The organism is Agrobacterium sp. ST15.16.024 (assembly GCF_027956545.1).
Taxonomy (GTDB): Bacteria; Pseudomonadota; Alphaproteobacteria; order Rhizobiales; family Rhizobiaceae; genus Agrobacterium; species Agrobacterium cucumeris.
Genome location: NZ_JAQKGO010000001.1, coordinates 228461 through 284301, shown reverse-complemented (window position 1 = coordinate 284301; position 55841 = coordinate 228461). Strand labels below are relative to the sequence as shown.

59 protein-coding genes and 2 pseudogenes (2 of these 61 running past the window's edge) are annotated in these 55841 nt (G+C 58.6%); 35 read left to right on the top strand and 26 right to left on the bottom strand.

Annotated features, from left to right (window positions below):
• From PL640_RS01420 to sppA, 5 genes are all read right to left on the bottom strand, one after another.
• Positions 1-15, bottom strand: partial view of a TrmH family RNA methyltransferase gene (locus tag PL640_RS01420; RefSeq protein ID WP_046799328.1) — the 5' end (the start) only. The gene continues 846 nt to the left of window position 1, outside the view; the window shows 15 of its 861 coding nt (coding positions 1-15); its start codon is at positions 13-15; its stop codon lies off the left edge, out of view.
• Positions 12-1145: a class I SAM-dependent methyltransferase gene (locus PL640_RS01415; RefSeq protein ID WP_271360599.1), complete on the bottom strand. Its 1134-nt coding sequence runs from the start codon at positions 1143-1145 to the stop codon at positions 12-14. Before PL640_RS01415 ends, PL640_RS01420 begins: the two co-directional genes overlap by 4 nt.
• Before the next feature lie 92 nt (positions 1146-1237).
• A complete protein-coding gene (locus PL640_RS01410) occupies positions 1238-1579 on the bottom strand; it encodes a LapA family protein (protein ID WP_142840913.1) in 342 nt (113 codons plus the stop codon).
• 65 nt (positions 1580-1644) lie between these two features.
• Positions 1645-1974 (bottom strand): integration host factor subunit beta, encoded by a 330-nt coding sequence (locus PL640_RS01405; RefSeq protein ID WP_225245141.1) that lies wholly within the window; start codon positions 1972-1974, stop codon positions 1645-1647.
• 2 nt (positions 1975-1976) lie between these two features.
• Positions 1977-2930, bottom strand: coding sequence for a signal peptide peptidase SppA (gene sppA, locus PL640_RS01400; protein WP_269700168.1), 954 nt, complete (start codon positions 2928-2930; stop codon positions 1977-1979).
• A 246-nt stretch (positions 2931-3176) separates the two neighbouring features.
• On the opposite strand from sppA, the gene lptC reads away from it, so the two are divergent.
• From lptC to ptsN, 6 genes are all read left to right on the top strand, one after another.
• Positions 3177-3842: an LPS export ABC transporter periplasmic protein LptC gene (lptC, locus tag PL640_RS01395; RefSeq protein ID WP_046799323.1), complete on the top strand. Its 666-nt coding sequence runs from the start codon at positions 3177-3179 to the stop codon at positions 3840-3842.
• Positions 3843-3855: 13 nt separating this feature from the next.
• On the top strand, positions 3856-4419 hold the full coding sequence (locus PL640_RS01390) for an LptA/OstA family protein (protein WP_046799322.1): 564 nt from the start codon (positions 3856-3858) through the stop codon (positions 4417-4419).
• 33 nt (positions 4420-4452) lie between these two features.
• The gene (gene lptB, locus PL640_RS01385) at positions 4453-5238 is read left to right on the top strand and encodes an LPS export ABC transporter ATP-binding protein (RefSeq protein ID WP_161991301.1); all 786 of its coding nucleotides are present in this window, start codon (positions 4453-4455) and stop codon (positions 5236-5238) included.
• A gap of 153 nt (positions 5239-5391) precedes the next feature.
• Positions 5392-6942: an RNA polymerase factor sigma-54 gene (gene rpoN / locus PL640_RS01380; RefSeq protein ID WP_271360598.1), complete on the top strand. Its 1551-nt coding sequence runs from the start codon at positions 5392-5394 to the stop codon at positions 6940-6942.
• Positions 6943-7176: 234 nt separating this feature from the next.
• On the top strand, positions 7177-7749 hold the full coding sequence (gene hpf, locus PL640_RS01375; protein ID WP_046799319.1) for a ribosome hibernation-promoting factor, HPF/YfiA family: 573 nt from the start codon (positions 7177-7179) through the stop codon (positions 7747-7749).
• A gap of 82 nt (positions 7750-7831) precedes the next feature.
• Positions 7832-8293 (top strand): PTS IIA-like nitrogen regulatory protein PtsN, encoded by a 462-nt coding sequence (gene ptsN, locus PL640_RS01370; protein WP_046799318.1) that lies wholly within the window; start codon positions 7832-7834, stop codon positions 8291-8293.
• 81 nt (positions 8294-8374) lie between these two features.
• On the opposite strand, the gene grpE is transcribed toward ptsN, so the two are convergent.
• Entirely contained in the window at positions 8375-9010 is a 636-nt protein-coding gene (gene grpE / locus PL640_RS01365) for a nucleotide exchange factor GrpE (RefSeq protein ID WP_271360597.1), read from the bottom strand.
• A gap of 113 nt (positions 9011-9123) precedes the next feature.
• Positions 9124-10215 (bottom strand): heat-inducible transcriptional repressor HrcA, encoded by a 1092-nt coding sequence (gene hrcA / locus PL640_RS01360; RefSeq protein WP_142840909.1) that lies wholly within the window; start codon positions 10213-10215, stop codon positions 9124-9126.
• A 136-nt stretch (positions 10216-10351) separates the two neighbouring features.
• On the opposite strand from hrcA, the gene rph reads away from it, so the two are divergent.
• From rph to hemW, 3 genes are read left to right on the top strand one after another with little or no spacing between them, the layout of a single operon-like run.
• Positions 10352-11068, top strand: a complete 717-nt coding sequence (gene rph, locus PL640_RS01355) for a ribonuclease PH (protein WP_142840908.1) — start codon at positions 10352-10354, stop codon at positions 11066-11068.
• A gap of 17 nt (positions 11069-11085) precedes the next feature.
• Positions 11086-11730, top strand: a complete 645-nt coding sequence (rdgB, locus tag PL640_RS01350) for an RdgB/HAM1 family non-canonical purine NTP pyrophosphatase (RefSeq protein WP_271360596.1) — start codon at positions 11086-11088, stop codon at positions 11728-11730.
• 5 nt (positions 11731-11735) lie between these two features.
• Positions 11736-12935 carry a radical SAM family heme chaperone HemW gene (gene hemW / locus PL640_RS01345; protein ID WP_046799451.1) on the top strand — a complete coding sequence of 400 codons (1200 nt, stop codon included), beginning with the start codon at positions 11736-11738 and terminating at the stop codon, positions 12933-12935.
• 63 nt (positions 12936-12998) lie between these two features.
• On the opposite strand, the gene dnaA is transcribed toward hemW, so the two are convergent.
• The 4 genes from dnaA to mutM all read right to left on the bottom strand — a co-directional run bounded on the left by dnaA (position 12999) and on the right by mutM (position 17511).
• The gene (dnaA, locus tag PL640_RS01340) at positions 12999-14462 is read right to left on the bottom strand and encodes a chromosomal replication initiator protein DnaA (RefSeq protein ID WP_237681390.1); all 1464 of its coding nucleotides are present in this window, start codon (positions 14460-14462) and stop codon (positions 12999-13001) included.
• 870 nt (positions 14463-15332) lie between these two features.
• Entirely contained in the window at positions 15333-15599 is a 267-nt protein-coding gene (gene rpsT, locus PL640_RS01335) for a 30S ribosomal protein S20 (RefSeq protein ID WP_003493474.1), read from the bottom strand.
• Positions 15600-15793: 194 nt separating this feature from the next.
• On the bottom strand, positions 15794-16567 hold the full coding sequence (locus PL640_RS01330) for an enoyl-CoA hydratase (RefSeq protein ID WP_225245095.1): 774 nt from the start codon (positions 16565-16567) through the stop codon (positions 15794-15796).
• Positions 16568-16614: 47 nt separating this feature from the next.
• Positions 16615-17511: a bifunctional DNA-formamidopyrimidine glycosylase/DNA-(apurinic or apyrimidinic site) lyase gene (gene mutM / locus PL640_RS01325; protein ID WP_271360595.1), complete on the bottom strand. Its 897-nt coding sequence runs from the start codon at positions 17509-17511 to the stop codon at positions 16615-16617.
• A 142-nt stretch (positions 17512-17653) separates the two neighbouring features.
• On the opposite strand from mutM, the gene ubiE reads away from it, so the two are divergent.
• The 3 genes from ubiE (at position 17654) to PL640_RS01310 (ending at position 21457) form a co-directional block, all read left to right on the top strand.
• A complete protein-coding gene (gene ubiE / locus PL640_RS01320) occupies positions 17654-18430 on the top strand; it encodes a bifunctional demethylmenaquinone methyltransferase/2-methoxy-6-polyprenyl-1,4-benzoquinol methylase UbiE (protein WP_271360594.1) in 777 nt (258 codons plus the stop codon).
• Between the two features lie 36 nt (positions 18431-18466).
• On the top strand, positions 18467-20041 hold the full coding sequence (gene ubiB, locus PL640_RS01315) for a 2-polyprenylphenol 6-hydroxylase (protein ID WP_271360593.1): 1575 nt from the start codon (positions 18467-18469) through the stop codon (positions 20039-20041).
• Between the two features lie 480 nt (positions 20042-20521).
• Positions 20522-21457, top strand: a complete 936-nt coding sequence (locus tag PL640_RS01310) for a sterol desaturase family protein (RefSeq protein WP_271360592.1) — start codon at positions 20522-20524, stop codon at positions 21455-21457.
• Between the two features lie 41 nt (positions 21458-21498).
• Here PL640_RS01310 and PL640_RS01305 read toward each other — a convergent pair whose 3' ends face one another.
• From PL640_RS01305 to PL640_RS01295, 3 genes are all read right to left on the bottom strand, one after another.
• On the bottom strand, positions 21499-21858 hold the full coding sequence (locus tag PL640_RS01305) for an MmcQ/YjbR family DNA-binding protein (RefSeq protein ID WP_271360591.1): 360 nt from the start codon (positions 21856-21858) through the stop codon (positions 21499-21501).
• Entirely contained in the window at positions 21855-23060 is a 1206-nt protein-coding gene (coaBC, locus tag PL640_RS01300; protein WP_271360590.1) for a bifunctional phosphopantothenoylcysteine decarboxylase/phosphopantothenate--cysteine ligase CoaBC, read from the bottom strand. The genes PL640_RS01305 and coaBC overlap by 4 nt, the downstream gene beginning before the upstream one ends.
• A gap of 70 nt (positions 23061-23130) precedes the next feature.
• Positions 23131-24714: a peptide chain release factor 3 gene (locus PL640_RS01295; RefSeq protein ID WP_052820301.1), complete on the bottom strand. Its 1584-nt coding sequence runs from the start codon at positions 24712-24714 to the stop codon at positions 23131-23133.
• 89 nt (positions 24715-24803) lie between these two features.
• On the opposite strand from PL640_RS01295, the gene dut reads away from it, so the two are divergent.
• From dut to cysK, 3 genes are all read left to right on the top strand, one after another.
• Positions 24804-25274 carry a dUTP diphosphatase gene (dut, locus tag PL640_RS01290; protein WP_269700212.1) on the top strand — a complete coding sequence of 157 codons (471 nt, stop codon included), beginning with the start codon at positions 24804-24806 and terminating at the stop codon, positions 25272-25274.
• A 77-nt stretch (positions 25275-25351) separates the two neighbouring features.
• Positions 25352-25969, top strand: a complete 618-nt coding sequence (locus tag PL640_RS01285; RefSeq protein WP_271360589.1) for a LysE family translocator — start codon at positions 25352-25354, stop codon at positions 25967-25969.
• Between the two features lie 155 nt (positions 25970-26124).
• Complete coding sequence (gene cysK, locus PL640_RS01280) at positions 26125-27093, top strand: cysteine synthase A (RefSeq protein ID WP_271360588.1); 969 nt, start codon at positions 26125-26127, stop codon at positions 27091-27093.
• Positions 27094-27308: 215 nt separating this feature from the next.
• Here the strand turns inward: cysK and PL640_RS01275 are convergent, their stop codons facing one another.
• From PL640_RS01275 to rsmI, 11 genes and pseudogenes are all read right to left on the bottom strand, one after another.
• Positions 27309-28841 (bottom strand): YifB family Mg chelatase-like AAA ATPase, encoded by a 1533-nt coding sequence (locus PL640_RS01275; RefSeq protein ID WP_271360587.1) that lies wholly within the window; start codon positions 28839-28841, stop codon positions 27309-27311.
• 184 nt (positions 28842-29025) lie between these two features.
• On the bottom strand, positions 29026-29985 hold the full coding sequence (gshB, locus tag PL640_RS01270; protein ID WP_271360586.1) for a glutathione synthase: 960 nt from the start codon (positions 29983-29985) through the stop codon (positions 29026-29028).
• Between the two features lie 241 nt (positions 29986-30226).
• Positions 30227-30739, bottom strand: coding sequence for a cupin domain-containing protein (locus PL640_RS01265; protein ID WP_271360585.1), 513 nt, complete (start codon positions 30737-30739; stop codon positions 30227-30229).
• 110 nt (positions 30740-30849) lie between these two features.
• Positions 30850-31950: a sn-glycerol-3-phosphate import ATP-binding protein UgpC gene (locus tag PL640_RS01260; RefSeq protein ID WP_271360584.1), complete on the bottom strand. Its 1101-nt coding sequence runs from the start codon at positions 31948-31950 to the stop codon at positions 30850-30852.
• Positions 31951-31960: 10 nt separating this feature from the next.
• Positions 31961-32803, bottom strand: coding sequence for a sn-glycerol-3-phosphate ABC transporter permease UgpE (ugpE, locus tag PL640_RS01255; RefSeq protein ID WP_142840892.1), 843 nt, complete (start codon positions 32801-32803; stop codon positions 31961-31963).
• An 11-nt stretch (positions 32804-32814) separates the two neighbouring features.
• Positions 32815-33783 (bottom strand): ABC transporter permease subunit, encoded by a 969-nt coding sequence (locus PL640_RS01250; protein ID WP_271360583.1) that lies wholly within the window; start codon positions 33781-33783, stop codon positions 32815-32817.
• A gap of 83 nt (positions 33784-33866) precedes the next feature.
• Entirely contained in the window at positions 33867-35165 is a 1299-nt protein-coding gene (locus PL640_RS01245; protein ID WP_046799279.1) for an extracellular solute-binding protein, read from the bottom strand.
• 144 nt (positions 35166-35309) lie between these two features.
• Positions 35310-35474, bottom strand: a pseudogene (locus PL640_RS25800) (DapH/DapD/GlmU-related protein); the annotation flags it as partial.
• Positions 35475-35699: 225 nt separating this feature from the next.
• Positions 35700-35837 (bottom strand): annotated as a pseudogene (locus PL640_RS25795) (maltose acetyltransferase domain-containing protein); the annotation flags it as partial.
• 35 nt (positions 35838-35872) lie between these two features.
• On the bottom strand, positions 35873-36241 hold the full coding sequence (locus PL640_RS01235) for a YraN family protein (protein WP_271360581.1): 369 nt from the start codon (positions 36239-36241) through the stop codon (positions 35873-35875).
• Entirely contained in the window at positions 36231-37172 is a 942-nt protein-coding gene (gene rsmI / locus PL640_RS01230) for a 16S rRNA (cytidine(1402)-2'-O)-methyltransferase (protein ID WP_137085833.1), read from the bottom strand. The genes PL640_RS01235 and rsmI overlap by 11 nt, the downstream gene beginning before the upstream one ends.
• A 268-nt stretch (positions 37173-37440) precedes the next feature.
• On the opposite strand from rsmI, the gene dnaN reads away from it, so the two are divergent.
• The 7 genes from dnaN (at position 37441) to PL640_RS01195 (ending at position 42663) form a co-directional block, all read left to right on the top strand.
• Entirely contained in the window at positions 37441-38559 is a 1119-nt protein-coding gene (gene dnaN / locus PL640_RS01225) for a DNA polymerase III subunit beta (RefSeq protein WP_046799275.1), read from the top strand.
• Positions 38560-38754: 195 nt separating this feature from the next.
• Complete coding sequence (gene pmtA, locus PL640_RS01220; protein WP_137085831.1) at positions 38755-39348, top strand: phospholipid N-methyltransferase PmtA; 594 nt, start codon at positions 38755-38757, stop codon at positions 39346-39348.
• A 95-nt stretch (positions 39349-39443) separates the two neighbouring features.
• A complete protein-coding gene (locus PL640_RS01215; protein ID WP_271360580.1) occupies positions 39444-40040 on the top strand; it encodes a histidine phosphatase family protein in 597 nt (198 codons plus the stop codon).
• A 4-nt stretch (positions 40041-40044) separates the two neighbouring features.
• On the top strand, positions 40045-40752 hold the full coding sequence (pyrF, locus tag PL640_RS01210; protein WP_046799272.1) for an orotidine-5'-phosphate decarboxylase: 708 nt from the start codon (positions 40045-40047) through the stop codon (positions 40750-40752).
• A gap of 17 nt (positions 40753-40769) precedes the next feature.
• The gene (locus tag PL640_RS01205; protein WP_142840885.1) at positions 40770-41057 is read left to right on the top strand and encodes a DUF1330 domain-containing protein; all 288 of its coding nucleotides are present in this window, start codon (positions 40770-40772) and stop codon (positions 41055-41057) included.
• 120 nt (positions 41058-41177) lie between these two features.
• Positions 41178-42158 carry a complex I NDUFA9 subunit family protein gene (locus PL640_RS01200; RefSeq protein ID WP_271360579.1) on the top strand — a complete coding sequence of 327 codons (981 nt, stop codon included), beginning with the start codon at positions 41178-41180 and terminating at the stop codon, positions 42156-42158.
• Positions 42159-42507: 349 nt separating this feature from the next.
• The gene (locus tag PL640_RS01195; RefSeq protein WP_006310141.1) at positions 42508-42663 is read left to right on the top strand and encodes a hypothetical protein; all 156 of its coding nucleotides are present in this window, start codon (positions 42508-42510) and stop codon (positions 42661-42663) included.
• A gap of 97 nt (positions 42664-42760) precedes the next feature.
• On the opposite strand, the gene PL640_RS01190 is transcribed toward PL640_RS01195, so the two are convergent.
• Positions 42761-43567, bottom strand: coding sequence for an undecaprenyl-diphosphate phosphatase (locus PL640_RS01190; RefSeq protein WP_052820219.1), 807 nt, complete (start codon positions 43565-43567; stop codon positions 42761-42763).
• A 157-nt stretch (positions 43568-43724) separates the two neighbouring features.
• Here PL640_RS01190 and PL640_RS01185 point away from each other — a divergent pair, with 157 nt between their 5' ends.
• The 13 genes from PL640_RS01185 to guaA form a co-directional block, all read left to right on the top strand.
• On the top strand, positions 43725-44417 hold the full coding sequence (locus tag PL640_RS01185) for a glutathione S-transferase family protein (RefSeq protein ID WP_142840881.1): 693 nt from the start codon (positions 43725-43727) through the stop codon (positions 44415-44417).
• A 124-nt stretch (positions 44418-44541) separates the two neighbouring features.
• Positions 44542-45699: a tRNA epoxyqueuosine(34) reductase QueG gene (gene queG / locus PL640_RS01180; protein WP_271360578.1), complete on the top strand. Its 1158-nt coding sequence runs from the start codon at positions 44542-44544 to the stop codon at positions 45697-45699.
• A 3-nt stretch (positions 45700-45702) separates the two neighbouring features.
• Positions 45703-46575 carry an SDR family oxidoreductase gene (locus PL640_RS01175; RefSeq protein ID WP_271360577.1) on the top strand — a complete coding sequence of 291 codons (873 nt, stop codon included), beginning with the start codon at positions 45703-45705 and terminating at the stop codon, positions 46573-46575.
• Positions 46576-47002: 427 nt separating this feature from the next.
• Entirely contained in the window at positions 47003-47371 is a 369-nt protein-coding gene (locus tag PL640_RS01170; RefSeq protein ID WP_035219318.1) for a septal ring lytic transglycosylase RlpA family protein, read from the top strand.
• A gap of 60 nt (positions 47372-47431) precedes the next feature.
• Positions 47432-48721: an RsmB/NOP family class I SAM-dependent RNA methyltransferase gene (locus tag PL640_RS01165; protein WP_271360576.1), complete on the top strand. Its 1290-nt coding sequence runs from the start codon at positions 47432-47434 to the stop codon at positions 48719-48721.
• A 155-nt stretch (positions 48722-48876) separates the two neighbouring features.
• Positions 48877-50154, top strand: coding sequence for an imelysin family protein (locus PL640_RS01160; RefSeq protein ID WP_271360575.1), 1278 nt, complete (start codon positions 48877-48879; stop codon positions 50152-50154).
• A gap of 58 nt (positions 50155-50212) precedes the next feature.
• Positions 50213-51736 (top strand): di-heme oxidoreductase family protein, encoded by a 1524-nt coding sequence (locus tag PL640_RS01155; protein WP_271360574.1) that lies wholly within the window; start codon positions 50213-50215, stop codon positions 51734-51736.
• Complete coding sequence (locus PL640_RS01150) at positions 51736-52857, top strand: imelysin family protein (protein WP_271360573.1); 1122 nt, start codon at positions 51736-51738, stop codon at positions 52855-52857. The genes PL640_RS01155 and PL640_RS01150 overlap by 1 nt, the downstream gene beginning before the upstream one ends.
• A gap of 4 nt (positions 52858-52861) precedes the next feature.
• Positions 52862-53956 carry a DUF1513 domain-containing protein gene (locus tag PL640_RS01145; RefSeq protein WP_271360572.1) on the top strand — a complete coding sequence of 365 codons (1095 nt, stop codon included), beginning with the start codon at positions 52862-52864 and terminating at the stop codon, positions 53954-53956.
• Between the two features lie 51 nt (positions 53957-54007).
• Positions 54008-54460, top strand: coding sequence for a TspO/MBR family protein (locus tag PL640_RS01140; protein WP_271360571.1), 453 nt, complete (start codon positions 54008-54010; stop codon positions 54458-54460).
• 82 nt (positions 54461-54542) lie between these two features.
• The gene (locus tag PL640_RS01135; protein WP_065114661.1) at positions 54543-54992 is read left to right on the top strand and encodes a PaaI family thioesterase; all 450 of its coding nucleotides are present in this window, start codon (positions 54543-54545) and stop codon (positions 54990-54992) included.
• On the top strand, positions 54989-55627 hold the full coding sequence (locus PL640_RS01130) for a 5'-methylthioadenosine/S-adenosylhomocysteine nucleosidase (RefSeq protein WP_271360570.1): 639 nt from the start codon (positions 54989-54991) through the stop codon (positions 55625-55627). Before PL640_RS01135 ends, PL640_RS01130 begins: the two co-directional genes overlap by 4 nt.
• A gap of 83 nt (positions 55628-55710) precedes the next feature.
• On the top strand, positions 55711-55841 hold the beginning of the coding sequence (gene guaA / locus PL640_RS01125) for a glutamine-hydrolyzing GMP synthase (protein ID WP_110755693.1). It continues 1447 nt past the right edge of the window; the window shows 131 of its 1578 coding nt (coding positions 1-131); it begins with the start codon at positions 55711-55713; its stop codon lies beyond the right edge, outside the window.

The following is a 55841-nucleotide window of genomic DNA, read 5'->3' as shown; positions in this document are numbered from 1 at the left end:
CATATCTTTCATCATTTCGGCTCCCAACGGCTGAACAGCGATGTGGAAAGCACCCGGCCCGGCGTCTTGCCGTCGAGCCCGGCCTCACGAATGACGAGCTCGCCTGACGCGACGACGCCGCCGGCGCCACGCATGATTTCGCGCATCAGCTCGTGCATCGAATAAAAACTGGCCCTGATGGAATAGGCCGTCAGCACCAGGCCGAGCGCCTTGGGTGAGAGGATTTCCCGGCAGATATCCAGCATCAACGGCAGATGGTCAAACAATTGCCAGACCTCGCCATGGGTGCCGCGGCCGAATTTCGGCGGGTCGGTGAGGATGATGTCATAGGTGCTGCCACGACGCTCCTCACGCTGGATGAATTTCATCGCATCTTCGCAAATCCAGCGGATGGGCGCCTGTTCAAGCCCGGCAAGCGCCTGATTTTCCTTGGCCCAGCCAATCGCCTTCTTGGAAGCATCGACATGGGTGACTTCAGCACCGGCGGCGGCCGCAACCAGCGAGGCGACGCCGGTGTAACCGAAGAGGTTCAGCACTTTCAGAGGTCGGTCGGCCGTCTCGACGGCATGTTTCAGCCATTCCCAATGGACGATCTGCTCCGGGAAGACGCCGACGTGCCGGAAGGCCGTGAAGCGGCCCAGAAATTCAACGCCGAGCAGGGACAAGGGCCAGGTTTCGCCCAGCGCCGTCTTCGGAAAGCGCCAGCGGCCCATGCCGTCTTCATCCGTATCGCCGGTAAAAATGGCATCGGCATTCTGCCACACCCGGTCGGGGACCGACGGTTGCCACAGCGCCTGCGCCTCGGGACGGACGATGCGGTAGTCGCCATATTGTTCGAGCTTCAGGCCATTGCCGCTGTCGATCAGGTGAAAATCGCCCGCACCGCTCGATTCCAGAATGACCGGAACCTGTTCTGCGGGACGTTCCCCGGTGCGCTGCTTGAGGGGCCGTGCAGGCGCCTGCTCAACCGCCGGTACAGCAGCAACCTTCTCCTTCGGTGCAAGTTTCGGCACGCTTCGAACCGCGTCGGGTTCGCGCTTTTTCGGCGCTGCGTCGGCGTGTCGCGCCGGCTTTGCGGCATGAACCTGTTTTTTCTCGCTCCCGGCACGTGCGCGATTGCCCGGCCGGCTGTCTTTTTTCTTCAATGGAAATCTTTCCGCTTCTGCCCGCGTCTTATGGCGCAGCAAATAGCATTCCGCACGCCGCTCGACTAGAGCCGGAACGACTGTCGGCTATATCACTTTGCCGGGAGTTGGCCCGCATTCGGAAGCTGAGCGGCCGAAGTCGCCTTCTGGCGGTTCGCCTCATCGTGCCAGCGAACCGCTTCCCTGGCTTCGATACGGGCGCGTTTGCGATGTTTGCCCTGCGCGAACCATGTGGCTGCCGATCCCAGCAACACGCCAAAAATGACGGCCAGAAACAGGAACACGAAAAATGGCGCGGTGAAGGACAGAACGCCGTCATCGGGACGGAAGGGATTGAGTGCAAGCGTCACGGCCTGACGGTTGGCCACGCACAGGATGACGAGGATGATCGCCAGCGGAAGCAGGATGATGAGGTTGATGATTTTTTTCGACATCCGACATTACTCCATCGCTGCGGGGTTCCGCCGGCTCCGTTTCCGGCGTCCTGCGTCCGGGACGATCAATCGTCCTCTTCTTCGTCACCCATTCCAGGGTTAAGGCGCTCACGCAGCTCCTTGCCCGTCTTGAAGAAAGGCACCCATTTTTCCTCGACGAAAACCGATTCGCCCGTGCGCGGGTTCCGCCCCGAACGTGAAGGTCGGTTTTTCACCGAAAATGCGCCGAAACCACGAAGCTCGACACGATTTCCACCCGCCAGGGCATCGGTGATTTCATCCAGCACCGCATTGACGATGTTTTCCACGTCACGGTGATAAAGGTGCGGGTTACGCGCAGCAACGATCTGCACCAGTTCAGATTTGATCACGGTTGCCCCCTGAAAGAATTGGATTTTTAACGTGGCCCAACCTGCCAAACGGAAACAAGACCGTCAAGAAACAACTTGTCCGCACCGAGCTGGCCGGGTCCCGCAAAGGGAATTAAATCGTCATATCCCAGAAACTTCGCTATTTGCGCAACACTGAAAAACGAAAAAGGCGAACGAGACGACGGTGCGCGCCATTCGACGATCGGCAAATCCTTGGCGACGCCGTGCGTTTCGAGATAACCGCGGATTTCCTTTTCGCCACCGAGCGTATCGACCAGTTTGTTGGCAAGCGCCTGCCTGCCGGTGAAAATCGAGCCATCCGCCAGTTTCAGCACATCTTCACGCGGCAGCTTGCGACGATCGGCCACAAGGTCAACGAACCAGCCATAGCTGTCCATCACCATGGCTCGGATCATCGTCTTTGCCTCTTCAGGTGCCTCGTGGAACGGCGAAGGTTCCGCCTTCAACGGGGAGGACTTGATTTCCTGCAGCGAGACGCCGAGCTTGTCCATCAGTTGGCCCACCTGCGGATATTGAAAGATGACGCCGATCGAACCGGTGATCGAGGTTTCCCCCGCGACGATGACGTCGCCAGCCGAAGCGATCATGTAACCGGCGGAGGCGGCCAGCGTGCGGACGTCGGAAACGACCGGCTTCTTGTCCGCAACGCCGCGAATGGCCTTGAAGATACGCTCACCGCCATAGGTGGTGCCGCCCGGCGAGGAGATCGATACGATCAGCCCTTTGACATTGTCGCTCTTGGCGATCTTGTCGAGCCGTTCCAGAAGCTCCGTATTGTCCTGGATCAGACCGGAAATCTCGACGCGGGCGATATGGGGCCTGGCACTTTGCTGCGGCTCGGTCCAGAAAAACCGGTAAAGGCCGAAAATACCGACGACAAACAGCAAAACAGCGGCAATCCGCCAGAAAGTCAGCTTGCGGCGCAATTGCCTGCGATCTGCTATCGCCATATTATCCATCGAGAACCTCTGCCATCCGGCCTTTGACGCCACGTGTGCTTCACGGCCATATGGTTCTTCTAGCGCGAAGCCGCAAGGAAACAATAAGGAAACCAGAATTACGATAAAATTCGCATTTCCCTTGCACCTTTCCAGACAAAAACCATATTGGCAGGACAAAGCACTCGTGCCAAACACATTCAGATAAACATACAAGCTTCAATTGTGCGCCAAAATGGCACCCAGGAAGTTTCCGGACCCACTCTTATGCTTGAACGACTCCGCGAACCCGCGCCAGCATTTCCGCTGCCGAATGACCAGAACGGCGCTTACGAGCGCGCTCTGCGGCATTCCGCGCGCGTGAAGCGGTTGAAGATCATCCTGCCGCTCAGTGCCGCGGTGATTTCGCTCGCCTTCATCGCCGTTTCGCTCATCCGCACCTGGGCGCCAGACGAGGTTTCGCTGGAAAGCGCAAGGATCGAAGACGGCAAGATCGTGATGGAAAAGCCTGCCGTTGCCGGCCGCAACGAGAAGGGGATCGATTATTCCATGAACGCCGACCGTGCGTTGCAGGATATCGCCAATCCCAACCTGATGACGCTGGAAAAAGTTCTGGCCGCAGTGCCTGTCAATGACAGCGTCGCACAGGTGATCGCCAAGGAAGGCATTTTCGACCGGGCCACCAATACGCTGAAGATGACGGCACCTTTTGACATCAATCTCAGCAATGGCATACAAGCGAAGTTCCAGTCTGCGGATGTTGATTTGAAGGCCGGAAAAATGAGCAGCAAAGAGCCCGTTTCGATCAAAACAAACGACGGTGCCATTGTTGCGCAATCGATTGATATCGCCGATAATGGCAAGACAATTACATTTTCGGGGCAGGTACGGGCACGTATCGCTGCATCCAATATCAAAAATGAAGCCAAGTGAGAGCCCGGTCCAGATGATGCAAGTTTCCCGTCCCGTTTCCCTTGGTAGATCCGCAGGCGTTGCAGCCGCAGGTCTTGTTTTCTCCTGTCTCGCAACCGTGGCCTTCGCCCAGAGCACCACCAGCAATATGCAGGGTGTGAAGCTCTCCAGCGACCAGCCGATCGCGATTGAAAGCGACCAGCTCGAAATCCGGGATCAGGAGCGCAAGGCCTACTTCACCGGAAACGTGAAAGTTGTGCAGGGCACGACCACCCTTCAGGCCGGCAAGATGACGGTCAACTACAAGGGTGAGGGCTCCTCGCTCACCAGTGGTGACGCCAATATCGAAAAGATCTTCGTCGATAATAATGTCTATCTGACGTCCGAGACCCAGAAGGCCACGGCTGATCATGGCGAATTCGACATGGCGGCGCAGACCTTCATCCTGACGGGCAAGCAGGTCGTTCTGTCCGAGGGCACGAATGTCTTCACCGGCTGCAAGCTCACTGTCCTCATGAACTCGGGACAGGCGAAGCTCGAAAGCTGCGGCGGCCCCGTTCGGATCATGCTCGATCCGAAATCGCAGAAAAAACAGTAGTCTCCCCTCGTGAAGATACCTTCGATCTCAAAAATGTTTGGCGGTGGGCGCAACCCATCCGTGGAAGCGACCTCACAGGCCGACAAAGCCCGTTATGAGGGCACGCTGATCGCGCATGGGCTGACGAAGACCTACAATACGCGCCGGGTGGTCAACGGCGTGTCGCTCGTCGTGCGCCGCGGTGAGGCCGTGGGGCTTTTAGGTCCGAACGGCGCCGGCAAGACGACCTGTTTTTACATGATCACCGGCCTCGTACCCGTCGATAGCGGCAAGATCGCCATCAATGGCAATGATGTGACCGGCATGCCGATGTACAGGCGTGCGCGCCTCGGCGTCGGGTATCTGCCGCAGGAAGCTTCGATTTTTCGCGGGCTGACGGTCGAGGAAAACATCCGCGCCGTGCTTGAAGTCCACGAACCTGACAGCGCCAAGCGAAGCCGCAAGCTCGACGAACTGCTGGAAGAATTCCACATTGCCCAGCTGCGCAAGTCGCCGGCAGTCGCACTATCGGGCGGTGAACGCCGTCGTCTTGAGATCGCCCGCGCTCTGGCGACCGATCCGACTTTCATGCTGCTGGACGAGCCTTTTGCCGGTGTTGACCCGATTTCGGTCAGCGACATTCAGAATCTCGTCAGACACCTCACCGCACGCGGGATTGGTGTTCTCATCACCGACCACAATGTCCGCGAAACGCTCGGCCTCATCGACCGCGCCTATATCATCCATGCCGGTGAGGTTCTGACCCACGGTCGCGCGGACGATATCGTCAACAATCCGGACGTGCGCCGGCTCTATCTCGGCAATAATTTCAGCCTTTAAGCTTGCGGGCGCGAAAGATTCTTCATCGCGCCCTGCGCCGACGCTTGACCAAACAAGATAAAAAAGCAATTTTTGGGCCAAGTTTCTTTGCCTTCTCAAAATTTATGAAAACTGTGGCAATGGAGAAGCTGTAAGGGGAGTTTCGCGTCCGCCATGGCATTGTCTGCCAGCCTTTTGCTGCGTCAAAACCAGTCTCTCGTCATGACACCGCAGCTGATGCAGTCCATCCAGCTGCTTCAGATGACGCATTTCGAGCTGACGCAGTTCATCGCGCAGGAAGTGGAGCGTAATCCGCTGCTCGAAATTGCAGCAAACGACGGCGATTTGGGCGGCGACTTACCTGATAATGCGGATAATTTCAGCGATACCGACGGCGAAGCCTCGGATAATAACCCCACGATAACGGCCGACAGCGACGACTGGTACGGCGACCGCACCGCAAATCTCGGCGAACAGCTCGATACCAGCTTCGAAAATGTCTTCCCGGACGATGCCGAGCCCAGAAAGGCCGATGCGCCCGAACTGGCAAGCCAGTGGAAATCCATGCCCGGGCAGGAATCCGGCGAAAGCTATGATCTCGACGATTTCGTTGCCGCGAAACAAAGCCTTGGTGACCATCTCAATCAGCAAATGCCGCTGGCCATATCCTCCCCCGAGGACCGCATGATCGCCGATGCGCTGATCGGCCAGCTCGACGAAACCGGATATATCGCAGCGGATGCCGTCGATGATGTCGCTGAACGGCTGGGAACGGCGCCATCGGCGGTGGAGCATGTTTTAAAGACGCTTCAGGGTTTCGATCCTCCGGGCGTGTTTTCCCGTTCGTTGAGCGAATGTCTGGCAATCCAGCTCGCCCAAAGGGACCGGCTCGACCCGGCGATGCGGGCCCTGATCGATAATCTCGAGCTTTTGGCCAAACGCGACTTTGCTACCTTGAAAAAACTCTGCGGCGTCGATGAAGAGGACCTTCTCGACATGCTGGCGGAAATCCGGACGCTCAATCCGCGTCCCGGCGCGGGTTATGATTCGACCGTGTCGGAGACAATCGTCCCTGATATCATCGTTCGACCCTCTTCATCCGGCGGCTGGCTTGTGGAGATAAATCCCGACACCCTGCCGCGTGTGCTCATCAACCAGAGCTATTTCGCCGAGGTTTCGAAACATAAGGCGCGTGCAGGTGAGGACCAGGATTTCCTTTCCGAGTGCATGCAGACGGCTCACTGGCTGACCCGCAGCCTCGACCAGCGCGCCCGGACGATCATGAAGGTAGCGACCGAGATCGTGCGCCAGCAGGACGCCTTTCTCGTCAACGGCGTTGATCACCTGCGCCCGCTGAACCTCAAGACGGTGGCCGACGCCATCAAGATGCACGAATCCACCGTCAGCCGGGTGACATCGAAGAAGTACATGCTGACGCCACGCGGGCTGTTCGAGCTCAAATATTTCTTCAGCGTCTCGATCAGCGCGGTTGAAGGCGGCGACAGCCATTCGGCGGAAGCGGTACGTCATCGCATCAAGGCCATGATCGCCCAGGAGGCTGCCGAGGCGGTGCTTTCCGATGATGACATCGTCGACAATCTGAAAAAGAGCGGCGTTGATCTCGCCCGCCGCACTGTCGCCAAATATCGTGAGGCGATGAACATCCCCTCCTCCGTTCAGAGACGCCGCGAAAAGAAGGCGCTCGCGAAGTTGTCAGTCTTCTGAGCGGCGCGCCTGATCACGTTTGGAGCGCTTTTTTGCCGCACCATTGACTCTTATCACGCCAGGGGCTAGAAGCCCGCCGCACACGTAAGCAAGGTCATTTGTAACGGATTCATCTCCACCGTCCATGGGCGTAAAATTCGAATGGAGGCTTTTTAAGGTCTTCGAAACGCTTGGATGCGCGCTCGGCTTGACGTAAGCTGGTACTCGCAAATCACTACAAAAAGGAAAATTTCCATGAGTGTGCGTGTATCTGGTAAACATATGGAGATCGGCGAATCTTTCCGTCAGCGGATTGAGGACAATATAGGTCTGGCAGTTACCAAATACTTCGATGGGGGGTATTCAGGCCAGGTAACCGTGGAGAAGTCCGGATCGCGTTTTGCAGCCGACTGCAAGCTGCATCTCGATACGGGCGTTGTATTGCATGCGGCGGGTCAGGCAAATGATCCGCAGGCAAGTTTCGATGCCGCCGCAGAGCGGATCGAGAAGCGCCTGCGTCGCTACAAGCGCAAGCTGAAGGACCATCACAATGGTTCGAATGGCGTGTCGCAGGAAATCGCCTATACGGTGATGGATGCTGTTCCCGATGAGGACCATGAGGTTCCCGAGGACTACGCACCCACCATCGTCGCGGAGAGTTCGAAACAGATAAAGACAATGTCCGTTGCCAGCGCCGTGATGGCGCTCGACATGACGGACGAACCGGTTCTGCTGTTCCGCAGCCCGGGCAAGGAATATCTCAACATCGTCTACCGACGTCATGACGGCAATATTGGCTGGATCGACGCGGAAACGATCAAGAGCTGAACAGTCTGACAAGACGTGGGAGGCAGAACGCGAAAGCGTCTCTGCCTCCTGCATCGTCTCGATGGCATGAAGGAAAAAGAGAATGGCGTTGGCAGATTTGCTGCAACAAGATGCGATTATTCCCGCCCTCAAGGTGAATTCCAAAAAGCAATTGCTTCAGGAGCTGGCCGCAAAGGCAGCCAGAATTACCGGAGTCTCGGAACGGGAAGTTTTCGACGTCATCCTCCAGCGTGAAAAGCTCGGCTCCACCGGCGTCGGCCATGGCATCGCCATTCCGCACGGCAAGCTCGCCAGCATTCATCAGATCACGGGTGTCTTCGCACGCCTTGAAACGCCGGTCGATTTCGAAGCGCTGGACGACCAGCCGGTCGATCTGGTTTTCCTTTTGCTTGCGCCTGAAGGCGCTGGTGCGGATCACCTGAAGGCACTGTCTCGAATTGCGCGCGCCCTGCGCGACCCTGAACTGGTGGCCAAACTGCGTGCCACCGATTCCGACACGGCAATCTATGCTTTCCTCAATCAGGAACAGGCGACGGCGGCCTGATCCGTCACCACTGATCTCAGCTTTTCATGACAAAAAAAACGCGCCTCAAGGGCGCGTTTTTTTATTACGGGAAGGAATGCCTCAGGCATCCTTTTCATTGAGAGAGGCCGTGCCGGGCTCTGCCGATGCGGCGGTTTCCGCCTTCGGGCCACCCTTGGCAACACCCACCATGGCCGGGCGCAGGACGCGGTCACCGATGGTGAAACCGGCCTGGATAACCTGGAGCACGGTGTTGTTCGGAACTGCCGGATTGGGAATTTCGAACATGGCCTGGTGAAAGTTCGGATCGAACTTCTGGCCCTCTGCATCAATCTTCTTGACCCCATGGCGCTCGAGCGTCGACAGCATCGAGCGTTCGGTCATCTCGACGCCTTCGATCAGGCCATTGAGACCGGCTTCGCCATTGGTCTTGAGCTCATCCGGGATAGCCTCGAGCGCGCGGCGAAGGTTGTCGGAAACGGCGAGCATGTCGCGTGCAAAACCGGCCAGCGAATAGGCCTTGGCGTCCTTGACGTCGCGCTCGGTGCGGCGACGAAGATTGTCCATTTCGGCGGCAAGACGCAAGAACTTGTCGCGCAGATCGGCATTTTCTGCCTTCAGCAGCTCGACCGGATCGGGTTCGGCAGCATCAATCGGCTCTTCCCCGGCAAGTGCGGGATCGAGAAACTCTTCGGCGATGTCCGCGTCAGGTCCGGGCTTTTTCGTATCGTCGGTCATGACGTTCTCCAAATTTGAATATTGTTGGTTGCGCCCGATATCGAGCTTTGGCGGGCAAAAATCAAGGCTTGCGGCGAAAAGCTTGCCGCATTCTCTGGCCTTGCGGGCTTGCCCTATCTTTGCTTCCGGGAAAGGCGGGCCATGATCTGGGCGGTATAATCGACCATGGGAACGATACGGGCGTAATTCAGCCGCGTCGGCCCGATGACACCGACAGCACCCACGACCCGGTTGTCCTCATCGCGGTAGGGCGCAACAATGAGCGATGAACCGGACAGCGAAAAGAGCTTGTTTTCCGAGCCGATGAAAATCCTCACACCCGAGCCGCTTTCCGCAAGGTTGAGGATCTCGATCAGATTTTCCTTGCGCTCCAGATCGTCGAACAGCAGGCGCACACGATCTATGTCTTCTTCGCCGGCCAGGCCTTCCAGCAGGTTGGAACGTCCGCGAACGATGAGGCGGCCGAGCTTGCCCTCCTCATTGTCACCCGCCCAGACGGCAAGGCCACGCTCGATGAGATCCTGCGCCAGCGTGCCGAGTTCCGATTGCAGCTCCGCACGCTGCGTCTGGAACTGGCCGCGCAGTTCCTGCAGCGTCTGGCCGGAGAGATGGGCGTTGATGAAATTGGCCGCCTCGGTCAATTGCGACGAGGAAATGCCGGCCGGCAATTCGATAATGCGGTTTTCGACCTGATTATGGTCGCCCACCAGCACCGCAAGCGCCTTGGTGGGTTCCAGCCGAATGAATTCGACATGTTTGAGGATGACATCGTTCTTGGCCGTCAGCACGAGGCCGGCGCCGCGCGACATGCCCGACAGCATGCGGCTTGCTTCCGTCAGCAACCCTTCCAGCGATTGTTCGTGGCCGGCGACCGGGCCGATCTGCCGGTCGATATTCGCCCGCTCGTCGGCAGGCAGATCGCCCACCTGCATGAAGGCGTCAACAAAGAAACGCAGCCCCGTCTGGGTGGGCAGGCGTCCGGCGCTGATATGCGGCGAATAGATGAGGCCAAGTTCTTCGAGATCGCTCATGACGTTGCGCACGGAGGCCGGCGAAAGCGACATTGGCAGCAGCCGCGACAGGCTGCGCGAGCCCAGGGGTTCACCAGTGTCGAGATAGCCTTCGACGATGCGGCGGAAAATTTCCCGCGACCGTTCATCCAGCAGAGATGCCTGATCTTTTGAAAGCGGTGCTGAAAAACCCATCTCGTCCGTTCTTTGTCGCCCAAATCTACTCTGCGCCAATATAATGCGTCGCGCCGCTGCGGCAAAATGGAAATTGGCTTTGCAAAAGCCCGGAGCGCGCCTTAGAAGGCAGGAACCAACATGGAGAGTGGATCATATGCGGCCTTCAGGCAGAAAAACCGATCAGATGCGCAAGGTTTCCTTCGAGCGCAATTTCTCGAAACATGCCGAAGGCTCCTGTCTGGTCAAATTCGGCGACACGCATGTGCTCGTCACCGCTAGCCTTGAAGAAAAGACGCCGCCATGGCTGCGCAACAGCGGCAAGGGTTGGGTGACCGCCGAATACGGCATGCTGCCGCGCTCTACCAATGAGCGCATGAAGCGCGAAGCCGCCGCCGGCAAGCAGGGTGGGCGCACACAGGAAATCCAGCGCCTCATCGGCCGCTCGCTGCGCGCTGTCGTTGATCTTCAGGCGCTCGGCGAACGCCAGATCAGCATTGACTGTGACGTCATCCAGGCGGACGGCGGCACACGCACCGCCTCCATCACTGGCGCATGGATTGCCCTGCATGATTGCCTGAAGTGGATGGAAACCCGCAACATGATCAAGGTCGAGAAGGTTCTGAAAGACCATATCGCTGCGATCTCCTGCGGCATCTTCGCTAAGCAGCCGGTGATCGATCTCGATTATCTGGAAGACTCGTCCGCCGAGACCGACGCGAATTTCGTCATCACCGGCTCCGGCGGCATCGTTGAGGTGCAGGGAACGGCGGAAGGCGCACCCTTCTCCGAAGAAGAATTCCTGACGCTGCTTGGCCTTGCCAAGGCAGGCTGCAGCGAACTGGTCGCCCTTCAGAAACAGGCGATTGCCTGAGCCGACAGGAAAGCATGATGCGCAAGCTCGATACCAGGACGATCGTCGTCGCCAGCCACAACAAGGGCAAGATTGCCGAAATCGCCGATCTGATCGGACCTTTCGGCTTTTCCGCCAAATCGGCTGCCGAGCTGAATTTCGCAGAGCCGGATGAGACGGGTACCACCTTCGAGGAAAATGCCGCCATCAAGGCGCTTGCCTCCGCCAAGGCATCCGGCCTGCCAGCTTTGTCCGACGATTCCGGTCTTGTCATCGACGCACTGGATGGCGCACCGGGTGTCTACACCGCCAATTGGGCGGAAACGGCCGATGGCACGCGCGATTTCGCCATGGCAATGCAAAAGGTTGAAGATGCGCTGGCGGAACGCGGCGCATCGAAAGCCGAGGATCGCACGGGCCGCTTCGTCAGCGTATTGTGCCTTGCCTGGCCGGACGGTCATGTCGAATATTTCCGTGGCGAGGTGGAAGGCACCGTCGTGTGGCCGCCGCGCGGAACGAGCGGTTTCGGTTACGATCCGATCTTCAAACCCGAGGGTTACGACACTACATTTGGTGAGATGACGGCGGATGAAAAACATGGCTGGAAACATGGTGACGCCTTTGCGCTGTCGCACCGCGCCCGCGCCTTTAAAAAATTCGTAGAAACCTGCCTGGAGGCATGAACCCGATGGTCGGGGAGCATCATTTTTCTGCCCCCGGCGCATCGCTTCTGCCGGATACGGGCGATCCCGGTTTCGGGATCTATCTGCATTGGCCCTTCTGCGCGGCCAAATGTCCCTATTGTGATTTCAACAGCCACGTCCGCCACCGGCCGGTGGATCAGGAGCGGTTCACCGCTGCCTTTCTGCGTGAAATGGAACATATGCGGGCACTCAGCGGCCCGCGGGTGGTGACCAGCATCTTCATGGGCGGCGGCACGCCATCGCTGATGGACCCGCAGACGGTTGCCGCCATTCTGGATGGCGTTGCACGGTTCTGGCACGTGCCTGATGGTATCGAGATCACCATGGAAGCCAACCCTTCCAGCGTCGAGGCGGAACGGTTTCGCGGTTATCGCGCAGCGGGCGTCAATCGCGTCTCGCTTGGCGTGCAGGCACTGAACGACCGGGACCTGAAGTTCCTTGGCCGCCTGCATGATGTCGCCGATGCCTTAAAGGCCATCCGGCTGGCGCGGGAAATCTTTCCGCGTATGTCCTTCGATCTGATCTATGCCCGCCCGAAGCAGACGGTGGCCGAATGGGATGCCGAACTGAAGGAGGCGGTTTCCTATGCCGTCGACCATCTGTCGCTCTACCAGCTGACCATCGAAGAGGGCACGCCTTTTTATGGTCTGCACAAGGCCGGCAAACTCATCGTGCCGGATGGCGAGCATTCGGCTGTGCTTTATGAGGCGACGCAGGAAATCACCGAGCGCTACGGCATGCCGGCCTACGAGGTTTCCAATCACGCCCGCCCCGGCGCGGAAAGCCGCCATAACCTCACCTACTGGCGTTATGGCGATTATGCCGGTATCGGCCCCGGCGCGCATGGGCGCCTGACGAGGGGCGCTTCCAAACTCGCCACCGCCACCGAGCGGCACCCGGAAACCTGGCTCGAGACCGTCGAGCGGGAAGGCCATGGCATGGTCGATCAGGAAATGCTGGGCGTCGACGAACAGGCCGATGAATTGCTGCTGATGGGGCTTCGCCTGCGCGAAGGCATCGATCTGGCCCGCTGGAGCGATCTTTCCGGCCGCGACCTCGACCCGGAGAAGGAGGAATTCCTTCTGCAGCACGGTTTCGTGGAAAGGCTCGGCAATTCCCGCCTGCGCTGCACGCCTTCTGGCATGCTTATTCTGGATGCCGTGGTCGCCGATCTCGCCTGCTGACCGGCCCTCAGCCAATCAAGAATTGAGAAGAAAATAAAAAAGCGGCCCGGAGGCCGCTTTTTTTCATGCGTTGTTTTCGTTGATCAGGCGTTTCAGCAGCTCAACCTCATGGCCGAGCTTGGTGTCGCCGGAAATCAGTTCCTCGATCTTGCGCACCGCGTGAAGAACCGTGGTGTGGTCGCGACCGCCAAAACGACGACCGATCTCGGGGAAGGAGCGCGGCGTCAGCATCTTGGCCAGATACATGGCGATCTGGCGCGGCTTGACGATGACGCGGGTGCGGCGGTTGGACACCAACTCCTGTCGCGACACATTATAGTGTCTGGCGACGATGCGCTGAATATCCTCGATGCGCACGCGCTTGGCCTCACCGCTTCCGACGAGGTGCGACAGCAGCTCATCGACGCGGTCGACCGAGAGGTTCGGCTCAAAAGAGCGCCGGAACATCAGCTGGTTAAAGGCACCTTCAAGCTCGCGTCCGCTCGCCGTCACGCTTTTGGCCACGTGGGTCAGGATTTCATCCGAAATCTCGAAAGACGGATCGTCCTGACGCGCCGAACCCATACGACGGTTGAGCATTTCATACCGCATGTCGTAATCGGGACCTTCGATCTCGATCGCCATGCCGCCCTGAAGACGGGACCGCACACGCGGATCGAGCGATTCCAGCTCCCACGGTGCACGATCAGCCGCAACCACGACCTGCTTGGCGCTGTCGAGCAGCATGTTCAGCAGGTGGCAGAATTCGTGCTGGATCATCTTGCCCTGCAGGAACTGCATGTCGTCGATGACGAGCAGGTCAATATTGCGCAGCGTATCCTTCAGCGTCAGCGCATCATTGTCGCGGATCGCCGTTGCAAAACGCCACATGAAATATTCAGCCGTCAGATAGACAACACGCGGATTGCGCGGGCTGTCGATGGCGGCATTGGCAATGGCCTGCAGAAGATGCGTCTTACCGAGACCGACACCCGCATGGATGAACAGAGGGTTGAAGCGCACGGCGCCGGCACCGGCTTCGGCGATCGTCTTTGCCGCCGCAAGTGCGACACGATTGGACGAGCCTTCGACAAACGTATCGAAGGTGAAGCGCGTATCAAGCGGCGAACCGAACAACGGCCCGGAGCCGCCCTGACGCAGGGTCGCCTGCGCTGCCGCAGGCTGTGCGGCGGGCGCCGTCGCGGGCTGCGACGGAATGAAGGACTTGTTGCGCGGAGCAGCACCGACCTCAGGTGCGGGCTGCACCCGTTCGTCAGCCTGCGCCGGGCGAACCGGACGGCTGGCCGAGCGGACAAGAATCTCCACCTTCAACACATCCGGATCCTCGCTCTGAACGAGGTTGGTGATCAGATCCATATAACGGTTGTTGATCCACGACTTCAGAAAGGTCGTCGGAACGGTAAAGCGGACGACGCTTTTCGAAACGGTATGGAGTTTGAGCCGTGCAAACCAGCTTGCATAGACTTCCGGACCAACCTGTGCCTTGAGCCGCGCGCTAAAACGCTCAAACAGCGCATCGTGCTTCATTGCCGATTTGTCCCCTGCCGCATCAGAGCAAGCTGCATCACATGCCTTCGGTGCGCGGTCCCCATCAGCCACCGCACCCATCGCCAAATTCAATTGCATATTGCCGCCTTTCAAATTGCCAATCATAGCCTGACGATCAAAAATCGATCGCCAGAGATCCCCCTCGTATTATTCCGGCCTTCAGTGCTCCCCTCGAAAGAGCATCAAAGGCTACTACTTGTTTGCGAGCCGGTTATCCCATTTCCCTCCCCCTCATGGAGAGGCCTGCGACACGCTAAAGACGCTCCTTTCGCCACAACCCTAAGGCGTATTCTTGAGGACAAAAAACCCCTGCCCGTTCCGAGACCGAAACGGCGCAAAAAGCTCCATGACCTGAGAAAACGGGCCCCGAAAGACCCGCCAGCAAGAAGGTGAATATCGTCGATACGATCATCGAGATAATCTGTGGACTGAGATCCGCACCCCTTGTTGGAATGCATTTAGGCAGGATCGTGGGGAGAGATCAATGGCGTTTTTTCTGCAAAAACTCAGATCGGCCATTGACTCACAAAGGCCGTTTTGCATCACGGGCAAGGCCCGAAGCAGAATCGCTTATGAATCAATGAGATTCAATTTTGGCAATTTTAGAGAGCCTGTTTTGGCAAAAAAATAAAAATCTTCTTGACTCAAAACTCGTCACGACTTCCGTAGAGAAAGCCTCCCATTTTCCGGGAGACCTCCTGCAAGCCATTGTTTTTGTTTAATATTTCCTGTCGTCCATCTGACACGCGTTTGTCACGTTACGGCAGGAATGATTAACAGGTGGTTAGAATCACAAAAAGCCCGGTCAAAAGACCAGGCTTTTTGAATAGTTATTTGTGATTAGCCGGATTAGGCCGAAAGAGCCTTAACGCGCTGTGCGAGACGCGACACCTTGCGGGATGCGGTGTTGCCGTGCAGGACGCCGCGGGTAGCTGCGCGCTGGATCTCGGGCTGAGCAGCCTTCAGAGCTTCGGTGGCAACAGCCAGATCGCCGGAAGCGATTGCTTCCTCGACCTTGCGAATGAAGCCGCGAACGCGCGAACGGCGAGCCTTGTTGACTGCGGTACGGCGAGCGATCTTGCGGGTCGCCTTTTTCGCCGAAGTTGTATTGGCCATGTATGCCTCTCTTCGAATTCAAACCAAATTCCGCAACCAGAGGATCGGGTCGTTCGACGACCTCACTTAACCCAAGAATGCGGGAGTAATTTCGGACAAGCCGGATGGCTTTCCTTAACCGTGGGCGGGCATATACCGCTAAAGCGCACGCCCGTCAACGCGCAAATGGTGGAAAACGCCGATATTCCGACTCCTTAGCGATTCCGGAAAACGGGTTTACGTTTTTCGATGAAGGCCGCCATGCCCTCCTTCTGGTCCGCCGTTGCAAAGAGCGACTGGAAGGACCGCCTTTCATATCGCAGGCCTTCCGCCAACGATACCTCAAAGGAGCGATTGACGCTTTCCTTGGCCATAAGAACCGAGGCACGCGACAGCGAAGCGATGCGGGTGGCAGCCTCCACCGCCTCCTCCATCAGATTTGCGGATGGAACAATGCGCGAGACGAGACCGGCACGCTCGGCCTCCGCCGCATCCATCATGCGGCCGGTCAGAACCAGATCCATGGCCTTTGCCTTGCCCACCGCCCGTGTCAGCCGCTGTGAGCCACCCATGCCGGGAATGACGCCGAGGGTGATCTCCGGCTGGCCGAACTTCGCCGTTTCCGAAGCGATGATGAAATCGCACATCATCGCCAGCTCGCAGCCGCCACCGAGTGCAAAACCCGAAACGGCGGCGATGACCGGTTTCCTCGTCGACGCAACCTCGTCCCAGCCGCCGAGAAAATCACCGACATAGGCGTCGACAAAATCCAGCCCCTGCATCTCCTTGATGTCGGCGCCTGCGGCAAATGCCTTTTCCGAGCCGGTGATGATGATCGCACCAATGGAATCATCGGTGGAGAATGAAGAGAGAATGTGCCGCAGCTCTTTCAAGAGCACCGAGTTGAGAGCGTTGAGCGCCTTGGGGCGATTGAGCGTTATGACGCCCACCTCATCACGCTTTTCGACCAGTATCGTTTCATAGTCCACGGCAATCTCCCCTTCTCCGTTGTTGCGGCCCATTACTCTTGGCTCAGTCACTTCTGGCAGGCGGCGCAATAAAAGGTCGAACGACCGGCCTGTACCACTCTCTCAACCGTACCCCCGCAGCCGGGTGTCCGGCAAGGCTGGCCTTCCTGATCGTAGACCGAAAAGGAATGCTGGAAATAACCGAGTGTCCCGTCTGTCTGTATATGGTCGCGGAGTGAGGAGCCGCCGGCGGCGATAGCGTCCGCGATCACGTCACGGATTTTTTCCGTCAGATCGATGAGCTGCGCTTTGGGCTTGCCTGATGTCGTGACCAGCGTTCCCGCTGCCCGTAAGGGAGAAAGATGCGCGCGCCACAGCGCCTCGCAGACATAGATATTGCCAAGGCCGGCAATGACCTTCTGATCCAGCAGCGTGCCTTTCAAGGGCTGGCTCTTGCCCTCAAACCGGCTCGCCAGATAATTGGCGCTCAATGCATTGCCTGTTGGTTCCGGCCCAAGCTCGGCAAAAGCCGGATAGAGATCGAGCTTGTTGCGCTCCACCAGATGCATGAAGCCGAAGCGGCGCGGATCATTATAGATGACGCAGACGCGCTCTTCGCCCTTATCCAGATGAAAGACGACATGGTCGTGTTTGCCATCCTTTGAGCGGGCATAATGAAACGCGCCGGGCGTATTGCCGGCTTCATCCGCGTCCGCCTCGATACGAAACGAGCCGGACATGCCGAGATGGGCAATGATCGTCAGCCCATCCTCCAGTTCGATCAAAAGATATTTCGCCCGGCGTCCAAGCGATATGATCGTTTTGCCTTCGATCAGCGTCGCGAAATCCTCCGGGAACGGAAAACGCAGATCGGGGCGGCCAAGGTGGAGTTTGTGAACCCTTGCCCCTTCCATGGCGGGGGCAAGACCGCGTCTGACAGTTTCGACTTCTGGCAATTCTGGCATCTGGCTTATCCGGCAGTTTATCGTTAGGACCATGTGGTCTATACAATGCACGCGAAATGTCGCGCCCAGGCGATGCGGCAACAGATAGCGTCGCCATGGCGTTTCCGCTATGGTCCGCCACGCAATAAAATGGAGACAGACGATGACCGACGCCCGTACGACCGCAGAAGGCGGCATGGAAACGTCCTATGGCTTCCACAAGGTGAACGAAGGCAAAAAGCAGGGGCTGGTCAACGAGGTCTTCCACAAGGTGGCCAAGCGCTACGACATCATGAACGACGTGATGTCGGCGGGCCTGCACCGGCTGTGGAAGGACGCCATGGTCTCTTCGCTTTCGCCGCGCAAGGATGCTTCCTACAGGGTTCTGGACGTGGCAGGGGGCACCGGCGATATCGCGTTTCGCATCGTTGAGGCCTCCAACCGTCTGGCGCACGCCACCGTTCTCGATATCAATGGCTCGATGCTGGCGGTCGGCGAGGAACGTGCGGCAAAAAAGAAGCTTTCCGACAATCTGACCTTCGTTGAGGCCAATGCCGAAGAACTGCCCTTCGAGGCGAATTCATTCGACGCCTATACGGTCGCTTTCGGCATTCGCAACGTGCCGCGCATCGATGTCGCGCTGAAGGAGGCCCATCGCGTGCTGAAACGTGGCGGGCGGCTGCTGGTACTGGAATTTTCAGAGGTCGAAATGCCGCTGCTCGACCGCGTCTACGACGCCTGGTCGTTCAACGCCATTCCGCAATTTGGCAAGATGATCACCGGCGACGCCGAACCCTATCAATATCTGGTCGAGTCGATCCGCAAATTCCCCAATCAGGAGGATTTCGCGGCGATGATCCGCACCGCCGGCTTCTCCCGCGTGTCCTACACCAACTACACCGGCGGCATCGCCGCCCTGCATTCCGGCTGGAAGCTTTAAGAGCATGGCCAGCAGAAGCAGGAGACAGGCATAAGCATGAGCACTTTGGGCGCATATTTCCGCCTCGCAAGGGTTGGCTGGGTTCTCGTGCGCGAAGGCGTCGTGCTGGCCCTGCCCTCCGACGACCTTCCTGCTCCCGCGCAAATGCTGAAAGCGTTGATGAAGCCCTTCGCCCGCAGCAAGGCCAAACGGGCGCAGCGTAGCGACCGGCTGGCAACGGCCGTCGAGCGGCTTGGACCGTCTTATGTGAAGATGGGCCAGTTTCTGGCCACCCGCCCGGATGTGGTGGGCGCTGATTTCGCCGACGATCTCGCAAGCCTTCAGGATCGCATGGCATTTTTCCCGGCTGCTGCGGCCAAGGCTAATATCGAAGGTTCGCTCGGACGCACGGTTTCCGACCTCTACAGGGAATTCGGTGATCCGATCGCGGCCGCCTCCATCGCCCAGGTTCATCCGGCAATGGTGGATACGCCGAAGGGACCACGCAAGGTGGCCGTCAAGGTCATCCGTCCCGGCGTGCGCCAGCGTTTCCAGAACGATCTGGAGGCGATGTATCTGATCGCCGACCTGCAGCAGCGCTTTGTCCGTTCAGCCCGCCGTCTGCGGCCGGTCGAGGTGACACGCACGCTGGAACAGACAACGAAGATCGAGATGGATCTGCGGCTCGAGGCCGCCGCCCTTTCCGAGCTTGCCGAAAACACAAAGGATGATCCCGGTTTCCGTGTTCCGGAAGTCGACTGGGAACGCACCGGCCGCGATGTCGTCACCATGGAGTGGATCGACGGCGTCAAGATGTCGGATATCGAGGGGCTGAAGGCCGCCGGTCACGACCTGAACCAGCTGGCCGACACGCTGATCCAGTCTTTCCTGCGGCACACGCTGCGCGACGGCTTTTTCCATGCCGACATGCATCCCGGCAATCTCTTCGTCGATGACAAGGGCATGATCGTCGCCGTGGATATGGGCATTGCCGGCCGGCTCGGCAAAAAGGAACGCCGCTTCCTCGCCGAAATCCTCTACGGCTTTATCACGCGCGATTACATGCGGGTGGCAGAGGTGCATTTCGAGGCCGGTTATGTGCCGGGCCATCACGATAAAGCCAGCTTCGCACAGGCGATCCGCGCCATTGGCGAGCCGATCCACGGGCAACCGGCCGAGACGATCTCCATGGGCAAGCTGTTGACCCTGCTGTTCGAGGTGACCGAACTTTTCGACATGGAGACGCGGCCGGAACTGGTGATGCTGCAAAAGACCATGGTGGTGGTGGAAGGCGTATCACGCATGCTCAACCCGCGCTTCAACATGTGGAAGGCGGCCGATCCGGTCGTCGGCGGCTGGATCAGGGACAATCTCGGTCCCAAGCGCATCGTCACCGATCTGAAAGACGGCATGAAGGCCGCTCTAAAGCTTGCCGAAGCGGCACCCGAGATCGCCGCCAAGACGGAAAAGCTGCATTCCGAGCTGATGTATATGAGCGAGAACGGCCTGCGTTTCGATGCCCAGACAGCCGAAGCCATCGGCAGGGCGGAAGCGCGCCATACCAAATGGGGGCGGATTGCGCTCTGGGTGATTGCGCTGACGCTTCTCTATATTGCCATCCGAATCAGCTAAGACATATCTGAACCTTGGAGGTGCGCGATGTCACGGTCGGGCACCTCAGTTACCAAAAACCACCTTTCAAACCGACGTGACGACCGCATGCCATGCTCATGCAATCTAACGAAGAATAGTGACCTGACCTTCTCAACGAAACAGGTGGCCTATGCGACTGTTAACCCTTCTGGTTGGTTCGCTATTCTTCAGTCTTCAACCGGTCGCGGTGCCGGAAGCAATGGCGCAACACAGGGTCTACGATCCCTGTACGGACGGCAGCATAAGCGATGGCAAGCCGCGCAGTTGCGACGAGCTGAAACGGGAATTGCGACGCAGTGACAGGTATGGTCGCAGGGAATGGGATTATTATCGGCCGATGCGGCCCCTGCGCACCGATCCATGCAGGGACGGGCGCGTCAGCGACGGGCAACCGCGATCCTGCGGAGAGTTGCGTCGCTGGTTGAATGGTAGATGATTGCCGGACGGGAATTGAAATTCATGGCAAAAACTCACGCAGTGAAACAGGCCCTTGTCTATTGTTCGTGGCCGATGGTGTTTTTTTTCGGCCTTGTCGGCTCCTATTTCGCCTTCAACAGCAGCAACCCCATCATGGCGTTCCTCTGCGTCTATGCGGGGGCGGTGTTGAGCCTGTTTCTCCTGGAACGTTATATCCCCTATGAGGTTCAGTGGCTTCAGGGCGATGGCGAAACCGCGACCAGCATTGGCCACACCCTGTTGACCAAGGGCCTTGTCCAGCTTGCCGCCGTTGCGGGAGCAATCTTTCCGATGCTGACCGCCAATGTGCTGCAGCCGCTTGCGGCCATGCGGTTCAATCTGTGGCCCTCTGACTTGCCGATGATCATTCAGGTCGCACTTGCGGTCACCATCGCTGAATTTGGCCTCTACTGGGCGCACCGTATCGCGCATGAGACCGTGTTCTTCTGGCGTTTCCACGCCCTGCACCACAGCGTTGTCCGGCTTTGGGTGGTCAATACCGGTCGCTTTCATGTGGCGGATTCGCTCTTCAAGATCGCACTCAGTCAGCTTCCGCTCTATTTGATGGGCGCACCCTTGCACGTTTTCTGGTGGCTTGGGGCCGTTACCGCCTTCATCGGCATTCTGACCCATTGCAATGTCGATATGAAAACCGGCCCGCTGGACTATGTGTTCAGCACGCCGCGGCTGCACCGCTGGCATCATTCCAAGGAGCTTCCCGAGGGAAACACCAATTACGGCGAGAATCTCGTCATATTCGACCAGCTGTTCGGCAGCTATTTCAATCCCGATCGCCCGTCCTCCACCAATATCGGTATCAAGGGGCAAATTGCGAAGGGCTTTCTGCCCCAGCTTTTTCAGCCCTTCACCAAGGAGGGCGTTCGCCAGATCATCGGTCGAAACACAAAAGACAATTCAGGCGAAACGCCCGGCATGTGAGGTTGGAGCATTCCCGCTTTCCTCCGAAATGCGAAAACGCTCTAGTCGAAGAATATGCCCAGCTCAGAGCGCAGTTTCTTCGTCAGGCCGGCCGCAACCAGTTCATAGGAGCGGCGCACATAATGCTCCAGCTCCTCTCGCTCGAGCGGTGAATGGTCACCGATCGATATCCATTTGCGTTTGGCAAAATAGGGCGCCTGACCGATGCCTTTCAGCGAGGTGAGGATTTCGAAACTTTCCTCCGAACATTTTACCACCAGACGCCAATCCACCCGCTCACCCAGCACGGCAAAGACCTTGTCGCCGACCTTCGCGACATGGGAATCCCATTGATCGACAAAGCGTACACCCGGCCACTCGCCCAGCACTCTGTCGAATGTCTTGCGATCGAACAGGCTCATGCGAGTTTCTCCGCAATAAGGGCTGCCAGACGTTTTGCGACGTCGGCCTTGTCGAGATCCGGCCAGGCCTCAATACCGTCCGCCGATATGATCTTCACGCTGTTGCGATCTCCGCCCATGATGCCGGTTTCAGCCGAGACATCATTGGCGACAATATAATCCGCGCCCTTGCGCTCCAGCTTGGCGCGGCCGTTCTTCTCAACATCCTGCGTTTCGGCGGCGAAACCCACCACCAGCTTCGGCCGCTTTTCGTGGTGGCCGACGGTTTTCAGGATATCGGGGTTTTCCGTCAATTGCAGCGCGGGCGGTGCATCGCCCGGCTGCTTCTTGATTTTCTGTTCCGATGAACCTGTCACCCGCCAGTCAGCGACAGCGGCGACCATGACCGCAATATCCACCGGGAGCTTTGAGATCACCGCATCACGCATCTCTTCGGCACGCTCGACATGGATCGTTGTGACTCCAGCCGGATCGGCGAGGTTGACCGGGCCTGAGACCAGCGTCACCTCCGCCCCCAGTTCCGCGAGAGCCGCCGCAATGGCGTGGCCCTGCTTGCCCGACGAGCGGTTGGCTATATAGCGTACCGGATCGATCGGCTCATGCGTGGGACCGGAAGTGACGATGGCCTTCCTGCCCTTGAGTGGTTTGGGGCCATTGTCCAAAAGCGTCTCAATGGCTTCAACGATCTGCAACGGCTCCGCCATCCGGCCAAGACCCGCCTCACCCCTCTCCGCCATCTCGCCTGCCATGGGGCCGATAAAAAACACGCCGTCTTTTTTGAGCACGCCGGCATTGCGGGCCGTTGGCTTCGCCGTCCACATTTTCGGATTCATGGCGGGCGCGACCAGCACCCTGCGGTCAGTCGCGAGAAGGATGGTGGAAGCAAGATCGTCGGCCAGGCCATGCGCCATCTTGGCCATGAGATCGGCAGTGGCGGGCGCGACCAGCACGAGGTCGCAGTCGCGCGCCAGCCTGATATGGCCGACATCCTGCTCGTCCTGTCTGGAAAAAAGCTCGGTGAAAACGTGGGTGGCAGACAGCACGCCGACAGCCAGCGGAGTGACGAATTCCTGGGCGCCCCTCGTCATGACCGGTGTCACCTTCGCGCCGCGCTCTTTCAGGCGGCGGATGAGATCGAGGCTCTTATAGGCCGCGATGCCGCCGGAGATGATGAGGAGAATATGTTTGCCTGAAAGCGTCATGATGCCGGACCAGTTTCCCGTTTCACCGGGAAACTAAGCCCTTGGCATTCAAAGTGCAATCCGGCTGATATCACGCCGCCTTGGCGACGTGATATTCCTTGATCGCAACCATCTTGATCGCCGGAAAACGCTCGGACTCATAGCGCAATGAGAAGGCGTCCTGCGCCAGAAACACCGGATCGCCATCCAGATCGCGGGCGATATCGCCGCGCTTGACGTTGAGGAACTTATCCATCTCCGCCGGCTGATCGGATGAAATCCAGCGGCAGACGGAAAAGCGCGACATTTCGAAGGAGACCGGCAGGCCGTATTCGCCCATCAGCCGTTCTTTCAATACGTCCAGCTGCAGCGCGCCGACGACGCCGACGATGGCTGGCGAGCCGTCTTCCGGCGAGAAGAGCTGCACGACGCCCTCTTCCGCCATCTGCTGCAGGGCTTCCTTCAGCTTCTTCGCCTTCATCGCATCTTCGAGCCGCACGCGGCGCAGGATTTCCGGCGAGAAGTTCGGAACGCCCTGGAAAACAAGGTTTTCACCCTCGGTCAGCGTATCACCGATGCGCAGCGTGCCGTGGTTGGGGATGCCGACCACATCACCCGCAAAGGCCGTATCGGCGAGCTGGCGCTGCGAGGCGAAGAAGAATTGCGGCGCGGTGAGCCCCATTTGCTTGCCGGTGCGCGACAAACGCGCCTTCATGCCGCGCTCCAGCTTGCCGGAGCAGATGCGGGCAAAGGCGATGCGGTCGCGGTGGTTGGGGTCCATATTCGCCTGAATCTTGAAGACGAAGGCCGTCATCCTGTCTTCGGCCGCATGCACGGTGCGGGTATCCGCCACCTGATCGCGCGGCGGCGGTGCGAAATCGCCGAGTGCATTGATGAGGTCGCGCACACCGAAATTGCGCAGCGCCGAACCGAAGAACACTGGCGTCATGTGGCCTTCAAGAAACGCCTGGCGATCGAAGGGACGGCAGGCTTCCAGCGCCAGTTCTGTTTCTTCGATAAAGACCTTGCGTTCGTTTTCCGGCAGCCGATCGGCAACCGCCTGCGGGCCGTTGACGGAGAGGCCTTCCACCTGCGTGTCATTGCCGCGAAAGGTGTTTTCGGCGAGATTATAAGCGCCGCAGAAGCTTTTCGCCCGTCCCACCGGCCAGGTGATCGGCGCGGTATCCAGCGCCAGCTTTTCCTCAACCTCATCCAATATCTCGAAGGGATCGCGGCTTTCGCGGTCCATCTTGTTGATGAAGGTGATGATCGGAATATCGCGCATGCGGCAGACTTCAAACAGCTTCAGCGTGCGTGGCTCGATACCCTTGGCGGCGTCGATGACCATGATCGCCGCATCCACCGCCGTCAGCGTGCGGTAGGTGTCGTCGGCGAAGTCTTCGTGGCCGGGCGTATCGAGAATGTTGAAGACGCGGTCGTTATATTCGAAGGTCATGACCGAGGTGACGACCGAAATGCCACGCTCGCGCTCGATCTTCATCCAGTCCGAACGGGTCTGGATGCGATCCTTTTTCGCCTTCACTTCACCGGCAAGCTGGATCGCTCCGCCGAACAGCAGCAGCTTTTCGGTAAGCGTCGTCTTACCCGCGTCCGGGTGCGCGATAATAGCAAAGGTGCGGCGGCGGGAGACCGCCTCGGCAAGTGTTTCGGCCATCTGACAAATCCTGTGAATTGCGGGCTATCTAGCGTTTCAGGCCCGCATTTGCAATTGACCTTGCCGCGATCTGCGCAAACTAATGCCGCATGACCGTTCAAAATGACAATCGCCCCCCTCTTCGCCTCGTCCGCCTCGCCAATGGTGCAGGCCTCGAATTGCCGTCCTATGAAACCGGTGGTGCTGCCGGCATGGACCTGCGCGCCGCAGTGCCTGCAGATCAACCGCTGACGCTGAAACCCGGTGAACGGGCACTGGTGCCGACCGGCTTCATCTTCGAAATTCCCCAAGGTTATGAGGCGCAAATCCGCCCCCGCTCCGGTCTTGCCATCAAGAACGGCATCACCTGCCTCAATTCTCCCGGCACGGTGGACAGCGATTATCGCGGCGAAGTGAAGGTCATTCTCGCCAATCTGGGGCAGGATGATTTCACAATCGAGCGCGGCATGCGCATTGCGCAGATGGTAATTGCGCCTGTGACGCAGGTTACCGTGAGCGAAGTGACGGAAACCTCCGAGACGGCGCGTGGCGCCGGCGGTTTCGGCTCGACCGGGGTCTGACCGGCAACCCGCATGATCGATTGTTTTTACCCGGCAATTTCGCTATTGATCTAGCGGATTTTCCGGGAAACATGATCATGACACTGACGACCCTTCTGGCCTATGCCACTGCCCTCTTCATCGCCGCCGCCATTCCCGGCCCCGGCATGACGGCGATCGTGGCGCGGGCGCTGGGTTCGGGCTTTCGGGAAACCTTCTTCATGGGCCTCGGGCTGGTGCTGGGCGACATGATCTACCTGACCGGCGTGATACTGGGGTTGGCCTTCGTGGCGCAGACATTTCAGGAAGCCTTCATGGTGCTGAAATTCGCCGGTGCGGCCTATCTCCTCTATATCGCCTGGAAGCTTTGGACCGCCGGCCTTTTGCCGCAGAACCTGAAGGCGAAAAAAAGCACCAGCATGCCGATGTCCTTCCTGTCCGGCCTGCTGATCACCCTCGGCAATCCGAAAACCATGCTGTTTTATGTGGCGCTGGTGCCGACGCTGATCGACATCCGCATGATCGGCCCGTCGGAATATGCGACACTCCTCGCCCTCACCTTCGTCGTGCTGATGGCCGTTCTGTTGCCCTACATCCTGCTTGCGGCCAAGGCCCGCAACCTCCTGAAACGGCCGAGCGCGCTGACGATCCTCAACCGCACGGCGGCGGGCATTCTGGCCGGAACGGCGACCATGATCGCCATCCGCAGCACCTAAAATAATTTCGTGCATTTACCCAGTTTATCGTGAAATTTTTCCGGTAAACCGGCCATATAAGGATGAACGTTCGCTAGCCTGACAGGGCGATTACTCCTATTCTGCCGCTCAAATCTTGCGGCCACTATTCTGTGGCCTTCATACAGGAGAGCATCATGCCCGAAGCCAGAAAGCCCGGACGCGGACGCGTCTATTCCTCGATTACGGAAACAATCGGCGATACGCCGATCGTGCGGCTGGACAAGCTGGCGAAAGAAAAGGGCGTGAAGGCCAACCTGCTTGCCAAGCTGGAGTTTTTCAACCCCATCGCCTCCGTGAAGGACCGCATCGGTGTTGCCATGATCGAAGCGCTGGAAGCGCAGGGCAAGATCATCCCCGGCAAAACGACACTGGTGGAGCCGACTTCGGGCAATACCGGCATCGCGCTTGCCTTTGCTGCCGCGGCCAAGGGTTACAAGCTGATCCTGACCATGCCGGAAACCATGTCGGTTGAACGCCGGAAAATGCTGGCCCTGCTTGGTGCCGAACTGGTGCTGACCGAAGGTCCGAAGGGCATGAAAGGTGCAATCGCCAAGGCGCAGGAACTGGCCGAGACGCTGCCCGACGCCATCATACCGCAGCAATTCGAAAACCCCGCCAATCCGGATATTCACCGCAAGACGACGGCAGAAGAAATCTGGAACGATACCGACGGCACGGTCGACATTCTCGTTTCCGGCATCGGCACGGGTGGCACGATCACCGGCACGGGTCAGGTTCTGAAATCCCGCAAGCCGGAAGTGAAGGTCATTGCGGTGGAACCCGCCGACAGCCCGGTGCTCTCCGGTGGTAACCCCGGCCCTCACAAGATCCAGGGCATCGGCGCTGGTTTTGCACCCGCCATCCTCGATACCGGCATCTATGACGAGATCGTCACCGTCACCAATGACGAGGCTTTCGAAATCGCGCGTCTTGCGGCAAGGCTGGAAGGCGTACCTGTCGGCATCTCCTCGGGTGCAGCATTGGCGGCGGCAATCAAGGTCGGCGCGCGCGAGGAAAATGCCGGCAAGAACATCGTCGTCATCGTTCCTTCCTTTGCGGAGCGTTACCTTTCGACAGCGCTGTTCGAAGGTCTTGGGCTCTAACGACCCCATCCGGTACGCGCGATCGCGGAACAAGGAATCGAGATTTATCATGCCGCCGGCACCGCTGGCGGCATAGGCGTTTCAGAACGCCCGCATTCGGCTGAATTCACGCGATGCGCGTCATATCGTGCTTTCGCATCTGCCTATCGAGAAGAGACAGAGCTTTTTCAGGGACTGCCTCCAAACTCTTCCAAAAAAAACGCGCCAGCGCAGCTCTAAGCCGCTGTCGGCAACCTCTCACCCGCGATACGATAGGACACGGCTTCCGCCACATGGATGCGGCCGACCGTTTGTTTGCCGTCCAGGTCGGCCAATGTTCGCGCGACCTTCAGAATACGATGATAACCACGAGCGGAAAACTTCAGCCGTTCGGCGGCATCGCGCAACAATTGCAGCCCGGAGGCATCCGGTTCGGCATATTTTTCGATCAGGGTCGTCGTGCAGCGGGCATTGGTACGGATGGCAGGAAACCCCGCCGCCGCATAACGCTCCTGCTGGGCGAGGCGGGCATTGGCGACACGGGCGGCAACCACCGCGCTCGGCTCGGACGCGACGGGGCGGATGAGATCAGTTGCGGAAACGGCAGGAACATCAATACGGATATCGATACGGTCCATCAGCGGACCGGAAATGCGGCCCTGATAATCGGTCACGCAACGCGGACCTCTGGCGCAGGTGAAGCCCGGCTCTCCTGCCATGCCGCAGCGGCAGGGGTTCATTGCCGCCACGAGCTGGATTTGCGCCGGATAGCTGACGCGGTGATTGGCCCGCGCGATGATACATTCACCCGTCTCCAGCGGCTGGCGCAAAGCATCCAGCACCTGCGGTGAAAATTCCGGGAATTCATCCAGAAAAAGAATGCCGTGATGGGCAAGTGAAGCCTCGCCCGGTCTGGCGCGCAATCCGCCGCCAATCAAAGCCGCCATGGTGGCGGAATGATGCGGTGTGCGGAACGGCCTGCGGTCTGAAAGCTTGCCGCCCGACAATTGGCCAGCGATGGAATGAACCATGGACACTTCCAGCAGCTCTGCCGCCTCAAGCGGTGGCAGGATGGACGGCAGGCGCGCGGCAAGCATGGATTTGCCGGAGCCGGGTGGACCGACCATCAGCAGATTATGGCCACCAGCCGCTGCCACTTCCAGCGCACGTCTGGCGCTTTCCTGCCCCTTGATATCCGCCAGATCGGGCAGATTGACCGGACTGGTCCGGATGGCGGGCACGGGGCGCGAAAGCAGCTGCGTGCCGCGAAAATGATTGGCAAGCGCTATGAGGCTGCGCGGGGCAAGGATATCGATGCCGGCACCGGCCCAGGCCGCCTCCGGACCGCTTTCAGCCGGGCAGATCAGGCCCTTGCCTAGAGCGTTGGCGCCGATGGCCGCCGGCAGCGCGCCAGAGACCATGCCGATGGTGCCATCGAGATTAAGTTCGCCGAGAACCACATATTGGCCGAGCGCCTCTGCCGGTATGGCGCCCAAAGTGGCCATGAGCCCCAGAGCAATGGGAAGATCGAAATGCGAGCCTTCCTTTGGCAGATCGGCAGGCGCGAGATTGACGGTCACCTTTTTTGCCGGAAGCGCCAGACCCGAAGCATGTAGTGCCGCCTGCACCCGCTCCCGGCTTTCAGCCACCGCCTTGTCCGGCAGGCCGACGATCTGGATGCCGACCTTTCCGGGTGCGACCATGACCTGCACCTCGACGGGCACGCCCTCTATGCCCTGAAATGCAACCGTATTGACCTTCGCCACCATGGCCTGCCCCCGCAAACCGGCCGCGACATCAGAGCTTCATGCCCTGTGGCGGCCACCCGCAAGCAACGTGCCATAAGGCAAAGAATAAAACAAGAACATCCGGTGAACAATCTCACGCGGGCGATGTATTTTAGTTGTGTCTAGTTGCACCCACGGAACAAATGGAGTTCGATCGGAAATCGCCTCAGAAATCCTGAGTTTCGCGCTTTTTCTCGATGGCGTCCCACAACAGGCTTGCCACATCGGCCCCGCCGAATTTCTGCACTTCACGAATGCCGGTCGGTGAGGTGACGTTGATCTCCGTGAGATAATCGCCGATCACATCGATACCAACAAATAGGAAACCACGCTCGCGCAGGGCGGGACCAATGCGGCGGCAAATTTCCTTCTCGCGCGCCGTTAGTTCCGTCGGCTCCGGCCGGCCACCGGCATGCATGTTGGAGCGGGCATCGTTTTCTGCCGGTACGCGGTTGATTGCGCCCACCGGCTCGCCATCGACCAAAAGGATGCGCTTGTCGCCCTTGCGGACGTCAGGCAGATATTCCTGGGCGATGTAGGGCTCACGAAACATCTGGCCGAACATTTCCAGCAGCGAGGAGAAATTGCGGTCGTCACGCGCCGAATGGAAGACACCCGCACCGCCATTGCCATAAAGCGGCTTGAGGATGATATCGCCCATTTCATTGCGGAACCGGGCGATCTCGGCCACGTCCTTGGTGATCAAGGTCTTCGGCATCAGATCGGCGAATTCGGTGACGAAAATCTTTTCGGGCGAGTTACGCACCCAGGCGGGGTCATTGACAACAAGCGTCCTGGGATGAATACGCTCCAGCAGATGGGTGGAGGTGATATAGGCCATGTCGAATGGCGGATCCTGACGCAGATGGATGACATCCATGGTCGAAAGATCAACGCGCTCCGGTTCCGACAGCGAGAAATGGTCACCCTTTATGTCGCGCAACTCCATCTGCTCGACGGTGGCGTAAATCTTGCCGTCACGCATGGAAAGACGGTCTGGCGTATAGTGGAACAGCCGGTATCCGCGCGCCTGCGCCTCAAGGCTCATGGCGAAAGTGGAATCACCGGCAATGTTGATGCCGGAGACATGATCCATCTGGATCGCGACGTTCTTGATCTTCGCCATGCGCATGTTCCTCTTGCAGCATAGGGATGCCCTGCGGCCCACAATGCCCATTGTCCCGTCTTTTCAAGCTTCCCGGCAAACCCGGGAGAGACCCGGAAGTGCTTCAGAAAACCCTGAAGATGTAGGGCAGCGACCATTCAAACGCAACTGCTGCAAGCGGTGCTTTGTGTGAGTTTTATTGAAGCTTCACAATTCCCCCGACGGCGCCGGAAGGCCCCGTCGTTTGAATTGTTTTACCGTTTCAGGCCGCCAGCTTGTAGGAACTGCCGGAAAACAGCTTGTTCTTGACGCGATAGGCCAGCGCCAGCGCCCGGGGGAATGGACGACGCATGAAGGCGACCTTTCGGACATAGTCATCCACCCGCCAGGTGGCCCATGTTCCCGCCCGGAAATAGGCGACGTCGCCAACCCGCAGGATGCTGACCGAACCGTCTTCGGCCGTCACATGCACCTCGCCTTCCAGAATATAGACGGTTTCATCCCAGCCGAAGAACCAGCGGAATTCACCGGCCGTGCAATCCCACATGGCGGTGCTGGACGCGCGGTCACCGCTTCGGGAATGATCGGCCGCGCGCGCCTGGGGATCGCCGGAGATGATCCAGTCAGGATTGATGGGGGCTGGCTGAAGTCGCAGATCGGTGCAGGATGCGCTGACAACGGCCTCGTCTTTTGCTCCGCGCAGATAGGCCGGCAATATTGGCATCGTGCGGATCGCCATGGTTGCAGCCGCCGCGAACATCATTTTGAACGACATATGAGAAAACCCCCGTGAAATATTGGAGGTCTTCTATCATCGGGATCGTAACAAAGCGGTTTTGACAATCGGCGCAATTTTAGTCATCGCGCCGATTTCTTCCGACGTGATCAGGCCGTTGCCAGCTGAGCGGGCTGTATCTGAACCTGTTCCGCCTTGCCGGCGATGCGCTTGCCGGTTTCGTTGGAGAAAAAGTGCAGTTTTTCCGGTGCTATCGTCACCGACAACGCGGCCGGAACCTCGACATCCGGCGGGAAAGCCACTGTCAGGTTCTGGTCGCCGATCATGCCATGCACAAGGCGCTGCGAACCCAGCTCCTCGATATAATCGACGCGCAGCGCAAGGCCCTGCTCGCCCGCCGCGGCAATGCGGAAATCCTCCGCCCGCATGCCCACCGTCACCGACCCCGAAGCGGGGGCAAAACCGTTCAGTGCAAACAGTGACGGACCGATGGCGAGGCTATCGCCATGCAGTTCCGCATTCAGCAGGTTCATGGCGGGAGAGCCGATGAAGCTGGCGACGAAGGTGGAGGCGGGGGTGTGATAGACATCAAGCGGCGCGCCGATCTGTTCGATGCGGCCGCCATTCAGCACTACCAGACGATCAGCCAGCGTCATGGCCTCAAGCTGATCATGGGTGACATAGATGGAGGTGGTGCCGAGGCGTTTTTGCAGGCGCTTGATTTCACCGCGCATGGAAACGCGCAGCTTGGCATCAAGGTTCGACAGAGGCTCATCGAACAGGAAGGCAGCCGGTTTGCGAACGATGGCACGGCCCATGGCGACACGCTGCCGCTGGCCGCCGGAAAGGGCGCGCGGTTTGCGATCCAGATAGGGTTCGAGCTGCAGCATACGGGCGGCTTCAGCCACACGCGCATCGATCTCCGCCTTCGGCGTCTTGCGGTTCTTCAGCCCATATTCCAGATTCTGGCGCACCGACATATGCGGATAAAGCGCGTAATTCTGGAACACCATGGCAATATCGCGGTCGGCGGGATCAGCCTGGTTGACCACCCGGTCGCCGATCTTCACCGTGCCTTCGGAGATGTCCTCAAGCCCGGCAACCATGCGCAGGAGCGTGGACTTTCCGCAGCCGGAGGGGCCGACGAGAACGATGAACTCACCATCCCTGATGTCGATATCGACGTGATGCACGGCGCGCACGCCGCCATGATAATCCTTGCAGACCTGACTGATTTCTATAGCGGCCATTTCGGTCTCCTTATTTATCGCTCTCGGTGAGGCCCTTGATGAACCAGCGCTGGAATACGATGACGATCAGCACCGGCGGCAGCATGGCCAGAACGGCGAGCGCGAAAGCTTCGTTGTAATCGGGAATTTGCGAACCAACCCAGACCTGCAGGATCGACTTGATGCCGCGCATCAGGGTGAAGAAACTCTCATCCGTCGTCATCAGCATCGGCCAGAGATACTGGTTCCAGCCATAAACGAACATGATGATGAAGATCGCCGCCATCATGGTGCGCGACAGCGGGATGATGACATCGATGAAGAATTTGAACGGCCCTGCCCCGTCGATACGGGCGGCCTCCAGCAATTCTTCCGGAATGGATTTGAAGAACTGCCGAAAATAGAAGGTGCCCGTTGCAGACGCTAGAAGCGGCACGATCAAGCCGGTATAGGAGTTCAAGAGGCCAAGTTTGCTCATCACCTCGTAGGACGGCATGATGCGCACTTCGAGCGGCAGGAGCAGCGTCGTAAAAATGATCCAGAAGGCGAGTGTGGCAAAGCGGAAGCGGAAATAGACGATCGCATAGGCCGCCGTCATCGACAGGACGATCTTGCCAACGGCAAAACCAATGCCGAGGATCAGCGAATTGAGCACCATGTTGAGGCCGGTGATCTGCCCGGTGAAGCCGCCCTTCTGGGTCAGGACCTTTTCATAGGTTTCGACGAAATTGTCGCCCGGAATGATCGCCAGGCCGCTGCGATGGATTTCCGCCGCCGTATGTGTCGAGGTCATGAAAGCCACGACAACAGGCAATATCAGGAACAGCGCGCCTGCTATCAGCACCAGATGGTCGAGGGGTTTTGTCTTGTACATCGTCTTTTCCCTCAATTGTAATGGATGCGCTTCTCGATGAAGCGGAACTGGATGATGGTGAGGACGAAGACGACCAGCATCAGAATGACGGACTGGGCAGAAGAACCGCCGATGTCATTGCCGCGGAAACCATCGAGAAACACCTTGTAGACCAGCGTGATCGGGTTATTGGCCGCCTTGTCCTTCACCATCACGTCGATGACGCCGAACGTGTCGAACAGGGAATATGTGATGTTGATGATCAGCAGGAAGAAGGCGGTGGGCGCCAGAAGCGGCATGATGACCGTCCAGAACCGGCGAAAGCCAGAGCGGCAATCAATGGCGGCGGCCTCACGCACAGCGACGGACACGCCTTGCAGGCCAGACAGGAAGAAGATGAAATTATAAGGAATCTGCTTCCACACGGCGACGACGACCATGGCAAAGGCCGTGTCGAAGTAATTGAGGCCGACCTTCATGTCCCAGCCGAAAAACGCCGCCATCTTGACGAAGGGGCCGATATGCTGGTCGAAAAACATCATGCCGATGAGGCCCGCGACTGGCGGCGCGATGGCGTAAACGGAGATCAGCAATGTCTTGTAGGTCGAACTGCCGCGAATGACCGCATCCGCCTTGACGGCCAGTAAAAGGCCGAGCGCCAGTGAAAAGAAGGTCACCAGAACAGTGAAAACGACCGTGAACTTGGCAATGTTGAGATATTCCGGATTGAATATCGCGTCCGAATAATTGGCGAAGCCCACGAATGACGCCCCGAACCCGAAAGGGTCTTCGAGATAAAACGAGGACTGAATGGCCTGAGCGGACGGCCAGTAGAAAAAGATGAAAATCACCGCGAGCTGCGGCGCCAGAAACAGATAGGGCACGAAGGACGAGGAGAACTGTACGCGCTTCATGCCGGCTTCAGCGGCCTTGGCGGGTTTTCCAGCCTTTGCGGACCAGCCGGATAAAAACCGGCGCGGTTGAGACGATGTATAGGCCACGCTTGCGCCTCCTTATCCAGAAGCGAGCCTCCCTTCCGTCGGAAAGGAGGCTCGACAACGATCATTGGTTTCGAAAAGATCGATCAGCCGGCCGTCTTGGCGAAACGGGCCAGAAGGTCGTTGCCTTCCTTCTCGATGATGTCGAAGGCGTCCTTCGGCGTGACTTCGCCGGAGAAGATGCGGTTATATTCGCGTTCCATGACGGCGCGGATCTGCGGGTAGAAGCCGAGGCGATAACCCTTGGACCATTCGCCGCCCGGCAGCGACAGCTGCTGGATGCCGACTTCGGCGACCGGCTTTTCCTTGTAGAAGCCTTCAGCCTTGGCCTTTTCGTAAGCGGCCTTGGTGATGGCGACGTAACCGGTGGCCTTGTGGTAGAAGACCTGGATTTCCGGCGAGGTCAGGAACTGGAAGAAGTCAGCCACGCACTTGTTTTCGGCTTCGGACTTGCCGGACATTGCGAAGAGGGCAGCGCCGCCGATGAAGGAGTTGGTGCCAGCGCCCTTGATGGAGCCCCAGTAGGGAAGGAAGGTTGCCGAGAACGGCATGGTTGCCGTCTTCTGCAGGCCACCGAACGAACCGGAAGAACCGATCCAGAAAGCAACCTTGCCTTCTTCAAACGGCTTCTGGTTGTCGTTCCAGCCGGCGCCGTAATAGGCGAACAGGCCCTTGTCCTTCCAGTCCTTCAGCTTGTCGAACATCATGACGAGGTTCGGATCGGTAAGCTTCAGCTTGGTGTCGGTGACACTGTCGTAGCCGTTATTGTTGGTGGCGAACTGGATGTTGTTGCGGGAGAAGAAGTTCTCCGTGAACTGCCAGGTCAGCTGCGACTGAACGAGCGGGATGTAACCGGCTTCTTTCAGCTTCGGCGCAACCTGCTCGAACTCTTCCCAGGTCTTCGGTGCTTCGACGCCGGCCTTTTTCAGGGCTTCGTCGTTGACATACATGATCGGAGCGGAGGAGTTAAACGGCATGCCGACGAACTTGCCGTCAGCTGCAGCGTAGAAATAACGCACGCCGTTGATAAAGGCTTCGCGGTCGAACTTGTAACCGGCCTTGTTGATGAGGTCTTCCGCAGGAATGACCGCGCCCTTGGCGTTGATGATGGTGGCAGCGCCGGCATCGAAAACCTGGAGGATGTTCGGCTGTTCGCCGGAACGGAAGGCGGCGATGCCGCTGGCCAGGGCTTCTTCGTAAGAACCCTTGGAAACCGGCGTCAGAGCGCATTCCTTCTGGGCTTCGTTGAACTTCTGGGAAACTTCGTTGATGACTTCGCCGTTACGGCCGCCCATACCGTGCCACCAGGTGATGTTGGTCGCAGCCATGGAAGACGTTGCCGAAATGCTGACCGCCACTGCGGCCATGGAAATCTTCTTCAACATTACTAAATCCTCTCCACCATTTATTGGGATGAGGATGCGAATAGAGGGGTTCCATGACGCCTCTTTAACAGTTTCATGTCAGATTTGTTACGGCGCCTGTTAATGAACTCCGTTCTTTCAAAAATGGATGTCTCAGGCGTCCTTGCGCTTTATCGGCCGGGCCGGATTTCCCACCACCGTCGCGCCGGGCGGCACATCCCGCGTCACCACCGAACCAGCACCGACAATCGCCCCATCACCAATGGTTACGCCGGCCAACAGGATTGCGCCGCCGCCGATCCAGACATCACGGCCGATTGTCACCGGCTTTGCGATTTCAACGCCTTGCGCGCGCGGAACCGGGTCCAGATGGTGTTCAGCACAATAGATCTGCACGGCGGGGCCGAGCATTGCCCCATCGCCGATCACCACCCTGGCGGAATCGAGAATGACGCAGCTGGCGTTAAGATAGACATTCCTGCCCAGCGTGATGTTGAAGCCATAAGCGCAATGAAACGGGGCTTCGATAAATGCGCCTTCCGCGACAGAGGCGAAGAGGGCGTGCAGCAGCGGTGCCATGGCTCCGCGCTCATCCGGCAGCGCGGTATTGTGCTGGTGAACGGCCCGGCGGGCGCGCCAGCGCAGCCCATCCAGCTCGGCATCCATGCAGCTGTACCATTCGCCCGCGGCCATTTTTTCCCGCTCGGTGGACATTGCCTTCCCTCCCCTCAGAACGCGTCGATGAAATGCTGCGGCAGCCGGCGCGGCAGGATGGCGACGATATCGAAGCGCAGCGAAAACCGCCCAGCATCCCCGCGACGGGAGAGCCAGAGATCGGCGGCTGCCCGGATGCGCTGCTGCGAATGGAAACCGACCGCATCGATAGCCCCCAGCCCGGAAGATCGCGCCTTGACCTCGATGATGGCAACGACATCCCGCTTGCGGGCGATGAGGTCGATTTCCCCCAGCCGGGTACGATAACGAATGGCGAGGATGCGATATCCCTTCGCCAGCAGATAGAGTGCGGCCCAATATTCCGCCGTGCGGCCGCGCCGCTCGGCCTTGCGTCTTCTGTTCCTTTGCGCGTCAGCCGCCATCCCTGTCCTTCATGTCCAGCAGCCGTTGATAAAGCTCCTTGCGTGGCAGGCCGGTCAGTTTCGATGCCTCGCCCGCGGCCTTGGCGGCAGGCATGGTCGCGACCAGATCCTTAAGGAGCTTTTCGACATCCTCGATATCGGGAATTTCGTCATAGGAGGGCGGCTCGATCAGAAGTACGATCTCGCCCTTCACCACGCGATCCTCGTCATAATAATCGGCAAGCTCGCTCAGCGTGCCGCGCCGGAATTCCTCGAAAGTCTTGGTCAACTCGCGGCACACCACGGCGCGCCGGTCGCGGCCAAGCACTTCCGACGCCACCTTGACGGTGGTGCCGATGCGGCGCGGCGATTCAAAAAAGATCAAGGTAGCGGGGATTTTCGCAAGTTCGGCAAACCGATCGCGCTTGCCGCGATCCTTCACCGGCAGGAAACCCGCAAACAGAAAGGCATCGCTCGGCATGCCCGATCCGACAAGGGCGGCAAGCGGCGCAGATGCGCCCGGCACCGGCACGACGCGATGGCCCGCTTCCAGTGCCAGCTGACCAAGACGATAACCGGGATCGGAAACGAGCGGCGTTCCGGCATCCGATACCAATGCCACGGATTTTCCGGCTTCCAGGGCGGCGATGAGCTTCGGCCCCGCTTCGTTCGCATTGTGCTCGTGGTAGGCGAGCGGACGCGTGCGAATGCCGTAGCGTTCAAGCAGGATACGGGTGACGCGGGTATCCTCGCAGGCGAGAACATCGGCAGAGGCCAGCGTCTCCAGCGCGCGGATGGTAATATCGCCGAGATTGCCGATGGGGGTGGCCACGAGATAAAGTGCCGGCTCCAGCGGTCGTGCCGGAATGGTGGCCGTCCCGATCCTGAATTCCCTTGTTGCCTGTCTGGCATCGCTGTTCGATAGTTCTTCCGTCACACGGCTTCCAATCATTCTGGCCGATTATTGCCGGCCGGTCGCTCCGGTTTTCCCTCCTTTATGGGCAATAGAAAACCGGCGAACAAGGTCCATGGACGGCTCCATCCTGTGGATCATGCTGTATAGCAGCAAAATGAGCCGAGGCAGACGCACTCGGCTCTTGCATTTTCTGCAATAACTCTGCCATTTTGCCCGTCCACATTATCCGGCTTTTTTGCCGGTCAAGACTCTTCTTGCCGATCCGGCGGTGGCCGGTTCGCAACGGTTGAAAGCGGTAGCGTCCATGCGTATTACTCTTGAGCGGTCGAACCTTCTTAAATCGCTGAACCACGTGCACAGGGTTGTCGAGCGTCGTAACACGATCCCGATCCTGTCCAACGTCCTGCTTCGCGCATCCGGCGCCAATCTGGACATGAAGGCGACCGACCTCGACCTCGAAATCACCGAAGCAACACCGGCCATGGTGGAACAGGCGGGCGCCACCACCGTGCCGGCGCACCTGCTTTATGAAATCGTGCGCAAGCTGCCTGACGGTTCCGAGGTGCTTCTGGCCACCAATCCTGATGGCTCCACCATGACGGTTGCCTCCGGCCGTTCGAAATTTTCGCTGCAATGCCTGCCGGAAACCGATTTCCCTGACCTGACAGCTGGTACCTTCAGCCATACTTTCAAGCTCAAGGCGACCGATCTGAAGATGCTGATCGACCGCACGCAATTTGCGATTTCGACCGAAGAGACGCGTTATTACCTGAACGGCATCTTCTTCCACACCATCGAAAGCGGCGGCGACCTGAAGCTGCGCGCTGTCGCGACGGACGGTCACCGTCTGGCGCGCGCCGATGTGGATGCTCCTTCCGGTTCCGAAGGCATGCCGGGCATCATCATTCCGCGCAAGACCGTCGGCGAATTGCAGAAGCTGATGGACAATCCGGAACTGGAAGTCACCGCCGAAGTCTCGGACGCCAAAATCCGTCTGACCATCGGTTCGGTGGTTTTGACCTCGAAGCTCATCGACGGCACCTTCCCGGATTATCAGCGCGTCATCCCGACCGGCAACGACAAGGAAATGCGCGTCGATTGCCAGACCTTCGCGCGGGCTGTGGACCGTGTTTCGACAATTTCGTCCGAGCGCGGCCGCGCCGTGAAGCTGGCGCTAACTGACGGCCAGTTGACGCTGACCGTCAACAATCCCGACTCGGGAAGTGCTACCGAAGAAGTGGCCGTTGGTTACGACAATGATTCGATGGAAATCGGCTTCAATGCCAAATATCTCCTCGATATCACGTCGCAGCTTTCCGGCGAGGATGCGATTTTTCTGCTGGCGGATGCCGGATCACCGACGCTCGTTCGCGACACCGCCGGCGATGATGCACTCTATGTTCTGATGCCGATGCGCGTTTAAACGGCTGTTTTTTTGCCAATTCAATCAAAAACGCCGGTGGATCGCTTCACCGGCGTTTTTGATTCGGCTGCTGCTCGTTTCAAGCGATAAGCGAATTTTTCCAGTTACGACATTTTGCCTTGTTTTTGCGCCAAATGAGATCAACAGTGCGTAACCGTTTTTTGACAATGACCAAAAATGTATCCGAGGGGAATTATGGCACTTAACCTGAAGCAACGCCTTGAGCAGAAATTTGAGGAAGAAATCCGCTTTTTCAAGGGCATGGTCAGCCAGCCGAAAAAAGTCGGCGCCATTGTCCCGACATCGTCGATCACGGCGAAGAAAATGGCGAGCGTCATCAATCCCCATTCCGGCCTGCCGGTTCTCGAACTCGGCCCGGGCACGGGTGTCATCACCAAGGCCATTCTGGCGCGCGGCATCAAGCCGGAAAGCCTGACGGCCATCGAATATTCAACCGATTTCTACAATCAGCTGCTCCGGAGCTACCCCGGCGTCAATTTCGTCAATGGCGATGCCTTCGATCTCGATGCGACGCTCGGTGAACACAAGGACCAGATGTTCGACAGCGTCATTTCCGCCGTGCCGATGCTGAATTTCCCAATGGCCGCCCGTATCAAGCTTCTTGACGAATTGCTGAAGCGCGTGCCGCATGGCCGCCCCGTGGTGCAGATATCCTACGGTCCGATTTCCCCGATCGTCGCGCAACCGCATCTTTACCACATCCGCCATTTCGATTTCATCGTGCGCAATATTCCGCCGGCACAATTGTGGACCTATACGCGGGCCTGACCATTCGGCAGAATGGCTAAGACCGTCATTTCCCGGTCGTGACGGATGGTTAGGGTGTTGGTTTGCCCTTTCCAATGCCTTTGAGGATCGGTTTCATGCACGCGCTTTACATCACCCATCCCCAGGTCAAGATCGATCCGATGGTTCCCGTTCCCGATTGGGGGCTTTCGGACAGGGGTGTCGAGCGGACGCGGGAGGCAAGTCGCCTCCCCTGGGCGCGGGCATTGCGGCGCATCGTTTCCAGCGCCGAAACCAAGGCGATCGAAACCGCCCGTATCCTCGCCGAAACCTCCGGTGCGGCGATAGAGATTATCGAAACAATGCATGAAAACGACCGGTCCGCCACCGGCTTCCTCCCGCCGTCGGAATTCGAAAAGGCGGCGGACTGGTTCTTCGCCCATCCTGACGAGAGTTTTCGCGGTTGGGAAAGGGCGATCGACGCGCAGGCACGGATCGTCAGCGCCGTCAAAGCTGTTCTCGACAGGCACGAACCACAGCAGCCCATCGCCTTTGTCGGCCATGGCGGCGTGGGTACGCTGTTGAAATGCCATATTGAAGGCCGCGGTATCAGCCGCTCCAAGGACCAGCCACCGGGCGGCGGCAATCTTTTCCGCTTTTCCACCGCCGAGTTTTCACTTGCAGCCGCGTCCCCCACATGCGACTGGACGGCAATGGAAACATGGCAGGGATAAGACAATGACCGCGCGCGAAAAACTCATCGTCGGGCTGGATGTTCCGACTGTGCAGCAGGCCGAAGACATCGTGTCGAAGATCGGCGACGAGGTTCTGTTCTACAAGATCGGTTATCAGCTGGTATTCGCAGGCGGTCTCGAATTTGCGCGTGACCTTGTTCAGAGCGGCAAGAAGGTCTTTCTCGACATGAAGCTGCTCGATATTGACAATACCGTTGCCTCCGGTGTCGAAAACATCGCCCGCATGGGCATGTCGATGCTGACCCTGCACGCCTATCCGAAAGCCATGCGTGCTGCAGTCAAGGCGGCCGAAGGCTCCGGCCTCTGCCTGCTCGGCGTCACCGTGCTGACCTCGATGGACGACAGCGATCTGGCGGAAGCCGGTTACGCCTCGGATGCCCGTTCGCTGGTGCTACGTCGGGCGCAACAGGCGCGCGAGGCTGGTATGGGCGGCATCGTCTGTTCGGCCGAGGAATCGACCGCCGTGCGGGAAATTCTCGGTCCGGACCTTGCCGTTGTCACCCCCGGCATTCGCCCGGCCGGTGCGGATCTCGGCGATCAGAAGCGGGTGATGACGCCTTACGACGCCATCAAGGCCGGCTCGAGCCATCTGGTCGTCGCCCGTCCGATCGTTAGGGCGGAAGACCCGAAGGCGGCAGCCCGCGCCATTCTTGATGACATGCTGCGCGCCAGCTTTCCGGCCAATCAGTAACGACAGGAGGAGATGAAATGGCAAAGGGATATTGGATCGCCCGCGTCGATGTGCGCGACAATGAGCGTTACAAGGACTATGTCACGACAGCAAAGCCCGCATTCGAGCGGTTTGGCGCCAATTTTCTGGCCCGTGGCGGCGCATTGACCGAACTGGAAGGCAAAGCACGCGGACGTAACGTCGTCATCGAGTTCCCCTCCGTACAACATGCCATCGACTGTTATAATTCGCCGGAGTATCAGGCCGCGGCCAAAATCCGTCAGGAAGTCGCTGATGCGGAGATGCTGATCGTCGAAGGAATTTGACGCTCGTCAACCGCATTTCCAAAGCCTGCCCCTGCCGCGCGATAACATCTCTTCACCTGCGCGCGGCTTTGGGCTAAGAGACTGAAAAACGCTTTATCGACAGCTTCTGAGGAGCCTCCCATGACCTTGGCCAACCTTCCACCCCTCGTCACCGTTTTCGGCGGTTCGGGTTTTGTCGGGCGGCATGTCGTGAGAATGCTTGCCCGGCGCGGTTATCGCATCCGTGTTGCCGTGCGTCGCCCGGATCTTGCCGGTTTCCTGCAGCCGCTCGGCAATGTCGGCCAGATTTCCTTTGCCCAGGCGAACCTGCGTTATCGCGACTCCATCATCAAAGCCGTTGAAGATGCAGACCATGTGGTCAATTGCGTCGGCATCCTGACCGAAAGCGGCCGCAACACCTTTGACGCCGTGCAGGAATTCGGCGCCAAAGCGATTGCCGAAGCCGCCCGCGACGCCGGCGCGACGCTGACGCATATCTCCGCCATCAGAGCGGAAGCAAATTCGCAGACCGGCTATGGCCGCACCAAGGGCCGCGCCGAAGCCGCCATTCATTCCGTTCTGCCCGGCGCGGTGATCCTGCGTCCGTCGATCATTTTCGGACCGGAAGACGATTTCTTCAACAAATTCGCCAAGATGGCCCGCAGCCTGCCTTTCCTGCCCTTGATCGGCGGTGGAAAAACCAAATTCCAGCCTGTTTATGTCGAGGATGTCGCCGAAGCCGTCGCCCGCAGCGTCGATGGCAAGCTGAAGCCCGGCGCTATCTATGAACTCGGCGGTCAGGACGTGATGACGTTCCGTGACTGTCTCGAGGCAGTTCTTGCGGCCACTTATCGCCAGCGTCCTTTCATCAATCTGCCTTTTGGCGTCGCCTCGATGATCGGCAAGATCGCTTCACTGGTCCCGCTCATCACGCCGCCGTTGACCGCCGATCAGGTGACAATGCTGAAAAAGGACAATGTCGTTTCCAGCGAGGCGGAAAAGAACGGCCTGACACTCGAAGGCATCGGCATCAATCCAGTTCGTGTCGCTTCGGTTCTGCCCTCCTACATGGTGCAGTACCGCACACATGGTCAGTTCTCCAACGCCGGAAAAGCCGCCTGAAGCTGCACTTCAGGCATCGCCATTCTGAACGGAAGCGGGAGCCATTCCCGCTTTTTGTTTTTGCGCGATTGAATTGCAACCAAACCGCTACTTGCGCATTTCTCCCTCAACTGAAGGGGAGGTGCAGCATCAACAGGGACGGCGTTGCAAAGCCGGGTAAAAGTTAACGGCAATCTGGCCGCAACACGTAAGCGTGGCACAAGCGCAACTGTGGAAAAGACTTCGCATTAACCCGGTATTCAGCAAGCTCCTTTATTGATATTGGCCACATTCCAAACATATCCCGGACCCTCAATTCACACACGGCGGCATGATCCGCACGAACGAACGTCTGAAAGGCAATCATAAAATGGGCAGATCTATCGCACTCTTTTTTGCGTGTGCGGCTTTGGTGGTTCTGGCGGGTTCTTTCATGGCGCCGGGAACGGTTGCGGCGGGCAAGAGCGGTTGCGCTCCCGCTTACGGCGTCGATCCCTGCGCGACGGCTTCGATCAGCGCCAACTGATCAGCCTCTAAAAGCTTCAAAGAAAAAGCGCCTCCGGTTTTCCGGGGCGCTTTTTCGTTTTCAGGCCGGACATTCAAGACGGCCGGCGTTCACTGGCTTAACCAAAAACCAGAAGTGCGATCAGCCCCAGAGAACCGATGACGATGCGCCACCAGGCGAAAGGCGCAAAACCACGCCGCGAGACGAAGTCCAGCAGCGAGCGCACGACAAACAGGCCGGAAACGAACGCCGCGATGAAACCCACGGCAATCAGCGCGCCGTCATCAAAGCTCAGCGCATCGCGGTTCTTGTAGAGATCGAGGGTGAAAGCGCCAAGCATGGTCGGCATCGCCAGGAAGAACGAAAATTCGGCGGCAGAGCGCTTGTCCGTACCCATCAGTAGCGAGCCGACAATGGTAGCACCCGAGCGCGATGTGCCGGGGATCATCGCAAGGCACTGGAACAGGCCGATCTTGAAGGCGAGCGACGGCGGATAATCCATGATGTCGGTATATTTCGGTTTTAACGGCATGCGGTCGACGGCAAGCAATATGACGCCGCCGATAATAAGGACGACACAAATCAGCATCGGTGTTTCGAACAGCACCGTCTTGATGAAGTCATGCGCCAGCGCACCGATCACCGCCGCCGGCAGGAAGGCAAGCGCGACGGCCAGCACGAAGCGGCGCGCCTTGGCGCTGGTCGGCAAAGCGAGTGCGATCGACACAAGCTTTTGAAAATAAACAAGAAGGATAGCGAGGATAGCGCCGAGCTGGATAAGGACGGCAAAGGTGTTGCCGGGTGATTTGAAGCCGAGGAAATGCCCGGCCAGCAGCACATGCGCCGTTGAGGAAACGGGAATAAACTCCGTCAGACCCTCGATAATGCCCAGCAGAAGCGCGCTGATGATCGATTGGTCACCCATGAGGTATCCTTTTTTCAGGGGAAAGCGGCAATGGAAAGCAATTGCGTTAAACTTGTTTTAAAGTAGCCAAGCTCTTATAGCGTCTTGATGAAGCGAAACTGAAAAAGTTTTCCGGCAAATGCCGATCATGACAACCAATCGTAAAAATTGAGTACCGATGCCAACTCTCTATCATTCTCCGATGTCGACCGCATCCCGGTTCGTTCGTCTGATCCTCGCAGAATACGGGTTCCAGACCGATCTCGTGGAAGAGCAGCCGTGGGAAAGACGACGGGAGTTTCTGGCGCTCAATCCGGCCGGCACCCTGCCGGTCTATCTGGATGACAATATGCGCTCGCTAAGCGGGCCTTATGTGCTTGCCGAGTTTCTTGACGAAACGCATGGGGTTTTGAAGCGCGACAGGCGACTTCTGGCAGAAGACCCGTTTCAGCGGGCGGAAATCCGCCGCCTGACCGAGTGGTTTCTGCAGAAGATGGAAAATGACGTAACCCGGCCGCTGGTGCGGGAGCGGGTTTATAAATTGCAGATGACGACCGCGCAGGGTGGCGGGCCGCCGGATTCCAAGCTGTTGCGCACTGCCCGCAACAATATCCGCCAGCACATCAAATATCTGGAGTGGCTGGCCGGTTCGCGCACATGGCTTGCCGGCGATCGGTTGAGCTATGCAGACCTTGCCGCCGCAGCCGGTGTTTCGGTGCTGGACTATCTTGGTGAAATCAACTGGCTCGAGGCGCCGATTGCCAAGGAATGGTATCAGCGGCTGAAATCCCGTCCGTCTTTCCGACCGTTCCTGAGCGAACGCATTCCGCGCCTTGCGCCCTCCTCCCACTACGCCGATCTGGATTTCTAAAGTACGGTCTCCCGGTTATTTGCTGCGGCGTGCGGCTGTATTTAAAGCATGTCATTGTCCCGAAACCGCTGCACACTTTCGGGCGACTTGCACTATATATGCCGCAGAATAACCCTCGGGAGACATGGCCATCGACGTCGCCAGCGACAAACAGCAGATACGCGCCCAAAAGCTGACGGACTTCGTTCGTCAGGAGGCGCTTTCGCTCGGCTTCGATCTGTGTCGCATTACCGCGCCGGACAGCATTCCACTGGCGCCGGAACGGCTGAGGCTGTTTCTCGACAAGGGTTACCACGGCACCATGGCGTGGATGGAGGAAACGGAGGCTCGCCGGGCCCAACCAAAAACGCTGTGGGGCGACGTGCGCTCCATCGTCATGTTCGGCCTCAATTATGGCCCGGAGGAGGACCCGCGCGGTATTCTTTCGAAACCGGACAAGGCAGCCATTTCGGTCTATGCCCGCAATCGCGATTATCACGACATTATCAAAGGGCGGTTGAAAGAGATTGCCACCCGCTTTGCCGCACGTGCAGGCGAGGACGTGAAGGTCTTTGTCGATACCGCGCCGGTCATGGAAAAGCCGCTTGCCGCCGCCGCCGGGCTTGGCTGGCAGGGCAAACACACCAACCTCGTCAGCCGCACCCACGGTTCCTGGCTGTTTCTCGGCAGCATGTTCACCACCGCCGAGCTCTGTCTTGATGAGGCGGAGAAGGACCATTGCGGTTCCTGCCGCGCCTGTCTCGATGCCTGTCCGACGGCCGCTTTTCCGGCCCCCTATCAGCTCGATGCACGCCGCTGCATCTCCTATCTCACCATTGAGCACAAGGGGCCTATCCCGCACGAATTCCGGCCGATGATTGGCAACCGCATCTATGGCTGCGACGATTGCCTCGCTGCGTGTCCGTGGAACAAGTTTGCGGCGAGCGCCTCCGAGATGAAATTGCAGGCGCGCGAGGATCTGAAGGAACCTTCCATTTCTTTCCTGCTGACGCTCGACGATGCCGCCTTCCGCAGTTTTTTCAGCGGTTCCCCGGTCAAACGCATCGGCCGCAACCGGTTTATCCGCAACGTGCTGATCGCAGCGGGAAACTCCGCCGACCGGCAATTCGTGGAACGATGCAAGGCACTTGCCGAAAGCGATCCCTCGCCGGAGGTGCGCGGTATGGCCGCATGGGCTTTGTCACGGCTTATGGACAGGGAAGAATTCCGTACATACTCTGCCAGCCGCGCCCCGGAGACTGATCCGGAGGCGGAAATGGAATGGCAATTGGCAGAGGCGTGACGCATGCATGTGATGATTTTCGGCGCGGGATATTCGGGAAAAGCCATCGCAAATGCGCTGAGATCCGCGGTTGGTACTATTTCCGGTACGACGCGCAGTGAGAATAAGTTCCCGATCCTCGAAGCCGCAGGCATGACACCGTTCCTTTTTGACGGTGTTCGTTTCAATGACGATCTCATCGCCGCGATGGGCAATATCACACATCTCGTCCAGTCCATCGCGCCCGGCGGGCAAGGCGATCCGCTGCTGGCGTTGCTGGGCAGCGATCTGAAACGGTTCCTGCCGAAGCTGGAGTGGGTGGCTTATCTTTCCACCGTCGGCGTTTATGGCGATCATGATGGCGCCTGGGTGGATGAGGAAAGCCCCTGCCGCCCGGTTTCCGCCCGTTCCGTGGAGCGCGTCGCCGCCGAAGCCGCCTGGACGGCAGCTGCCGAAAAAGCAAATCTGCCGCTTGTCACCCTTCGTCTGTCCGGAATTTATGGCCCCGGACGCAATGCCTTCATGAATTTCGAAAAGGGAACAGCGCGAAGGCTGGTCAAGAAAGACCAGGTGTTCAATCGCATCCGGGTCGAGGATATCGGTGCGGCACTTGCCTTTCTGGCACGCAGGAACGAACGCGGTATCTTCAATGTCACCGATGACGAACCCTGCCCGCCGCAGGATGTCGTGAGCTTCGCCGCGACGTTGATGGGTGTGGAGCCGCCGCCCGAACAGGCATTCGAAACCGCGGATCTGACCCCTATGGCGCGCTCCTTCTACGGCGAGAACAAGCGTGTTTCCAACGCCAAAATACGCAGCCTCGGCTTTAATTTCGACTTTCCGGAGTACAAGATCTCGCTGACGCAGTTGTGGAAAAATGGTCTCTGGCGAGGCTGAAGACGAGGCCGTTAAAAGCGATGAAAAATCCTTCCAAACCCACTTTTGAGGATGGTTTTCGTCGCATTTTGGTCAATTAGGACTTCATTAACCAAACAAAATTCACTAAAATCATAGCAATTAGAAAAATATTTCACTCACGTTTCGTGAAGTGGATTCACGAAGCCGTGACTTGCAACAGCATTTCGATTGCGCATTGATTCTGCGTTATTTTTTCCATTTTTATATCCGTCTACCACACGGACACCTTTCCGGCTAACGATCACGAATGTTACAGTCTGTAACACTTCGTGATTTGAGCTTAGCTTTTTTTCGCCATTTTTCCCTCGCCCTACAATCTCGCATCAAAAGGCGTTCAGGCCAGTTCATGGTCGTTTAGCAAGGGCACAATCAATCGGCGCGGGGCCGATTTTCAGGGAAGTACAGTTTGTTGAATATCCGTCGTATAACTTTCACCGCTGCAACTATAGCCGCCTGTTCCATCATCGCGCCTCTTCAGGCGAATGCGGCAAATGGTTGTGGAGGCGCATCGTGGTATGCGTTGACCTCCAAGACTGCTTCGGGCGAGCGTATGAACGCCGCCAACCTGACCGCCGCTCACCGCTCGCTGCGGTTTGGCACCAAGGTCAAGGTTACCAACGCGCGCAACGGCAAGGCCGTGGTGGTGCGCATCAATGACCGCGGTCCGTTCATCAAGGGTCGCGTTCTCGATCTTTCCAAGGCTGCCGCCAAAAACATCGGCATGATCAGTTCCGGCACTGCCAAGGTCTGCTACGAGATCGTCAAGGCCGATTGAGCCTTGCCCTCGCCGCCATTCGCGTCTACCAACCGGGCTTATCAGCAAAAGAGGTAGACAATGCGTTTGGGCGGGCGTTTGGCCGGAGCAATCGAAGTATTGGCGGATATTGAAGGGCGCAAACGTCCTGTCGCCGATGCATTGAAGGACTGGGGGCTTGCCCATCGTTTTGCAGGCTCCGGCGACCGGGCCGCGATCGGCAACATCGTCTATGACGCGTTGCGCATGAAACTGTCGCACGCCTGGCTGATGGATGATGACAGCGCCGCCTCGCTTGGCTATGCCGTGCTGCTGCGCCAATGGGGCAAAAGCTTCTCGGAACTGGCGGCGGAATTCGATGGCGACAAGTTCGCCCCCGCCGCACCAGACGAACAAAGGCAACAGGCCTTTCTCTCCCGCTCTCTCGGTGACGCGCCGACCCATATTCAGGGCGATGTTCCCGAATGGGTGCAATCTTCCTTCGAAACGGCATTTGGCGAAAGCTGGCTCACTGAAGCGCAGGCGCTGAATGAGCGGCCGACCCTTGACCTGCGCGCAAACACGCTGAAGGCAACCCGCGAAAAAGTTTTGAAGGCACTTGAGGAAAGCGGCGCGGAAGCCACGCGTATCGCCCGTCAGGGTGTTCGCATCCCTGCCGGTGAAGGCCCCTCCCGTCTGCCGAATGTGACCGCCGAACTCTCCTTTCAGAAGGGCTGGTTCGAGGTGCAGGACGAAGGCTCACAAATCGTTGCCGATCTCGCCGGCGCGCATGAGGGCGAACAAATCCTCGATTATTGCGCCGGTGGCGGCGGCAAGACGCTCGCCATGGCCGCCAGCATGAACAATAAAGGCCAGGTTCACGCCTTCGATGCCGACCGCAAGCGGCTTGCGCCGATCATCGAGCGGCTGAAGCGGGCTGGCACCCGCAACGTGCAGGTCCATGATCGTACAGCCGGGCTTGTGCCCTTCCAGGGAAAATTCGATCGCGTTCTGGTGGATGCGCCCTGCACCGGCACCGGCACATGGCGCCGCCGTCCCGACACCAAATGGCGGCTGACGGCACGAAATCTGGAAGAACGCGTGCAGCAGCAGGGTGAAGCGCTGTCGCAGGCCAAGGGTTTTGTGCGCCCGGGTGGCGAGTTGCTTTATGTCACCTGCTCCGTTCTGCCTGAAGAAAACGAACAGCAGGTCCGGCGTTTCTGCGAGGAAAATCCCGAATTTGTCATCGGTTCTGCTCTGGAGCGCTGGCAGACGACTTTCGGTGCAAATGCGAACAAACCTCATTCCTCCGACGGAAAGACAGTGACGTTGACGCCTGCAACCACAGATACGGACGGTTTCTTCTTCTGCTTGATGAAACGCAAAGCATAAAAGCCGATTTGCACGCGCTGATTTTACTTGGGAAATGTCACGCGATCTTGTTTTAAAGCATTCTAAACTAGAATATTTGACACAAGTTTGTGATTGGGTCAGAACTCGCTGGCCGCAGCGTGAAGTCTTTTCACGCCTGCCCAAGGAGAGGGATCATGATCCGCAAAACCATTCTCAGCGCCTCTTTCGCGCTTCTTGCCGCATCGGCGGCTTTCACCGCGCTTCCTGCACAGGCCGCCACTGACGCGGCTGCCGTCGTCAAGCATTACGCCGATGTCGCGCATGCGAAATACGAGGATTCGCTGACCACGGCGAAGGCGCTGGACAAGGCGATCGATGCGTTGATCGCAACGCCGAGCGAAGAGACGCTGAAGGCCGCCCGCGAAGCCTGGATCAAGGCGCGTGTTCCCTACCAGCAATCGGAAGTCTACCGTTTCGGCAACCCGATCGTTGACGATTGGGAAGGCAAGGTGAATGCTTGGCCGCTGGATGAAGGCCTGATCGATTATGTTGACGGTTCCTACGGCACGGAAAGCGACGAGAACGAACTTTACGTCGCCAACCTCATCGCCAATCCGAAGATCAAGATCAGTGGTGAAGAGGTCGATGCCTCCAAGATCACCCCTGAACTGATCGAGAGCCTGCACGAGGCGGGTGATGTCGAAGCCAATGTGACCACCGGTTACCACGCCATCGAATTCCTGCTCTGGGGCCAGGATCTGAACGGCACCGGACCGGGCGCGGGCAACCGTCCCTATACCGACTACGACAAGGCAAAATGCACCAACGGCAATTGCGACCGTCGCGCCGATTACCTGAAATCCGCCTCCACCCTGCTGATCAAGGATCTCCAGGAGATGGTGGACGCCTGGGCGCCGGAAGGCGAAGCCACGAAGACGGTGGAAGCCGATCCGAAAGCCGGCCTCACCGCCATTCTCACCGGCATGGGTTCGCTTTCTTATGGCGAGCTGGCCGGCGAGCGCATGAAACTCGGCCTTCTGCTGCACGATCCGGAAGAGGAGCATGATTGCTTCTCCGACAACACCTATAATTCGCATCTGAACGACGCCATCGGCATCGCTTCGGCCTATACCGGTGAATATACCCGCGTGGACGGCACGAAGATGACCGGCGCCTCGCTGGCGGAACTGGTCGGTGCCAAGGACAAGGCGCTGAACGACGAAATGACGGCGAAGCTGAGCAAGACGCTCGACGCCATGCATGCGATGGAAAAGCGCGCCCAGACCGTTGAAGCCTATGACCAGATGATCGGCGAAGGCAACAAGGAAGGCAATGCCGTGGTTCAGGCGGCCATCGACGGTCTCATCGACCAGACGAAGACCGTTGAACGCGTCATCGCCGCACTCGATCTCGGCAAGATCGATCTCGAGGGCTCTGACAGCCTCGATAACCCGAACGCCGTCTTCAAATAAGCGGCAAGACGGGCCGCAATGCACTGCGGCCCGTTTCTCCCATGCGCTCCTGATTTCCATGGAATTGTCACTGCTGCCGATCCGCAAGCCGTTTTTCTTCGCCGGGGCAGCCTGTCTTCTGGCATCGGCAACGCTTGCCGCGCCGTTGCGCGATGATCTGACGGAGAAAGACCGCAGCCGTGTTCAGGCCGTGACCGCGCCAACAACGGATTTTACGAAACCGGAGCCTTTCGAGGCCATGTCCGGTGGCGCGACAACCAGCACCAACAAACCCGACAGCGGCGCATTTTCGCATCCTTCCGCCACCATGCCTTTCGAGCGGAAGCAGGATTTCAAGCTCGGCAATGCGCTGTTCCAGAAGCTCTGGGTCTCCTCTCCCTCCTCCACCCAGGCATCGGACGGGCTGGGACCGCTTTATAATGCCCGGTCCTGCCAGACCTGCCATGTGAAGGACGGCAGGGGCCGCCCGCCTCTTGCCGGGGAAGACGCCGTCTCGCTGTTCCTGCGGCTGGCCCGCCCGGCCCGAAACGAAGCGGAACGGGCCGCGCTTGCGCGCCACGAGCTGCTGAGTTTTCCCGACGAGACCTATGGTCACCAGCTTCAAAACCTCGCCATCCCCGGCCTTGCCGCCGAGGGCAAGCCAGTCATCAACTACATTGAAACGCCGGTTCGGCTTGCGGATGGCGAAATGGTGATGCTGCGCAAGCCCACCTATGCCGTAGCGGACCTCAACTACGGCCCGCTCGGCACCGACACGACACTTTCGGCGCGGATCGCCATGCCCACGCTCGGGCTTGGCCTGATCGAGGCGATCAGCGAGGCCGATATTCTGGCCAAAGCCGACCCCGATGACAAAAATGGCGATGGTATCGCCGGGCGTCCGGCATGGGTCAGGGATCATCGCACCGGCGAGGTGAAACTCGGACGGTTCGGCTGGAAAGCCCAGAATGCAAGCGTGCGCGATCAGAGCGCCAGCGCCTTCTCCCACGATATCGGCATCTCCACACCGGATGCGCCGAACGCTTATGGCGATTGCACAGATGCCCAGAAGGACTGTCTGGCCATGCCGACCGGCGTGCAGCCGCGGCTGGGGCCAGTGGAAGCCCCTGACCCGGTTCTCGATCTCGTGACGTTCTACACCGAAAACCTCGCCGTGCCGCAGCGGCGCAATGCCGCTGATGCGACCGTTCTGCAGGGCAAGCAGCTGTTTTACACCTCCGGCTGCACGGCCTGCCACACGCCGAAATTCGTGACCCGCCGCGATGCCAGCGACCCGATGCATTCTTTCCAGCTGATCTGGCCCTATTCGGATTTCCTCTTGCATGACATGGGAGAGGCGCTTGCCGATGGCCAGCAGGTGGGTGAGGCGAATGGGCGGCAGTGGCGCACCCAGCCGCTCTGGGGCATCGGCCTGACGCAGAGCATCAATGGCAACGGTTTTTACCTGCATGACGGGCGGGCGCGCAGCCTGACCGAAGCGATATTGTGGCACGGTGGTGAAGGGCAAAAAGCGCGCGATGCCTTTGCCGCCTTGCAAAAATCCGACCGGCAGGCTTTGCTGGCTTTTCTGGAGTCCCTTTGATGAAAAATGCCATGCGAAAAATATCCGGCCTTGTTTCCGTGCTGCTGCTTTTGACCAATCAGCCGGCGATGGCACAGGATGTGGAACTGATGCCGCCGCCGCCGCTCGACCCCGCACAGGTGCGGAGCGTTATGGAAAAGGCGGTGAACGGCTTCATCCGCCCCGGTTATGACCACTTCCGGCAGTCGGCAGGCAGGCTGGAAGGCAGCATGAAGGCCTTCTGCGCCGCGCCCTCCAAAACAACGGATGAGGCGGCCAAAGCGGCCTTTGCCGATACCGTGGCGAACTGGTCGACCATCGAGATCGTGCGGGTCGGTCCTGTCATCGAGCAGAACCGTTTCGAAAGGGTGCTTTATTACCCCGACAAAAAGGGCCTCGGACTGAAACAGGTGCAGCGTTACCTCTCCGAAAAGGATGAAAGCGTCACCAGCGCCGACGGCCTGAAGGGCAAGAGCGTCGCGGCACAGGGGCTTGGCGCGCTGGAATTCGTGCTTTACGGCACTGGCGCGGAAGAACTGCTCGACAAAAAGGGCGATTTCCGCTGCCGCTTCGGCGCAGCCATCGCCGGCAATATCGCCAATGTGGCGGCCGAGCTTTCCGACAGCTGGAACGCCCCTGACGGCGCGCAAAAAAACTGGACCCAGCCGGGGCCGGACAATCCCGTCTTTCGAGACGAGCGCGAGGCCCTGGTTGCCTTGCTCGGCATTCTCGTGCATGGCTCAGAGGCGATCCGCGACCAACGGATCGAAACCTTCTACAAGGGGCCGGACAAGGTGCGTTTTCCACGCACCGCCATTTACTGGCGCTCCGGCCTGACGTGGAAAAGCATCTCGGCAAACATCAAGGCCGTTCAGACCCTGCTGCACACCGCCGATATGGTCGAACTCGTGCCACCCGACCAGCGCTCCATCGTCAATTCCATCGACTTCATCGCCAAATCGATGATCCGCATTTCCGGAACGATCGATACGAATGTCGAAAAGGCACTGGACAAGGATGATCAGCGCGCCAAGGTGGATTATCTGCTCCTCAACGGCAAAGACCTGATCTATCGCCTGAATGACCAATATGGCGGCGCCATCGGCCTCAGCTCCGGCTTTTCCTTCGCCGACGGGGACTGAGCCGATGATATCAGGCGCCAAGCGGATGTTGATAGATCGGCGCAGCTTCATCAGGGCAGCGGGTATTCCCTTTCTTGCTGCGTTGGCTCCCCGTTCACTTCATGCACTGGAACGGGCAGACGCGGTCTTTGCCTCCGCCTTCCGCGCCCGTGACGGCTCCTACGGCATTGCGACGGTGAGCGAACGCGGCGAGATCATCGACCGCGTTGCGCTTCCCGCCCGCGCCCATGGAATGGCGACGAGCCACGCGACCGGCATGACGGTGGCCTTTGCGCGCCGACCCGGCACCTTCTTCATGGCTTTCGATCCCGCGCGGCACCGCGAGCCGATCGTGATGCACACGCCGGAGAACCGCCATTTTTATGGCCACGGGCAATTTTCACCCGACGGGGCGATCCTCTATGCCAGCGAAAACGACTTCGACGGCAATCGCGGTGTTATCGGATTGTACGACGCCAAAAACGGATTTACCCGCATCGGTGAATATGACGCGCATGGCGTCGGTACGCATGACATGACGGTGAGCGATGACGGGCGGCTGATCGTGATCGCCAATGGCGGCATCGAAACCCATCCGGATTTCGGCCGCACCAAACTCAATATCGACAGCATGCAGCCGTCTCTCGTGCTTCTGGACGCCGCAACCGGGCAGTTGATCCAGAAACATACGATGCCGGACCGGCTGCGGCAGCTTTCCACCCGCCATGTAGACCTTGGCAATGACGGTCGTGTCTGGTTCGCCTGCCAATATGAGGGACCACGCAACGATCTGCCGCCGCTTGTCGGCCATTTCTCGAAGGGCGAGGATGTGGCCTTCGTCGATCTACCGGAGGAAACGACGGTGCGCCTTGCCAATTATGTCGGCGCCATCGCCGTCAACCGGCGCGAGGGGCTGGTGGGCCTGACCTCGCCCAATGGCAATGCCGCGGTGACGCTGGATGCGAAAACCGGGCGGGTGGTTTCAGAGGTAAGCGTGCGCGAAGCAGCGGGCGTCGCACCCGCCGCCCGGGGGATTGCGGTTTCTTCCTATGATGGATTTTTCGAAGCGCTGCGCAGCGACGTGGCATGGGACCAGCATATCGTGCGTATCTCCAGCTAAAATACTGAAAAGGCACGGGAACAAAAGCCCGGCAGGCGCATTTGATGCGTCATGAAAAACCTGACCGTGTATATTGTTTTTGTGGTTGTCGTTGTTGCCATCGGGGCTCTGATCGGCGTCAACAATGTGCCGGGTGAATGGTATCAGTCGCTGCAGAAACCATTCTTCAATCCGCCCAACTGGATCTTCGGCCCGGTCTGGACCACGCTTTACGTGCTGATCGGTATCGCCGGTGCACGCACATGGATCAGGAAGCGGATGGGAACGCGCATGCGCCTCTGGTTCACCCAGATGGTGCTGAATTTCCTGTGGTCGCCGATCTTTTTCGGCATGCAAAGCCCGGCGGGCGCACTGGTCATCATCATTCCGATGCTGGTGTGCATTTTGGCGTTCATAGCCCTTACCTATCGCCGTGACCGCATATCCATGTGGCTTTTCGTGCCCTATGCGTTGTGGGTTGCCTTTGCCACAGTGCTGAATGCGAGTATCGGCATCCTGAACTAATTTCTCCCTGCCCGGCCCTTGCCTTGCCTGCCGTCCCGCGCCATGTCAGTTTGCGATGGGACTTAAAGCAGGCAGGTAGGCCATGGAGATCACGGATCCCGGCGATTTTCGTCAGCGGATAGAAAGAAGCTTTGCGCGACAGGGCGTGGTGCAGGCAATCGATGCTGAGATCAGCCGTATCGAACACCGGCTGGTGGAAATCGAACTACCCTTCCATGAAAAGCTGACGCAGCAGCATGGCATATTGCATGCCGGCGTCATCGCCGCCGGTCTGGATACGGCCTGCACCTATGCCGCCTATACGATCATCGAACCGGAAGCTTCGCTTTTGACCATCGAGTTCAAGGTCAACCTCATGTCGCCGGGCCGCGGTGAGCGGTTCCTGTTTCGTGGCGAGATCATCAAGCCCGGCAACAACCTGATCGTCGCCGATGGCCGGGCTTATGCCCTTGCCGACGGTCCCGCGAAGCTGATCGCCTCCATGACTGGCACGATGATGGTCGTGAAGGGACGCGAGGATATTACCGGATGAGCTACCGGCTTTTGCATGTCGCGGATAAATCCGTTCTTTTCGTCATGGCGGCCTCGGCCGAATATGGTCCTCACCTGCAGGCAAGAATGGCTCCCCTCATGACCGGCGTCGGCCCGGTCGAGGCGGCGATTTCGGTGACGGCGGTTCTTGCCGGTCTCGATGCGGCGGATCATCTGCCTGATCTCGTCGTTTCGCTCGGCTCAGCCGGCTCGCGGACGCTGGAACAGACCGGCATCTATCAGGCGATTTCGGTGTCCTATCGCGACATGGACGCCTCGCCCTTCGGTTTTGAAAAGGGACGCACGCCGTTTCTAGACCTGCCGGCCGAGGTGGCGCTCCCCTTCCGCATACCCGATATTGCCGAGGCGCGGCTTTCTACCGGCGGCAACGTGGTTTCCGGCGCTGCCTATGGGTCGATCGACGCCGATATGGTGGAAATGGAGACCTTTGCCGTTTTGAGAGCCTGCCAGCGTTTCGGTGTGCCGCTCATCGGCCTGCGCGGTATTTCCGATGGCAAGGCGGATGTGAACCACGTGGACGACTGGACGGAGTATCTGCATATCATCGACGAAAAGCTGGCAGATGCCATCGACCGGCTTTGCCGCGCCATTGAGGAGGGCGTGATCGCCCTTTGAAACCGTGCGATTTTCGCGATTTTCTGCTGGTTGATGCCCGCTTGCGGGTTGCCTAAAGCCGCCATTTTCTTTAAAGGCTCGCCATGACCCAGATAGCCCATCCCGACAGCATTCTCATCATCGATTTCGGCAGCCAGGTGACGCAGCTCATTGCGCGCCGCATCCGCGAAGCCGGGGTCTATTGCGAAATCCATCCGTTCCAGAATGCCGCAGA

What these genes read in the sequence shown, in the direction of transcription:
- PL640_RS01410 (WP_142840913.1), bottom strand. Translation starts at nt 1,579, where the DNA reads ATGTCGAAAAAAATCATCAACCTCATCATCCTGCTTCCGCTGGCGATC.
- sppA (WP_269700168.1), bottom strand. Translation starts at nt 2,930, where the DNA reads ATGGATAATATGGCGATAGCAGATCGCAGGCAATTGCGCCGCAAGCTG.
- lptC (WP_046799323.1), top strand. Translation starts at nt 3,177, where the DNA reads ATGCTTGAACGACTCCGCGAACCCGCGCCAGCATTTCCGCTGCCGAAT.
- PL640_RS01390 (WP_046799322.1), top strand. Translation starts at nt 3,856, where the DNA reads ATGATGCAAGTTTCCCGTCCCGTTTCCCTTGGTAGATCCGCAGGCGTT.
- lptB (WP_161991301.1), top strand. Translation starts at nt 4,453, where the DNA reads ATGTTTGGCGGTGGGCGCAACCCATCCGTGGAAGCGACCTCACAGGCC.
- rpoN (WP_271360598.1), top strand. Translation starts at nt 5,392, where the DNA reads ATGGCATTGTCTGCCAGCCTTTTGCTGCGTCAAAACCAGTCTCTCGTC.
- hpf (WP_046799319.1), top strand. Translation starts at nt 7,177, where the DNA reads ATGAGTGTGCGTGTATCTGGTAAACATATGGAGATCGGCGAATCTTTC.
- ptsN (WP_046799318.1), top strand. Translation starts at nt 7,832, where the DNA reads ATGGCGTTGGCAGATTTGCTGCAACAAGATGCGATTATTCCCGCCCTC.
- grpE (WP_271360597.1), bottom strand. Translation starts at nt 9,010, where the DNA reads ATGACCGACGATACGAAAAAGCCCGGACCTGACGCGGACATCGCCGAA.
- hrcA (WP_142840909.1), bottom strand. Translation starts at nt 10,215, where the DNA reads ATGGGTTTTTCAGCACCGCTTTCAAAAGATCAGGCATCTCTGCTGGAT.
- rph (WP_142840908.1), top strand. Translation starts at nt 10,352, where the DNA reads ATGCGGCCTTCAGGCAGAAAAACCGATCAGATGCGCAAGGTTTCCTTC.
- rdgB (WP_271360596.1), top strand. Translation starts at nt 11,086, where the DNA reads ATGCGCAAGCTCGATACCAGGACGATCGTCGTCGCCAGCCACAACAAG.
- hemW (WP_046799451.1), top strand. Translation starts at nt 11,736, where the DNA reads ATGGTCGGGGAGCATCATTTTTCTGCCCCCGGCGCATCGCTTCTGCCG.
- dnaA (WP_237681390.1), bottom strand. Translation starts at nt 14,462, where the DNA reads ATGAAGCACGATGCGCTGTTTGAGCGTTTTAGCGCGCGGCTCAAGGCA.
- rpsT (WP_003493474.1), bottom strand. Translation starts at nt 15,599, where the DNA reads ATGGCCAATACAACTTCGGCGAAAAAGGCGACCCGCAAGATCGCTCGC.
- mutM (WP_271360595.1), bottom strand. Translation starts at nt 17,511, where the DNA reads ATGCCAGAATTGCCAGAAGTCGAAACTGTCAGACGCGGTCTTGCCCCC.
- ubiE (WP_271360594.1), top strand. Translation starts at nt 17,654, where the DNA reads ATGACCGACGCCCGTACGACCGCAGAAGGCGGCATGGAAACGTCCTAT.
- ubiB (WP_271360593.1), top strand. Translation starts at nt 18,467, where the DNA reads ATGAGCACTTTGGGCGCATATTTCCGCCTCGCAAGGGTTGGCTGGGTT.
- PL640_RS01310 (WP_271360592.1), top strand. Translation starts at nt 20,522, where the DNA reads ATGGCAAAAACTCACGCAGTGAAACAGGCCCTTGTCTATTGTTCGTGG.
- PL640_RS01305 (WP_271360591.1), bottom strand. Translation starts at nt 21,858, where the DNA reads ATGAGCCTGTTCGATCGCAAGACATTCGACAGAGTGCTGGGCGAGTGG.
- coaBC (WP_271360590.1), bottom strand. Translation starts at nt 23,060, where the DNA reads ATGACGCTTTCAGGCAAACATATTCTCCTCATCATCTCCGGCGGCATC.
- PL640_RS01295 (WP_052820301.1), bottom strand. Translation starts at nt 24,714, where the DNA reads ATGGCCGAAACACTTGCCGAGGCGGTCTCCCGCCGCCGCACCTTTGCT.
- dut (WP_269700212.1), top strand. Translation starts at nt 24,804, where the DNA reads ATGACCGTTCAAAATGACAATCGCCCCCCTCTTCGCCTCGTCCGCCTC.
- PL640_RS01285 (WP_271360589.1), top strand. Translation starts at nt 25,352, where the DNA reads ATGACACTGACGACCCTTCTGGCCTATGCCACTGCCCTCTTCATCGCC.
- cysK (WP_271360588.1), top strand. Translation starts at nt 26,125, where the DNA reads ATGCCCGAAGCCAGAAAGCCCGGACGCGGACGCGTCTATTCCTCGATT.
- PL640_RS01275 (WP_271360587.1), bottom strand. Translation starts at nt 28,841, where the DNA reads ATGGTGGCGAAGGTCAATACGGTTGCATTTCAGGGCATAGAGGGCGTG.
- gshB (WP_271360586.1), bottom strand. Translation starts at nt 29,985, where the DNA reads ATGGCGAAGATCAAGAACGTCGCGATCCAGATGGATCATGTCTCCGGC.
- PL640_RS01265 (WP_271360585.1), bottom strand. Translation starts at nt 30,739, where the DNA reads ATGTCGTTCAAAATGATGTTCGCGGCGGCTGCAACCATGGCGATCCGC.
- PL640_RS01260 (WP_271360584.1), bottom strand. Translation starts at nt 31,950, where the DNA reads ATGGCCGCTATAGAAATCAGTCAGGTCTGCAAGGATTATCATGGCGGC.
- ugpE (WP_142840892.1), bottom strand. Translation starts at nt 32,803, where the DNA reads ATGTACAAGACAAAACCCCTCGACCATCTGGTGCTGATAGCAGGCGCG.
- PL640_RS01245 (WP_046799279.1), bottom strand. Translation starts at nt 35,165, where the DNA reads ATGTTGAAGAAGATTTCCATGGCCGCAGTGGCGGTCAGCATTTCGGCA.
- PL640_RS01235 (WP_271360581.1), bottom strand. Translation starts at nt 36,241, where the DNA reads ATGGCGGCTGACGCGCAAAGGAACAGAAGACGCAAGGCCGAGCGGCGC.
- rsmI (WP_137085833.1), bottom strand. Translation starts at nt 37,172, where the DNA reads ATGATTGGAAGCCGTGTGACGGAAGAACTATCGAACAGCGATGCCAGA.
- dnaN (WP_046799275.1), top strand. Translation starts at nt 37,441, where the DNA reads ATGCGTATTACTCTTGAGCGGTCGAACCTTCTTAAATCGCTGAACCAC.
- pmtA (WP_137085831.1), top strand. Translation starts at nt 38,755, where the DNA reads ATGGCACTTAACCTGAAGCAACGCCTTGAGCAGAAATTTGAGGAAGAA.
- PL640_RS01215 (WP_271360580.1), top strand. Translation starts at nt 39,444, where the DNA reads ATGCACGCGCTTTACATCACCCATCCCCAGGTCAAGATCGATCCGATG.
- pyrF (WP_046799272.1), top strand. Translation starts at nt 40,045, where the DNA reads ATGACCGCGCGCGAAAAACTCATCGTCGGGCTGGATGTTCCGACTGTG.
- PL640_RS01205 (WP_142840885.1), top strand. Translation starts at nt 40,770, where the DNA reads ATGGCAAAGGGATATTGGATCGCCCGCGTCGATGTGCGCGACAATGAG.
- PL640_RS01200 (WP_271360579.1), top strand. Translation starts at nt 41,178, where the DNA reads ATGACCTTGGCCAACCTTCCACCCCTCGTCACCGTTTTCGGCGGTTCG.
- PL640_RS01195 (WP_006310141.1), top strand. Translation starts at nt 42,508, where the DNA reads ATGGGCAGATCTATCGCACTCTTTTTTGCGTGTGCGGCTTTGGTGGTT.
- PL640_RS01190 (WP_052820219.1), bottom strand. Translation starts at nt 43,567, where the DNA reads ATGGGTGACCAATCGATCATCAGCGCGCTTCTGCTGGGCATTATCGAG.
- PL640_RS01185 (WP_142840881.1), top strand. Translation starts at nt 43,725, where the DNA reads ATGCCAACTCTCTATCATTCTCCGATGTCGACCGCATCCCGGTTCGTT.
- queG (WP_271360578.1), top strand. Translation starts at nt 44,542, where the DNA reads ATGGCCATCGACGTCGCCAGCGACAAACAGCAGATACGCGCCCAAAAG.
- PL640_RS01175 (WP_271360577.1), top strand. Translation starts at nt 45,703, where the DNA reads ATGCATGTGATGATTTTCGGCGCGGGATATTCGGGAAAAGCCATCGCA.
- PL640_RS01165 (WP_271360576.1), top strand. Translation starts at nt 47,432, where the DNA reads ATGCGTTTGGGCGGGCGTTTGGCCGGAGCAATCGAAGTATTGGCGGAT.
- PL640_RS01160 (WP_271360575.1), top strand. Translation starts at nt 48,877, where the DNA reads ATGATCCGCAAAACCATTCTCAGCGCCTCTTTCGCGCTTCTTGCCGCA.
- PL640_RS01155 (WP_271360574.1), top strand. Translation starts at nt 50,213, where the DNA reads ATGGAATTGTCACTGCTGCCGATCCGCAAGCCGTTTTTCTTCGCCGGG.
- PL640_RS01150 (WP_271360573.1), top strand. Translation starts at nt 51,736, where the DNA reads ATGAAAAATGCCATGCGAAAAATATCCGGCCTTGTTTCCGTGCTGCTG.
- PL640_RS01145 (WP_271360572.1), top strand. Translation starts at nt 52,862, where the DNA reads ATGATATCAGGCGCCAAGCGGATGTTGATAGATCGGCGCAGCTTCATC.
- PL640_RS01140 (WP_271360571.1), top strand. Translation starts at nt 54,008, where the DNA reads ATGAAAAACCTGACCGTGTATATTGTTTTTGTGGTTGTCGTTGTTGCC.
- PL640_RS01135 (WP_065114661.1), top strand. Translation starts at nt 54,543, where the DNA reads ATGGAGATCACGGATCCCGGCGATTTTCGTCAGCGGATAGAAAGAAGC.
- PL640_RS01130 (WP_271360570.1), top strand. Translation starts at nt 54,989, where the DNA reads ATGAGCTACCGGCTTTTGCATGTCGCGGATAAATCCGTTCTTTTCGTC.